Annotated in this window: 53 protein-coding genes; 36 read left to right on the top strand and 17 right to left on the bottom strand. The window is 31.5% G+C overall.

Annotation, left to right across the window (positions count from 1 at the left end; genetic code table 11):
- Positions 1–126: 126 nt before the first annotated feature.
- From PQO00_RS04215 to PQO00_RS04180, 8 genes are all read right to left on the bottom strand, one after another.
- On the bottom strand, positions 127–549 hold the full coding sequence (locus PQO00_RS04215; RefSeq protein ID WP_274183583.1) for a PIN domain-containing protein: 423 nt from the start codon (positions 547–549) through the stop codon (positions 127–129).
- Positions 550–801 carry a DUF6364 family protein gene (locus tag PQO00_RS04210; RefSeq protein ID WP_274183582.1) on the bottom strand — a complete coding sequence of 84 codons (252 nt, stop codon included), beginning with the start codon at positions 799–801 and terminating at the stop codon, positions 550–552. It abuts the gene before it with no gap.
- A gap of 87 nt (positions 802–888) precedes the next feature.
- Positions 889–1227, bottom strand: coding sequence for a hypothetical protein (locus tag PQO00_RS04205; RefSeq protein ID WP_274183581.1), 339 nt, complete (start codon positions 1225–1227; stop codon positions 889–891).
- Positions 1228–1525: 298 nt separating this feature from the next.
- The gene (gene secA / locus PQO00_RS04200) at positions 1526–4882 is read right to left on the bottom strand and encodes a preprotein translocase subunit SecA (protein WP_274183580.1); all 3357 of its coding nucleotides are present in this window, start codon (positions 4880–4882) and stop codon (positions 1526–1528) included.
- Positions 4883–5057: 175 nt separating this feature from the next.
- Positions 5058–5279 (bottom strand): DUF2795 domain-containing protein, encoded by a 222-nt coding sequence (locus tag PQO00_RS04195; protein WP_019387375.1) that lies wholly within the window; start codon positions 5277–5279, stop codon positions 5058–5060.
- Positions 5280–5437: 158 nt separating this feature from the next.
- On the bottom strand, positions 5438–6013 hold the full coding sequence (locus PQO00_RS04190) for a cob(I)yrinic acid a,c-diamide adenosyltransferase (protein WP_274183579.1): 576 nt from the start codon (positions 6011–6013) through the stop codon (positions 5438–5440).
- A gap of 224 nt (positions 6014–6237) precedes the next feature.
- Complete coding sequence (locus PQO00_RS04185) at positions 6238–7008, bottom strand: O-methyltransferase (RefSeq protein ID WP_274183578.1); 771 nt, start codon at positions 7006–7008, stop codon at positions 6238–6240.
- A 117-nt stretch (positions 7009–7125) separates the two neighbouring features.
- Complete coding sequence (locus PQO00_RS04180) at positions 7126–8988, bottom strand: ABC-F family ATP-binding cassette domain-containing protein (RefSeq protein WP_274183577.1); 1863 nt, start codon at positions 8986–8988, stop codon at positions 7126–7128.
- Between the two features lie 104 nt (positions 8989–9092).
- Between PQO00_RS04180 and PQO00_RS04175 the strand changes: the two genes are divergently transcribed.
- From PQO00_RS04175 to PQO00_RS04015, 33 genes are all read left to right on the top strand, one after another.
- On the top strand, positions 9093–9890 hold the full coding sequence (locus PQO00_RS04175) for a polysaccharide biosynthesis/export family protein (RefSeq protein WP_274183576.1): 798 nt from the start codon (positions 9093–9095) through the stop codon (positions 9888–9890).
- A gap of 3 nt (positions 9891–9893) precedes the next feature.
- Positions 9894–12389: an exopolysaccharide transport family protein gene (locus PQO00_RS04170; RefSeq protein WP_274183575.1), complete on the top strand. Its 2496-nt coding sequence runs from the start codon at positions 9894–9896 to the stop codon at positions 12387–12389.
- 49 nt (positions 12390–12438) lie between these two features.
- A complete protein-coding gene (locus tag PQO00_RS04165) occupies positions 12439–13323 on the top strand; it encodes an ABC transporter permease (RefSeq protein WP_274183574.1) in 885 nt (294 codons plus the stop codon).
- A gap of 7 nt (positions 13324–13330) precedes the next feature.
- Positions 13331–14137, top strand: a complete 807-nt coding sequence (locus tag PQO00_RS04160; RefSeq protein WP_274183573.1) for a polysaccharide pyruvyl transferase family protein — start codon at positions 13331–13333, stop codon at positions 14135–14137.
- Positions 14138–14150: 13 nt separating this feature from the next.
- Entirely contained in the window at positions 14151–15425 is a 1275-nt protein-coding gene (locus PQO00_RS04155) for an ABC transporter ATP-binding protein (RefSeq protein WP_274183572.1), read from the top strand.
- Positions 15426–15456: 31 nt separating this feature from the next.
- Entirely contained in the window at positions 15457–16605 is a 1149-nt protein-coding gene (locus PQO00_RS04150) for a hypothetical protein (RefSeq protein ID WP_274183571.1), read from the top strand.
- A complete protein-coding gene (locus PQO00_RS04145; protein ID WP_274183570.1) occupies positions 16595–17299 on the top strand; it encodes a class I SAM-dependent methyltransferase in 705 nt (234 codons plus the stop codon). Before PQO00_RS04150 ends, PQO00_RS04145 begins: the two co-directional genes overlap by 11 nt.
- Positions 17286–18386, top strand: a complete 1101-nt coding sequence (locus PQO00_RS04140) for a glycosyltransferase (protein WP_274183569.1) — start codon at positions 17286–17288, stop codon at positions 18384–18386. Before PQO00_RS04145 ends, PQO00_RS04140 begins: the two co-directional genes overlap by 14 nt.
- 70 nt (positions 18387–18456) lie before the next feature.
- Positions 18457–19443, top strand: coding sequence for a glycosyltransferase family 2 protein (locus PQO00_RS04135; protein WP_274183568.1), 987 nt, complete (start codon positions 18457–18459; stop codon positions 19441–19443).
- A complete protein-coding gene (locus tag PQO00_RS04130; protein WP_274183567.1) occupies positions 19436–20260 on the top strand; it encodes a glycosyltransferase family A protein in 825 nt (274 codons plus the stop codon). Before PQO00_RS04135 ends, PQO00_RS04130 begins: the two co-directional genes overlap by 8 nt.
- A 15-nt stretch (positions 20261–20275) precedes the next feature.
- The gene (locus PQO00_RS04125; protein WP_274183566.1) at positions 20276–21301 is read left to right on the top strand and encodes a glycosyltransferase; all 1026 of its coding nucleotides are present in this window, start codon (positions 20276–20278) and stop codon (positions 21299–21301) included.
- Complete coding sequence (locus tag PQO00_RS04120; RefSeq protein WP_274183565.1) at positions 21301–21894, top strand: hypothetical protein; 594 nt, start codon at positions 21301–21303, stop codon at positions 21892–21894. The genes PQO00_RS04125 and PQO00_RS04120 overlap by 1 nt, the downstream gene beginning before the upstream one ends.
- Positions 21894–22976 carry a glycosyltransferase family 2 protein gene (locus PQO00_RS04115; RefSeq protein ID WP_274183564.1) on the top strand — a complete coding sequence of 361 codons (1083 nt, stop codon included), beginning with the start codon at positions 21894–21896 and terminating at the stop codon, positions 22974–22976. The genes PQO00_RS04120 and PQO00_RS04115 overlap by 1 nt, the downstream gene beginning before the upstream one ends.
- Positions 22977–22985: 9 nt before the next feature.
- Positions 22986–23765: a glycosyltransferase family 2 protein gene (locus PQO00_RS04110; RefSeq protein WP_274183563.1), complete on the top strand. Its 780-nt coding sequence runs from the start codon at positions 22986–22988 to the stop codon at positions 23763–23765.
- Positions 23766–24014: 249 nt separating this feature from the next.
- On the top strand, positions 24015–25178 hold the full coding sequence (locus PQO00_RS04105) for an HAD hydrolase family protein (protein WP_337992824.1): 1164 nt from the start codon (positions 24015–24017) through the stop codon (positions 25176–25178).
- A 16-nt stretch (positions 25179–25194) separates the two neighbouring features.
- Positions 25195–26070, top strand: a complete 876-nt coding sequence (locus tag PQO00_RS04100) for an N-acetylneuraminate synthase family protein (protein WP_274183562.1) — start codon at positions 25195–25197, stop codon at positions 26068–26070.
- 14 nt (positions 26071–26084) lie between these two features.
- Positions 26085–27482 (top strand): UDP-glycosyltransferase, encoded by a 1398-nt coding sequence (locus PQO00_RS04095; protein ID WP_274183561.1) that lies wholly within the window; start codon positions 26085–26087, stop codon positions 27480–27482.
- A gap of 250 nt (positions 27483–27732) precedes the next feature.
- Positions 27733–28416 carry a WbqC family protein gene (locus tag PQO00_RS04090; RefSeq protein ID WP_274183560.1) on the top strand — a complete coding sequence of 228 codons (684 nt, stop codon included), beginning with the start codon at positions 27733–27735 and terminating at the stop codon, positions 28414–28416.
- A complete protein-coding gene (locus PQO00_RS04085; protein WP_274183559.1) occupies positions 28416–29339 on the top strand; it encodes a glycosyltransferase family 2 protein in 924 nt (307 codons plus the stop codon). Before PQO00_RS04090 ends, PQO00_RS04085 begins: the two co-directional genes overlap by 1 nt.
- A complete protein-coding gene (locus tag PQO00_RS04080) occupies positions 29332–29952 on the top strand; it encodes a bifunctional 2-polyprenyl-6-hydroxyphenol methylase/3-demethylubiquinol 3-O-methyltransferase UbiG (protein WP_274183558.1) in 621 nt (206 codons plus the stop codon). The genes PQO00_RS04085 and PQO00_RS04080 overlap by 8 nt, the downstream gene beginning before the upstream one ends.
- 4 nt (positions 29953–29956) lie before the next feature.
- Entirely contained in the window at positions 29957–30616 is a 660-nt protein-coding gene (locus tag PQO00_RS04075) for an acetyltransferase (RefSeq protein ID WP_274183557.1), read from the top strand.
- Positions 30616–31533 (top strand): hypothetical protein, encoded by a 918-nt coding sequence (locus PQO00_RS04070; protein ID WP_274183556.1) that lies wholly within the window; start codon positions 30616–30618, stop codon positions 31531–31533. Before PQO00_RS04075 ends, PQO00_RS04070 begins: the two co-directional genes overlap by 1 nt.
- Before the next feature lie 10 nt (positions 31534–31543).
- Complete coding sequence (locus PQO00_RS04065; protein WP_274183555.1) at positions 31544–33094, top strand: hypothetical protein; 1551 nt, start codon at positions 31544–31546, stop codon at positions 33092–33094.
- A gap of 6 nt (positions 33095–33100) precedes the next feature.
- Positions 33101–34219, top strand: coding sequence for a dTDP-4-amino-4,6-dideoxygalactose transaminase (rffA, locus tag PQO00_RS04060; protein WP_274183554.1), 1119 nt, complete (start codon positions 33101–33103; stop codon positions 34217–34219).
- On the top strand, positions 34212–35429 hold the full coding sequence (locus PQO00_RS04055) for a hypothetical protein (protein ID WP_274183553.1): 1218 nt from the start codon (positions 34212–34214) through the stop codon (positions 35427–35429). The genes rffA and PQO00_RS04055 overlap by 8 nt, the downstream gene beginning before the upstream one ends.
- Positions 35430–36578 carry a glycosyltransferase family 4 protein gene (locus tag PQO00_RS04050; RefSeq protein ID WP_274183552.1) on the top strand — a complete coding sequence of 383 codons (1149 nt, stop codon included), beginning with the start codon at positions 35430–35432 and terminating at the stop codon, positions 36576–36578.
- Positions 36575–38110 carry a glycosyltransferase family 2 protein gene (locus PQO00_RS04045; protein WP_274183551.1) on the top strand — a complete coding sequence of 512 codons (1536 nt, stop codon included), beginning with the start codon at positions 36575–36577 and terminating at the stop codon, positions 38108–38110. Before PQO00_RS04050 ends, PQO00_RS04045 begins: the two co-directional genes overlap by 4 nt.
- Positions 38110–39105, top strand: coding sequence for a glycosyltransferase family 2 protein (locus tag PQO00_RS04040; protein ID WP_274183786.1), 996 nt, complete (start codon positions 38110–38112; stop codon positions 39103–39105). The genes PQO00_RS04045 and PQO00_RS04040 overlap by 1 nt, the downstream gene beginning before the upstream one ends.
- Positions 39102–40223 carry a glycosyltransferase family 4 protein gene (locus tag PQO00_RS04035; protein WP_274183550.1) on the top strand — a complete coding sequence of 374 codons (1122 nt, stop codon included), beginning with the start codon at positions 39102–39104 and terminating at the stop codon, positions 40221–40223. The genes PQO00_RS04040 and PQO00_RS04035 overlap by 4 nt, the downstream gene beginning before the upstream one ends.
- Complete coding sequence (locus tag PQO00_RS04030; RefSeq protein ID WP_274183549.1) at positions 40220–41314, top strand: glycosyltransferase; 1095 nt, start codon at positions 40220–40222, stop codon at positions 41312–41314. The genes PQO00_RS04035 and PQO00_RS04030 overlap by 4 nt, the downstream gene beginning before the upstream one ends.
- 62 nt (positions 41315–41376) lie before the next feature.
- A complete protein-coding gene (locus PQO00_RS04025) occupies positions 41377–42648 on the top strand; it encodes an O-antigen ligase (protein ID WP_274183548.1) in 1272 nt (423 codons plus the stop codon).
- A complete protein-coding gene (locus PQO00_RS04020) occupies positions 42608–43618 on the top strand; it encodes a glycosyltransferase family 4 protein (protein WP_274183547.1) in 1011 nt (336 codons plus the stop codon). Before PQO00_RS04025 ends, PQO00_RS04020 begins: the two co-directional genes overlap by 41 nt.
- Positions 43619–43675: 57 nt before the next feature.
- A complete protein-coding gene (locus PQO00_RS04015; protein WP_274183546.1) occupies positions 43676–45067 on the top strand; it encodes a sugar transferase in 1392 nt (463 codons plus the stop codon).
- A gap of 352 nt (positions 45068–45419) precedes the next feature.
- Here PQO00_RS04015 and PQO00_RS04010 read toward each other — a convergent pair whose 3' ends face one another.
- Both PQO00_RS04010 and PQO00_RS04005 read right to left on the bottom strand, forming a co-directional pair.
- Positions 45420–46598, bottom strand: coding sequence for a DUF4105 domain-containing protein (locus tag PQO00_RS04010; RefSeq protein ID WP_274183545.1), 1179 nt, complete (start codon positions 46596–46598; stop codon positions 45420–45422).
- Positions 46599–46609: 11 nt separating this feature from the next.
- Positions 46610–47596, bottom strand: coding sequence for a PorV/PorQ family protein (locus tag PQO00_RS04005; RefSeq protein WP_274183785.1), 987 nt, complete (start codon positions 47594–47596; stop codon positions 46610–46612).
- A 358-nt stretch (positions 47597–47954) separates the two neighbouring features.
- Between PQO00_RS04005 and PQO00_RS04000 the strand changes: the two genes are divergently transcribed.
- Together PQO00_RS04000 and PQO00_RS03995 are read left to right on the top strand one after the other, a co-directional pair.
- On the top strand, positions 47955–48701 hold the full coding sequence (locus tag PQO00_RS04000) for a phosphatidylcholine/phosphatidylserine synthase (RefSeq protein ID WP_274183544.1): 747 nt from the start codon (positions 47955–47957) through the stop codon (positions 48699–48701).
- Positions 48702–48706: 5 nt separating this feature from the next.
- A complete protein-coding gene (locus PQO00_RS03995; protein ID WP_274183543.1) occupies positions 48707–49585 on the top strand; it encodes a DUF808 domain-containing protein in 879 nt (292 codons plus the stop codon).
- A gap of 113 nt (positions 49586–49698) precedes the next feature.
- Here PQO00_RS03995 and PQO00_RS03990 read toward each other — a convergent pair whose 3' ends face one another.
- The 7 genes from PQO00_RS03990 to PQO00_RS03960 all read right to left on the bottom strand — a co-directional run bounded on the left by PQO00_RS03990 (position 49699) and on the right by PQO00_RS03960 (position 54715).
- Positions 49699–49872, bottom strand: a complete 174-nt coding sequence (locus tag PQO00_RS03990) for an Arc family DNA-binding protein (protein WP_274183542.1) — start codon at positions 49870–49872, stop codon at positions 49699–49701.
- Position 49873: 1 nt separating this feature from the next.
- A complete protein-coding gene (locus tag PQO00_RS03985) occupies positions 49874–50368 on the bottom strand; it encodes a hypothetical protein (RefSeq protein ID WP_274183541.1) in 495 nt (164 codons plus the stop codon).
- A 1-nt stretch (position 50369) separates the two neighbouring features.
- Complete coding sequence (locus PQO00_RS03980) at positions 50370–51230, bottom strand: SPFH domain-containing protein (protein WP_274183540.1); 861 nt, start codon at positions 51228–51230, stop codon at positions 50370–50372.
- A 541-nt stretch (positions 51231–51771) separates the two neighbouring features.
- Positions 51772–52512 (bottom strand): LPS export ABC transporter ATP-binding protein, encoded by a 741-nt coding sequence (gene lptB, locus PQO00_RS03975; protein WP_274183539.1) that lies wholly within the window; start codon positions 52510–52512, stop codon positions 51772–51774.
- Between the two features lie 121 nt (positions 52513–52633).
- A complete protein-coding gene (locus PQO00_RS03970) occupies positions 52634–52981 on the bottom strand; it encodes a carboxymuconolactone decarboxylase family protein (protein WP_274183538.1) in 348 nt (115 codons plus the stop codon).
- A complete protein-coding gene (tatC, locus tag PQO00_RS03965; RefSeq protein WP_274183537.1) occupies positions 52974–53798 on the bottom strand; it encodes a twin-arginine translocase subunit TatC in 825 nt (274 codons plus the stop codon). The genes PQO00_RS03970 and tatC overlap by 8 nt, the downstream gene beginning before the upstream one ends.
- Positions 53798–54715, bottom strand: coding sequence for an SIS domain-containing protein (locus PQO00_RS03960; RefSeq protein ID WP_274183784.1), 918 nt, complete (start codon positions 54713–54715; stop codon positions 53798–53800). The genes tatC and PQO00_RS03960 overlap by 1 nt, the downstream gene beginning before the upstream one ends.
- Before the next feature lie 252 nt (positions 54716–54967).
- Here PQO00_RS03960 and PQO00_RS03955 point away from each other — a divergent pair, with 252 nt between their 5' ends.
- The gene (locus tag PQO00_RS03955) at positions 54968–57172 is read left to right on the top strand and encodes an ATP-dependent DNA helicase RecQ (protein ID WP_274183536.1); all 2205 of its coding nucleotides are present in this window, start codon (positions 54968–54970) and stop codon (positions 57170–57172) included.
- Positions 57173–57671 lie beyond the last annotated feature (499 nt).

Below are 57671 nucleotides of genomic sequence, written 5' to 3'. Positions count from 1 at the left end.
AAGTCTAGTATCTATAAGGATATTTGCTGATTTTTAAGTGCTTACCATTCCGTTTGTTACTGCCTTTTGTTTGTTTAAATTCATTTATGTTTTAGCGATTAAACCGCTATTATTTGATACAGTGTGTTAGCCACTGGCTTTCCCTTTCAAATATGTTTCAGGTGTCAAAATGGCTAATTCACTTTTCTTGAAATCCTTTAAGTTTCTGGTAAGAATGATTTTTATTCCCCCATTTTCAATTGCGGAAAAATTTTGTAAAGCATCCTCAAAGTCTTTAAATTCAGAATTTAGTGCATTCATAACTGCATTTTTATCCATTTTCACAATTTCAATTATGGTCAATAGTTGTTTTATTTTTTCCACAATGATAGTATGTTTTGCAGTTTTACGAAGCAAATAATACACATTTGATATTATTACTGGTGTAGTATATCCTTGAATTTCTTTTTCCGCACATAGATTTATTAGCTCGGCAGAATACTTTGCGAACGGTTTTCTGTCAAAAAAGAAATCCATTAATACGTCTGTATCGATTAAAACTTTATCCATTTACAAGTATTTCTCTTCTAATCGATTTTTTAGTTCTTTTTTATAGTCCATATTTTTAGGCATTTTGAAAGAACCTTTTAATGACTCAACAATTGGATTAAGTTTCTTGTCTTTATCTTTTTGTTCTTTTTCAGTAAGAATTTTTAAATAATTCTCAATTATATCTGATAAACTACGATTCTTTTCTTTTGCATAGTTCTTTGCTCGTTCTATTATTTCTTTTTCTATTGTTAAAGTCAACTTTGTATTCATCGCTTTAATGATTTTTAAATGTTACTTTACACAAAGTTACAAAATATATTTGATGCACGTGTATTTTTATTTATTGTTATACGTGTATTAATAAAAATTTGGATATTCTTTCTTGAATTTTGCAATATCAGAATATCTGTTCCAAAAGTCGTGGCTATTCATTATGAAGTACATTAACTGCCTAAATGCAGTAAGCCTTTCCCCTAATTTGTCTACTTGAAGTTGTCTGTTATTTCTATCAGTTTTTAAATTGAATAATTTAGCAGACAGGTAAGCAATAATAAATGCTGACATAATTCCACCAACGGTAATTAAGTAGTTCTGAATATTTAATATTCTATCATCAGGTGCAGGAAATTTCCAAAAAAGAAATGTTAGAGTTAAACCAACTAAAATAAGAATCCCGTATTTAATGTATTTATTCATTTCGTTTTTTCAGGTTGCAGCTAACAACGGAATATAGGATATATGTCCTATATATTCCATATATTTTTTACAAATTTTCGTTTAACAACTCGATATGAAATCGTTTTAATGCTGAAACAAGTTCAGAATAGGTTATTTTATATTTATAAGTTAAACGAGTTTAGATGTTTTTTCTTACAAAAATAAGTTTGATACTTATGTTTAGAAATTAAATTGTTAAAAATATTTGTGCATAAAAAATCTCGATAATTTTCTATCGGGATTTTAGTATGATGAGATTCCTGCATTCGCAGGAATTTTAATCTTCAACCAACACCCAATCCCCTTTGGCAATTAATGGTTCTGCTTGTTTGTACTTAAGTGTTTTGTTTTCACCATTCATAACGTGTTTAATGGTAACACGGTCGTTACGTCCAATTTTTGGTCTATCGCGAACAATGGTTTCTACAACTTCTTGTTGACGCTGGGTATTGCCAGCCGCTCTGCTTTGTGCAGAACGTTCATCCAGATTAGGTATTTCGTCCTTTTGGGTTTTTAAATTCTCTTTTTTACGGATTTGTCTTGCTTCTTGAATGGTATTTTGAGTTTCTTGTGGTAACTCGCCTTTAAATAGGAATGAAATAACATCTTTATTTACTTGGTCAATCATCTCCTTAAACAATTCGAACGACTCAAACTTATAGATAAGTAATGGGTCTTTTTGTTCGTGGACTGCCAATTGTACGGATTGTTTTAACTCATCCATTTTACGCAAATGCGTTTTCCAGGCATCATCTATAATGGCAAGTGTGATATTCTTTTCAAAATCGGTAATTAATTGTTTACCATTTGTTTCATAGGCTTTTTCAAGATCGGTAACAACATTTAAGCTTTTAATGCCATCGGTAAATGGTACGACGATACGTTTAAATTTGTCACGCTGCGTTTCATATACATTTTTAATGACCGGGAATGCAATTTCAGCATTGCGAGCCATTTTTTCTTTGTAATGCTCGAAAGCCGTTTTGTATATTTTAGACGTGATTTCTTGTGCGGAAAGTTTGGCAAATTCTTCTTCGGAAACTGGGGAATTCATTGAGAAATAACGAATTAATTCAAACTCGAGGTTTTTATAATCGTTAGCGCCTTTGTTAGTCTCAGCAATGCCTTCTGAGGTGTCAAAAATCATATTTGCTAAATCCACACGAAGACGTTCTCCAAATAAAGCATGGTGACGACGTTTATAAACGACCTCACGTTGTGCATTCATAACATCATCGTATTCCAATAAACGCTTACGAACACCAAAGTTATTTTCCTCCACTTTTTTCTGTGCCCGTTCAATGGATTTGGAAATCATGGAATGCTGAATCACTTCACCTTCCTTGAGTCCCATTTTATCCATCATTTTTGCAATACGCTCGCTACCAAATAAACGCATTAAGTTATCTTCTAGCGATACATAAAACTGTGAACTTCCTGGGTCTCCTTGACGACCTGCACGACCACGCAACTGTCTGTCTACACGACGGGAATCATGACGCTCTGTACCAACAATGGCTAAACCGCCAGCAGTTTTAACTTCATCAGACAATTTGATATCGGTACCACGACCCGCCATATTTGTGGCGATAGTTACTTGTCCGGATTTACCTGCCTGATCAACAATATCGGCCTCTTTTTTATGTTGTTTTGCATTTAATACATTGTGCGGTATTTTACGAATGCTTAGCATTTTACCCAATAACTCACTAATTTCGACAGAGGTCGTACCAATTAAAACCGGACGCCCCGCTTGAGATAGTTTGGTAACATCGTCTATAACCGCATTGTATTTTTCACGTTTTGTTTTATAAACCAAATCTTCCCTGTCATCTCTGGCAATTGGTTTATTAGTAGGGATTTCAACGACATCTAACTTATAGATTTCCCAGAACTCACCAGCTTCTGTAACAGCAGTACCCGTCATACCAGATAATTTGCGGTACATTCTGAAATAATTTTGAAGTGTTACAGTAGCAAAGGTTTGGGTGGCGTCCTCAATTTTTACATTCTCTTTAGCCTCAATCGCCTGGTGTAGTCCGTCACTGTAACGACGCCCATCCATAATACGACCTGTTTGCTCATCTACAATCATTACTTTATTATCCATGACTACATATTGCGTGTCTTTTTCAAATAAAGCGTATGCTTTTAGAAGTTGATTAAGTGTGTGGATACGCTCAGATTTTACACCAAAATCTTTAAACAACTCTTCTTTTAAATTAGCTTCTTCTTCAGCTGAAAGATTTTGTTTTTCAATTTTAGCAATTTCAAGACCTATCTCGGGTAAGATAAAAAAGTCTGGATTATCTTTTCCTGAGAGGTAATCGATCCCTTTATCCGTCAATTCAATTTGATTGTTTTTTTCTTCAATAACATAGTACAGCTCAGCATCAACCTTTGGCATTTCGCGGTTGTTGTCTTGCATGTAGAAATTCTCGGTTTTTTGAAGTAGTTGTTTTATACCTTCTTCACTTAAGAACTTAATAAGTGCTTTGTTTTTAGGAATACCTCGATACACTCTAAGCAATTGGAATCCACCTTCTTTTGTATCGCCAGCTTTAATTAATTTCTTGGCTTCTGCTAAAACACCGGTTAAATATTTACGTTGTACGCTTACAATATCATCTACCTTGGGTTTTAACTCTGTAAATTCATGACGTTCTCCTTGAGGAATGGGTCCTGAAATAATTAATGGTGTACGGGCATCATCTACTAAAACCGAATCTACTTCATCTACAATCGCATAATTATGAGGGCGTTGTACTAAATCGTCAGGTGAATGTGCCATATTATCACGTAGATAATCAAAACCAAATTCGTTATTGGTTCCGTAAGTGATATCTGCATTATAAGCTTTTCTACGTTCGTCGGAATTTGGTTGATGATAATCAATACAATCTACACTTAAACCATGGAACTCAAAAATTGGCGCCATCCAAGCGCTATCACGTTTTGCTAAGTAATCATTGACCGTTACTAAATGGACGCCTTTTCCAGCAAGTGCATTTAAATATACAGGGAGGGTTGCTACTAAGGTTTTACCTTCACCAGTTTGCATTTCTGCAATTTTACCTTGATGCATGGCTATACCTCCAATGAGTTGGACATCGTAATGGATCATGTCCCAAGTGATGGCTTTTCCAGCAGCATCCCAGGAATTCGCCCAAACCGCTTTATCATCTTCTAGAGCAACATACTCTTTGGTTCCAGATAATTCCCTATCAAAGGTGTTTGCTGAAACAATTATAGTTGTATTATTAGCAAAACGTTTGGCAGTCTCTTTAACGACTGCAAAAGCTTCGGGTAAAATGTCATTTAAAACAGTTTCAGATGCGTTGTAAGCATCATCTTTTAACTTATCAATGTCTTGATAAATATCTTCTCGTCTGTCTATATCTTCAGTGTTTTCTGCCTCTTCTAAAAGATTAGCTATTTGCTCGTTGATACTTTTAGTGGCTTCAGCAATTTTGCCTTTGAATTCGACAGTTTTACTACGTAATTCGTCGTGGGATAGGGCTTCTAAAGCAGCTTCAAAGGTTTTGACTTGATTTACAATAGGGTAGATGGCCTTTACGTCTTGTTTGGACTTGTCACCAACAAATACTTTAAGTACAGAATTTAAAAAACTCATGTTTTTATATTTTAATTTTACTCTGAGGGCGTCCTAAAGAGTAACTTTTGTTATATTTTATTTAATTGCTTTTTGCAAAGCATTCAAAGATACATTTTGTTATGATGTTTTATAAAGATTAAGACAAAAAAAAAGCCTCAAATCGAGACTTTTTAACTATTCTTTATGCTTTATATTAATATTCATCTTCATTCCAGAGGTAATCTTCGTCAGTTGGGTAATCAGACCAGATTTCTTCAATCGAATCGTATGAATCACCTTCATCTTCGATTGATTGTAAATTTTCAACAACTTCTAAAGGTGCCCCCGTTCTAATAGCGTAATCTATTAATTCGTCTTTTGTTGCTGGCCAAGGCGCATCACTTAAATAAGATGCTAATTCTAATGTCCAATACATTTTCTATTGTGTTTAATTTTTTGCAAAAATAATTTTTTAGTTTAAACAGACAAGAAAAAAATGAATTATTTAATCATTAATTTTAAGAACGTATCTTTATTTGTAATCTAAACAGGTGAAATTATTGATGCTTTGTTGATATTTTTAAGCTTTTTTTGTTAAGATTCTTTTTTGGGAATCCATTTAATTTCATTTGCTTGTAAGTCGTACGACAACTTTCGTGCCAATACAAAAAGATAGTCAGAAAGACGGTTTAAGTAAATTAATGCATTTGGGTCAACCCCTTCAATATCATTAAGGGCTGTAGCCAAACGTTCAGCCCTACGGCATACACAGCGTGCTATGTGACAGAATGACACCGTTTGGTGGCCGCCAGGAAGTACAAAATGCGTCATGGGCGGGAGCTCGGTATTCATTGTATCCATTTCTTTTTCTAAACGTTCGATATCTTCAGAAGAAATTTTTGGAATATTTAAACGCTCTTTTCCGTTTTTTAAAATGGCTTTTTCAGGATCGGTAGCTAAAATAGCACCAACAGTAAAAAGCCTATCTTGAATATGAATTAATGAATCTTTGTATCGCTGATTGATTTCTTGATCGCGAATTAAGCCTAAGTGCGAGTTTAGTTCGTCGACCGTTCCGTAACTTTCAATACGAATATGATGTTTTGGTACACGAGTACCTCCAAATAATGCTGTGGTGCCTTTGTCACCTGTTTTGGTGTAGATTTTCATACTGCAAGTTCAAAATTTAAAATTGAAAATTCAAAGTTTTTTATGATGAATTTGAAACATGTTTTTATTGTTTCACAGAGAATCGCAAAGTAAGCACAGAGATACACGGAGGTTTGATGGTTTCGCAAAGACGCAAAGCCGCCAAGAGCCTAAGCTTTTGACACTACCGAATACTGAATACTGAACACTGAATACTGAAAACTAAACACTAAACACTCCTTACATTAAACCCTTATTGTAAAATGTTCTTTAACCTGCTCTTTTCTAAAAAATACAAATCCCCAGAAAAATGTGTCGATGGTTACTGTGACTTTGGGGTGTTGTTTTATGCTTTTCCAAGCTTCGGTCATCTCCTTGGACCAATAAATATCGTCAAAAATAAATATTGAATCATTATTGATGGTCTGTAAGAGCGTTTCGAAATACTCTAAGGTTGCCTCTTTTTGATGGTTGCCGTCGAAAAAAATGAGATCGTACTTGTTGGATAATAACCGGTTTATGATATTACTAAAATCGCCAATTTTCACATCAATATTATTTAAATGATGCTTTTTAAAATTTGCTTTAGAAAACTCCGAAATATTAGGGCAGCCTTCTATAGTGGTGATTTTAGTCTCTTGATTAGCTAAACTCATAGCGTGTGTTGCAATTCCAAGTGATGTCCCTAATTCTAAAATGTTTTCAGGGTTAAAATAATTGACTAATCGGTATAAGAGCTTTGCTTTTTTTAACGTTGAACCCGCATTTTTTGCCATGGATGAAATGCTACGTTCTTTATGTTTCATGACTTGTGAACCTGCTCCTAAATCTGTTATTTTAATGTTTGTCTTGTTTTTTAAAAGGTCTTTTTTGTAGTTTAAAATGTATTTGTAAACATCATAATTCGTTTTGTCATAAAAACACCTGGTAACCAAATTGTATACAAAAGGAGAGTGCACACCATGTTGATTGGTAGACCTTATTAAGAATTTTATGTATTGAATGATTTGATACATTTATTAGTATTCAGTATTCAGTATTCAGTATTCAGTGTTCAGTATTCAGTGTTCAGTTTCAATTTCAACTTCAATTTCAGTATTCTGTGCGACTCAGTGTTAACTCTGTGTAACAACCTAATCCTCAAGTTTAGAAGAGAGTTCAAACCAACGCTCTTCTTTAGCTTCAATCGTATCTATGATTTTTTGTAATTCATCAGATAGCGCATTAATTTCTTCCTGTGTAAGTTCTGGGTTGTTAAACTTATTTTCTAATTCTTTTTTATCAAATGTCAAAGAGTTCAGTTTACTTTCAATGTTTTTAAGCTCCTTTTCTTCATTATATGATAATTTGTTAGTATCATTTTTCTTCCAGGCATTTTTGTCTTTTTTGTCTTCTTGGGTATTTGAGATGATGGGTTGACTGTCTTCATAAACCCTATAATCGGTATAATTACCAGGGAAATCCTCTATGATACCTTCGCCTCTAAATACAAAAAGGTGATCGATAACCTTATCCATAAAATAACGATCGTGAGATACTACAATAACGCATCCTGGGAAATCCAATAAGAAGCTTTCTAGGACATTAAGTGTTACAATGTCTAAATCGTTAGTAGGCTCATCAAGAATTAAGAAGTTTGGATTTTGAATTAGAACCGTACATAAGTATAAGCGTTTGCGCTCGCCTCCGCTCAATTTTTCAACGAAATCATATTGTTTTTTTCTGCTAAATAAAAAGCGTTCCAAAAGCTGTTGCGCACTAATTTGCCGCCCTTTTTTTAGTGGAATATAATCACCAAATTCCCGAATCACATCAATAACTTTTTGTTCGGGCTTTATGGTAATGCCGTTTTGGGTATAATATCCAAATTTCACCGTGTCGCCCTTAACGATTTTACCTGAATCTGGTTGTGCAGTTTGGGTTAGTATATTTAAAAAAGTGGTTTTACCTGTACCGTTTTTTCCTATAATGCCAACACGCTCTCCTTTTTGAAACGTGTAATCAAACTTGTTGAGTATGGTTTTATCCTTGAATGCTTTCGATACTTTATGGAATTCCAGAATCTTACTGCCTAGACGTTCCATATTTAATTCAAGCTGGACTTCATGGTCGTTTCTTCGTTGGTGTGCCCGATGTTTTATATCTTGAAAATCGTCAATTCGCGACTTGGATTTAGTCGTTCTGGCCTTGGGCTGTCGTCGCATCCAGGCGAGTTCTTTTTTGAATAATTGTTTTGCTTTGCCCACCTCAACAGATTCTTGCTCGATTCTGGCTTCTCGTTTTTCTAGATAATAGGAGTAATTACCTTTATAACTATATAGTTTGCCTTCATCTAATTCGATAATTTCATTGCAGACACGTTCTAAAAAATAACGATCATGTGTGACCATAAATAAGGTGATATTTTCCTTAGCAAAAAACGCTTCCAGCCACTCGATCATTTCTAAGTCTAGATGATTGGTAGGCTCATCCAATATCAATAAATCTGGTTTGTTAATTAATGCATTGGCTAAAGCAAGCCGTTTTCTTTGTCCGCCAGAAAGCGTACTTACTTTTTGATTTAAATTTTCAAGCTTTAATTTAAAGAGGATCTGTTTATAAAGTGTTTCAAAATCCCATGCCTGATGCTGTTCCATTTGCTCGAAAGCTGCTTGGTATGCTTCAGTATCTTCAGGATTTAAAAGCGCTTTTTCGTAATTAGCAATGACTTTTAGGATGGGATTGTCACTTGCAAAAATAGTTTCTTCAACGGTTAAGTTATTGTCAAATTTAGGATCTTGAGATAGAAAGGAGACGGCGATCCCTTTTCTATAGGTTACAGAACCAGAATCGGCTTCATCGTCACCCGAAATAATATTCAAAATAGAAGTTTTACCAGTGCCGTTTTTTGCTACAAAAGCAATTTTTTGATCCTTATGTACGCTAAAGGAAATACCCTCAAAAAGTGTTAGCTCTCCGTAAGATTTTGATATATTTTCAACAGTTAAATAATTCAAAGGATAATTTTTTTTGCAAATAACGGATAAAAAACCAAAAAACCCGTTATAAGTTTTGTTGTTCAGGACGAAAACTTATATTTGTGATAAATCAAACCCCTATAATGAAGCGACTTTTTGTTATTGCTATAATAGTTGTAAATGTAGTATTTGTATCTTGTATTCCATATAAGGATACCATTTATCTTCAAAATAAAAGTAATGCGACAGATTCCACACAGGTTATTGTGGAAAAACAGAAGCCTTATCGTGTTCAGATCAATGATATATTAAATATTAGGATAAAGGCTGCTAAACAAGAAACAGTAACCATTTTTAATCCTATTGGACAAGGAGGGGATTTGAATGCGGGTAGTTTAGAACGTGCTTATTTTGATGGTTTCACAGTAGATTTGCATGGTAATATACTGATGCCAAAATTGGGTAAAATTAACGTGCTTGGTTTTACAACTGATGAGATTAAGCAAATTATTGAGAAAAAGTTGTTAGAAACTGAGTATAAAGCAGCTAATGATATTTTTGTAACCGTAAAACTTACAGGGCTGCAATACACTACAACAGGCGAAATAGGAAGTACTGGAACGAAAACTATTTTTAAAGAACGTGTAAATATTTTTGAAGCCATAGCAAATTCTGGTGATATCCCTGACACTGGAGATAAGAAAGATGTCTTGATTATTAGACAGTTTCCACAAGGGCAAAAAATATTTCATGTAGATTTAACAGATATAAATGTGATGAATTCCCCTTACTATTACATCCAGCCCAATGATATGATTTATGTAAAACCTTTAAAGCAAAAATCGTGGGGAACAGGAACGACAGTTTTACAAAATATGGGAGCTATAGCCACCGTTTTATCGTTTATTACAACTACCATTTTATTGGTGGATAGAATATAATTTATGCCTTACGACGAGATAGAAGATATTAATAGTACAGAAACAACGCCATCAGGAGTTAGTTTTGATATTAAAGGCTTTTTGTTTAAAGTACTTAAGTTTTGGAAATTGTTTGTACTATGTATAGCTGTAGGTTTAGTAGTGGCATATTCAATAAATGTTCGAAAGCAAAATGTTTACAGATTAAGTTCTCTAATATCTATTGAGAATGATCAGAATCCTTTTTTTGCGGCAAATACTAGTATTTCTTTTAATTGGGGAGGTGTTTCTGGTAAAGTTGGCAAGATTATGATTGCTATGGGTACCAGAAGTCATAATGAAAAAGTTGTAGATTCTTTGCAGTTTTATTTACAGTATTTAAAACAGGGAAAATATAGAAAAGTTGATGTTTATAAAAAAGCACCTTTTTATGTAGAAATAGACAAAACTAAACCTCAAGTTATAGGTAGGGCCATTACTATTCGGTTTTTAAATAATTCACAATTTGAATTAAATATTGATTTTGTATCAGATATGGTAAAGGGGCAGAGTTATAGGAACAAAATCATAACAAATATAACTGTTCCTATTGGTAAGTATAACAAGGTTTTTAATATTGGAGAACATGTAGCACTTCCTTTTGCATCGTTTACATTGTTTGTCAGGCCAGATGTAACTATTACCCCTGGTTCAGAATATTTTGTTCAGTTTTTAAATTTTGATAGTGTTGTAAATAAGTATAAAGGAGCTGTTTCTGTAAAACCTTATTCCAAAACATCTTCATCTATTTTAAAGTTGTCCCTTACGGGATATAATAAAGATAAAATAGTCGATTACTTAAATGCTACAGCTTCAATATTAGGACAAACAGATCTAGAACGTAAAAATTTGTATGCTACTAACACTATTAAATTCATAGATAGCAGTTTAAGTATTGTAGGGGATACTTTGAAGGCAGCAAATTATACGATGAATGCTTTCAGGAAAAAAAATAAAGTTTTTGATGTAAGTAGTGAACTAGAAGAAGTGTCTGAAAAGCTTAGTGAATTAGATTTAAGAAAAGAGGCTAATGACTCTAAACTACAATATTTAAATATTCTTGAGAATTATTTAAGAACAAAAACAGATTACACAAAAATTGCAGCACCAACATCAGTAGGTATTGAGGAAAAAAATATTTCTGCAAGTGTGTCTAAAATAACAGCTTTATCTATTGAACGTCAGGAGTTAGAGCAACTTGTTCAGGAAGGTTCGTCTTCTCTTAAAGAATTAGATGGAAGTATAGATGCAGAAAAAAATGTATTATTGGAAACCATTGCGTCTACAAAACGAACCATAAATATACAACAACAAACTATTCGAGCTAATAAGCTAAACTTAGAAAAACGTTTAAGTACATTACCAGAAGATCAACAGGAGTTTTTGAAAATACAACGAAAGCTGACTTTAAGTCAGGAGTCTTATGATGTATTTATGGCCAAGCGAAGTGAAGCTGCAATAATTAAAGCTGCTAATGTATCAGATATATTCATAATAGAAGAGGCTAAAGATATAGGCAATGGGCCGGTTGGGCCTAACAAAAAACTTAATTATATGATGGCTCTTATGATTGGTTTTTTTGGTCCGTTGGTTTTAGTATTTGTTTTGTTTTTATTAGATAATACCATACATGGTACAGATGAAATAAAAAGACTATCAAAAATCCCTATTTTAGGTCTTATAGGTAAGTATGAACACGAGAATAATTTAGTTGTTTTCGATAAACCAAAGTCAGCAGTAGCAGAAGCTTTCAGATCTGTTAGATCAAGTCTGCAATTTTTCTATAAAAAAATAGATAAAAAAGGAGGGCGTACTATTATGTTAACTTCTTCGGTTAGTGGAGAAGGTAAAACGTTTTGTTCTATTAATATAGCAAGTGTTTATGCGTTATCTGGTAAAAAAACCATATTGTTAGGATTAGACTTGCGTAAACCAAAGATTTTTGATGATTTTGATATAGATAATAATATTGGTATTGTTAATTATTTAATAGGCGATAAAACACTTGAAGAAGTAACTTTCAAAAGCCATATTGATAATTTTGATGTTGTTACTTCAGGACCAATTCCGCCTAATCCATCAGAATTATTGATGAGTGATGCCATGCATGATCTGATTGTGGATTTAAGAAGTAAATATGATATGATTGTACTTGATTCACCTCCGCTGGGCTTAGTAACTGACGCTTTGATATTATCGCAATATGCTGATGCTTCATTATTTATAGTAAGGCTTAATTACACTAAAAAAGGCATGTTAGAACTGGTTAACGCAAAGCATAAATCTGGAGAATTAAAGAATATCAGTTATATACTTAATTTTTACGAAGCCAATCATAATTATGGCTACGGTTATGGTTATGGCTATGGTTATGGCTATGGGGCCTATGGCAATGTTTACCATGAATCATATAAGGACAAAAGTTTTTTGGATACAATAAAAGATAGACTAAAAAAGATAGGGCTTTTTAAGGGGCGATAGTGATTGTTAAAAAGCATTATATAAATTAACTTCAACAAAAAATAAAGCTGTGAAACAAGAACAGTGGCTATATACAATCTCTCCAAAAAAAAGTTTAATACACTTAAATTTTAAAGAGATATGGAGATATAGGGATTTATTGTTTTTATTCGTGAAAAGAGATGTTATCACGCTTTATAAGCAAACTGTACTAGGTCCTTTATGGTATTTTGTTCAGCCTTTATTCACCTCAATTATATTTACTTTAATATTTAATGATATTGCGGATATTGAAGTAGGAGTTGGAATACCCGCTTTCCTTTTTAATTTAGCTGGTATAACTTCCTGGAACTATTTTAGTGAGTGTATTAAAGGGACAAGTGATACATTTAAAAAAAACCAGAATATATTTGGTAAAGTGTATTTTCCAAGGGTAATTATGCCTATGTCTACTATTGTGTCTAATTTAATTAAGCTTGGCATTCAGCTATTGGTTTTCATTGTTTTTTATGTTTATTTTGTTTTTTTTACAGATAAAGGATCGGTTTGTGCTCCACAAATTTCCTTGCTACTTTTACCCGTTTTAATTGTTCTAATGGGGTTTTTAGGCTTGGGCTTGGGAATGACTATATCGTCCATGACGACAAAATATAGAGATTTAACTTTTTTAGTCGGTTTTGGAGTGCAGCTACTTATGTATGCCTCGGCAGTTATGTATCCTATGGAGCTTATTGAGCAAAAAGTAGCAAATGGTAGTATTCCAAAATTTGCAGGCGTATTTATAGAATATAATCCTATGGCCACGATTATTGAATTATTCAGATATATGACTTTGGGAACTGGAACGTTTGAAATAAGCGAATTTATTTATACAGGAGTAATATGTGTAGTTGTTTTCTTTATAGGTTTAATCGTTTTTAATAAAACAGAAAAATCATTTATTGATACTATTTAAGTAACTTATGAAAATCAGACTTTTTTGGTGGCAGGAAAAAAGGAAGAATGGAAAAGAAAATTATGGTGATTTAATGTCTAAATATCTTATTGAGAAAATTTCAAAAAGAAAAGTCATTACAGTATCACATCCGTCAAAACGATTATACAGACATATATTTAAACATTATATAGCTATAGGAAGCATTATTTCTTCGGCTAATAAAAATTCTGTAGTTTGGGGTAGTGGTATTATAAAAAAAGAAGACAATATCAGGGATGCAAAATTTTTAGCAGTTAGAGGACCAAAAACCAGAGCGCGAATTTTAGAAAAAGGGTTTCATTGTCCCGAGAGTTATGGAGATCCTGCTTTATTGTTGCCAGATTACTTTAATCCCGATGTAGAAAAAAAATATGAAATAGGTGTCATACCACATTATGTTGATTATAGCGAAGTTAAATCTGTATTTTCAAATAACCCTTCTATAAAGGTTATTGATTTATTAACTTATAGTGTAGAGGAAACTACGGTTGAAATTTTAGAATGTAAAAATATAATTTCGTCTTCTTTACATGGAGTTATAGTTGCACAGGCATATAAAATTCCAGCTTTGTGGTTAAGGTTTTCGGATAAGTTATCTGGAGATAATATTAAGTTTTATGATTATTATGAATCGGTTGGAGTGCCATTTAAGGAGGATATTTTTGTAAACTCAGGCAATCTTAATGAATCCTTTATTAAAGAGTTGTTAAAAGAATATAACAGTGTTTTATTAGCCGATAGTTTTCTTTTAGATCAACGTAAAAAAGATTTAATAGAATCCTGCCCTTTTTAAATATAGATAGACTATGGAGAATGATATTATTTTAAAAGCCGAAAATATTTCTAAGCTATATCGTTTAGGGGTAATAGGAACAGGAACAATTAGTCATGATTTAAATCGTTGGTGGAGTAGATTAAGAGGAAAAGAAGACCCTTATTTAAAAGTGGGTGATGTTAATGACAGAAGTACTAAAGGAAGTTCTGATTATGTATGGGCTTTACAGGATATTAATTTTGAGGTTAGAAGAGGAGAAGTTTTAGGGGTTATTGGGAAAAATGGCGCAGGAAAATCTACGCTTTTAAAAATTTTGTCAAAAGTTACTGGGCCAACAACAGGAGAGATTAAAACCAAAGGCCGTATAGCTTCATTACTAGAGGTAGGCACAGGTTTTCATCCAGAAATGACAGGAAGAGAGAATGTCTATCTCAATGGTGCTATTTTAGGAATGACAAAATCTGAAATAACCTCGAAAATTGATGAGATTATTGACTTTTCTGGATGTCAACGCTATATAGACACTCCGGTTAAACGTTACTCTTCAGGGATGACAGTACGTTTAGCCTTTGCTGTAGCCGCTTTTTTAGAACCTGAAATTTTAGTAATAGACGAAGTGCTTGCAGTTGGAGATGCAGAATTTCAGAAAAAGGCTATAGGGAAGATGCAGGATATTAGTAAAGGTGAAGGTAGAACAGTTTTATTTGTGAGTCATAATATGGCAGCTATTGAAACTTTATGTACCAGGGTTATCGTTTTAAAAGATGGATGTGTTTTTACTGAAGGTAATCCAACTCAAGCTATCAATGAATATTTAAATAGTAGCGTTTACTCTATGCGCACAGTCGATTTTAAAGATGTTGAAGCTGGACAAAAGGGAAATGAATTTATAGAATTTATATATGCAAGTGTTGATAACGCTTCATTGGATAATAAAGAGGCCGTCTTAGATGTAACTTCTGCAATCAATGTTCGTTTTAAATTTAAAAACTTGACTAAAAGTGAAACTATTTCTGTTGGATATGACTTAAAAACGATAAAAGGAGATATTGTTTTTGGTAGTGGAAATAAATTTTCCTGCAATATTAATAAAGAGACTGAACTGGTCTGTCATATACCTGCAAATTTTTTAAATGATGATGTATACCAAATACATGCATATTTTCATTCAAACGAAATGCAGCCTTTGTATTCAAATTCAGAACTGCTTACATTTGAAGTTAAAGATGTTAAAAGAGAGTCAAGCTATTTAGGTAAGGTTAATGGTATTATAAGGCCAAAACTAGAATGGACTATTAATCAATAGATGATAATTAAAAATAGTATAATTACTTTTTATGAAAACTAAAGTATTGTTTTTGGTGTCAGATTTCTATCATGGAGGAGCACAGCGAGAAATGTTTGAATTGGATAGTGTTATTGATAAAACCTCTGTTGATGTTAGTATATTATGCTTGTCCGGATTAAATAATTCTGAGTATTTTACAGACTTTTTTTACGAAAAACACTTAGATATAAAAACGACAGTGTTTTTTTTAAAAGATATTATACCAGATAGTAAAAGTATTTTATTTAAAAAAGTAGTAAATAGAATAGGAGTAAATAAAAGCATTATAAGGAAAAGGAATGCCTTGAGAACTTTTCTTAATGGATTTACTCGTGTGTTTTTTATGGGAGAATATGTTTTTCATAGTATAGCACCTATATTGCCACAAAACTATTTTGAAAAAGTAATTATTTTTATAATGTCTGCCAGATTTCAGGGAGAACATTATAGGAATATTAATAAAAAAAATAAATATATTTTTGTAAGTGCTTTTGATGCTAAAGAACAAATTGCTTATGAATTCGAAGGATTCAAAGATTATGAACATATCGTATTACCATTAAGTCTAAATCCTATCTCTAATAAAAGGATTTGGTCTTTTTCAAGCAGGGAAATAAAGAGGATAGGTATATTTACTAGGTTAAATAAATCGAAACCATTAGACCCATTTTTCTACGCTTTACATATATTATTAAAAGAATCATTTAAAGTTGAGTTGTATATTTATGGAGCAGGAGATGCAGAAGAAGCTGGGTATATGAGATATTTAAATCATTTAGATATAGAAAGCAAAATATTTTTTAAAGGACATCAAGAAGATATTAAAAAGACTATTGGAGAAGAAAACTTGGATCTTGTCTGGTTTCAAGGATATAAAAACAGACCAGCGGGTTATGCAGGGTTAGATGTCTGTTTGACTGGGGTGCCAATGCTTTTCTGGGATTTTCATAATGGAAAGAATAATGAAATTAATAGTATTAGTAGCATATACCCTCATTTTAAAGATTTAATATTATTTGTTAAGGCTACTAAAGATGTATTAAAAAATGAAGATTTAGCAAAATCTATAGCGCAAAAACAATATGAAGAAGTTTTGTTAAATAAAAATATGGAAAAGAATTTTGATGTAGTAAAGCACTTGATTTATAATGAAGAATGATTTTATAAATATTCCATATACAAGTTCTAATTTAGACAGATACACAATTCGAACTGCAATTTTCAAATCTATTAAAAAAAGTATTCGTTTATTTGAAGGCAATTTATTAGACATAGGTTGTGGTAAGATGCCTTATAAAGCGTATATTTTACAACATTCTAAGATTGATAATTATACAGGATTAGATATTGAATCGGCCTTGCTTTATGATAATAATGTAAAACCGGATTACACATGGGATGGTGTAAAAATGCCTTTTGAAAACAATACATTTCAATGTGCATTTGGTACCGAAGTTTTAGAGCATTGCCTTGAACCGGAAGTGATTTTAAAAGAGACATATCGTGTTCTAAAAACAGGAGGTTATTTCTTTTTTACAGTACCTTTTTTATGGAACCTTCATGAAGTACCAAACGATGCGTATCGTTATACGCCATTTTCTTTGGAACGTCATTTAAAAAATAGTGGTTTCAAAACAATTCAAATAAAAGCTACAGGTGGATGGCATGCATCAATGGCACAAATGCTCGGTTTATGGGTTAAAAGGAGTCCAATGTCTAATAAAAAAAGAAAGATACTTATTTCCGTATTAAAACCTATAATTAAAGTGCTGATCAATAAAGATAATTCCGAAAAAGTAATTTTTAAAGAAGGACAAATGATAACAGGATTATATGGTTATGCACAAAAATAGAATAGCTATCATATCACCTTCAAAGAATTCGTATTCTGAAACATTTATTCAGGAGCAAAAAAATGGATTGAAGGGAGATGTGTTCTATTACTATGGAGGAGCATTGCCAAAGTACCTGGAAAATTACGGACTGTTGCTCACCCCTTACATTTCATTAATGAGCAAATTAAAACAGTTAGTAGGGGTTTCTCGGTTTACTACTTATGAAACAGCTATACTAAAGTCAATGACAAAAAATAAAGTACAGGTAGTTTTGGCCCAATATGGACCTACGGGGAATAGAGTGCTTGAAATTTGTAAGTTTTTAAAATTACCTTTGGTAGTTCATTTTCATGGATATGATGTAAGTGTTAAACATATTGTAGATCAATGTGGAGGTTACAAAGAAGTATTTCAATATGCTTCTAAAGTTATAGCAGTTTCGAGAGACATGGAAAAAAAACTTATAGATTTAGGATGTGACGCAGATAAAATCGTTTATAATCCGTGCGGGCCACATAAAGATTTTTTAGAAATTAAACCAAATTTTTCAAAAAAACAATTTGTTTCTATTGGTAGATTTACTAAGAAAAAAGCACCTTATTATACAATCCTCGCTTTTAAAAAAGTTATGGAGTTGTATCCAGACGCTCAATTGATTATGGCTGGAGATGGAGAACTACTTGAAGTCTGTAAAAATTTAGTTTCATTTTATGGATTAGAGGATCATGTTAAGTTTTCTGGAGCTATTAATAGACAGGAGTGTATGGCTTTATTAAGGGAGTCTCTGGCGTTTGTTCAGCATTCCATTACTGCAGACAACGGAGATAAGGAAGGGACACCTGTTGCAGTTCTTGAAGCCAGTGCAGTAGGGTTACCTGTTATTTCTACATTTCACGCGGGTATACCAGATGTTATAGAGCATTTAAGAACGGGGTTATTGTCTAAAGAACATGATGTTGACGATATGAGTAAGAACATGATTAAACTTATTCAGGACTCAGCATTGGCAAAAGAACTTGGTGTGGCTGGAAAACAGAGAATCGGAACACATTTTAACTTAGAAAAGCACCTGAATATATTACAAGAAACTATTGAATCTACTTAGTTTTTATTTTTAAGATACTTATTTAATCATTTACTATATTAGCGAATATACCTGAAAATTAATTAAATCCATGAATCCACGGGTGTCGGTAATTATTCCTGCTTATAACAGATCGCAACTTATAAGCGAAACCTTAAAGAGTGTTTCAGTTCAAACTTATACTAATTGGGAATGTATTGTTGTTGACGATGGTTCTACCGATAATACCATAGAGATCGTGAAAAATCTTTCGATTAAAGATTCCAGATTTTCAGTATATAAAAGACCTCCAGAAAGTCCAAAAGGCGCTAATGTATGTAGGAATTATGGCTTTAAATTAAGTAAAGGTGAATATATCTTGTTTTTAGATTCGGATGATATCTTAAAAAGTACCTGTTTAGAAAAACGTTTGAAATTATTTAAAACTTCAGAAAGAACGGATTTTGTTCTAGCTAATTCATCTTATATAAAAGAAGGTGTTTTTTATAATAAATCCATATGCGAATTTCCAATCGATTATAAATCCGAAGACTATTTTAAGCTTTTTTTGAGCTATAAATTACCATGGACAATTATGAGTGTGCTTTGGAAAAAGGTAGTAATTCAGGGTTTTAAATTTGATGAAAATTTAACCAGATTGCAAGATATAGACTATCATATAAGCATTTTGTCAAAGAGGGATTATAGTATATTACGACTAAACGAAGTTGATACTTATTATAGAGTCGAAGATAGTAAAGCATTAAACCAAAGTCATATATTGAAGGTGCTTAATAGTTTTAATTATTTTCTTAAAAAGCATATTAACCAAGTGTATATTCAGGAAAAGTACTCAAATAACTTTAAGGGGTTCATTGTGTTTTTTTTAACACATTATTTATATCCAAATATCAAAAACTATAAATTAGAGGTTGAAAAAACTGAAGAAGTAATAAAAGAATCAAAAATTTTTAATTTTAGAGAGTTAAACTTATTAAACGTGCAAAAACTATTAATAAGCAGTGGTTTGATTAACAAGAAAGGTTTGGGAATCAATAGAATTAATAAGTTTTTAAAAAAGGGTTTAATGTATGAGTAATATGCCTCTAGTAGCCATTATCGTTCCTTGTTACAATCAGGCATCTTTCTTGTCAGAATCGTTGAGATCGGTATATAATCAAACTTTTAAAAATTGGGAGTGTATTATTGTAAATGACGGAAGCTTAGATAATACGGAAGAAACAGCATCAGCCTGGGTACAAAAAGATGCGCGTTTTAAGTATGTATTAAAAACAAATGGAGGTTTGTCCAGTGCTAGAAATAAAGGGATAGGGCTCAGTAGTGCAAAATATATTTTTCCGTTTGATGCGGATGATAAATTACATGAAACATACTTAGAAAAAGCGGTTAATATTTTAGAAAAAAATAATAACATAGAAGTGTTAAGCTCTAAAGTGCAGTTTTTTGGTGTAAAAGATGATATATACCAATTGCCAGATTACACTTTTGAAACCTTATTGCTCAAAAACTGTTTTATAGCCTGTTCTATTTTTAAAAGGGCTTCTTATATAAAAGTAGGAGGGTATGATGAAAATTTAAAATCTTTTGAGGATTGGGATTTTTGGATATCTATTTTAAAATATGGAGGAGAAGCCCATGTCATTGATGAGGTTTTGTATTACTATAGAAAGCATAAAGCGAATTCGCTTTCTAACAGGTTTTATACAGATGGTGAATTTTACTATTCACTTTATAACTATGTTTATAAGAAGCATATAGATTTGTACTTAAATGCATTTCCAAACTTTATTTTTGTTTATAAAGACTATTTAAAGTTTAAAGCCTTTAATGAAAAGGTGAAAAGAAATATATTTTTTAAAACCTATAATCAGCTTAAAAAAATATTGAAGAAATAGCTTAGGAGTTTACATATGCGAGTAGGAGAAAATGTATCAAGAGATAAATTGATTGAAAAAAGATCTGGTAACCACAGGGTTATCATGCCTTTGTATATCCCTCATGAAACAGATTATTACAAAGATTCGTTTTCAATTTTTAAAATGTGTTTGTTGTCTGTAAATAAGACTGCTAGTTCCGATGTGGCTATTTCCGTTGTAAGCAATGGCAGCAGCAAATCGGTTAATAAAAGGTTGTTAGAGTTTTACGAGCAGGGAGTAATAAATGAGCTTATTATTGAAAAGGACGAAATAGGTAAAATAAATTGCATTTTAAAGGTTTTAAGAACTTCAGACGAGCGTTTTTTGACAATTACTGATTCAGACGTTTTATTTTTAAACGATTGGGAAAATGAAGTCATGAAAATATTTGAAGCATTTCCCAAAGCTTCGGCAGTAAGCCCTATGCCTGTTTTTAGAACTCAAAACCATTATACATCTAATATTATTTTTGATTATTTTTTTTCAAAAAACATAAAGTTTTCTGAAGTGAAAAATGCAGAGGCATTAACCAGATTTGCTAAAAGTATTGGGTGGGAATGGTTAGATAAAAAATGGAAAGACGTTATCATGACTATCGATGCTCCGCTTAACGATTTAAAAGCAGTTGTAGGTTGCAACCATTGCACGGTTACTTATAAGAGAGAAATTTTTGAAAGCATTCCCAATAAAAATTCGAAGTATAAATTAGGAGGAGATAGTGAAGGATTGTATTTGGATCAACCATCTATGTATTACGATGGGTACCGATTGGCAACTTATAATAATTATGCATACCATTTAGGTAATAAAATTGAACCATGGATGTTAGATACATTTGATGCTTTAAAAGAGAGCGATAAAAAAGAATTCAGATTTGTAGCACCATTTTTAAAAAAGTCTAAATTCAGACATGCTTTGAAAAATGTATTTTTTAAGAAAATAATTGCTCGAAAAAAAATAAGAAAAGCCTATTATTTAAGGAAAGGTTTGAGTGCTGAAAAAGTAAATAACTTTGTTTAATGAAACTCTATAAATACTATTATAATAAAATTGCCGATTTAAAGCGCAGGATAGTAACAAACAAAAATACCAAGCAAAACAAGTCGGATGTAGACAGATGGAAGCAAAAAAAATGGCTTTTTGAAGATTGGAACGAACGAACTAAAATCATGTCGCAGTGGATTCGACCACATACTAATGTTTTAGAATTTGGAGCAGCAAAATTAGCTTTAAAACAATTTTTACCAGAAGGTGTAGTATATACACCATCGGATATTGTAGATAGAGGAGAAGGGACGATTGTTTGCGATTTAAATGAGGCGATTCCTGACTTTAAGCCTCAAGATGTTATCTTTTTTAGTGGTGTTTTAGAATATATTTACGATTTACCTGGCCTAATAAGCAAGTTGTCATCCAGAACAAGCAGATTTATAATCTCATACGGTACATTTGATAAATTCAATAGCCTTAAAAACCGTAAAATTAATGGTTGGGTTAATGCTTATACAAACGATGAAATTATGGGTATTTTTCAAAAAAACGGTTTCAAGTTAATTAAAACTAATGCCTGGAGAAATCAAACAATTTATGTTTTTGATAAAATAAATAGTTAATGTTTTCAATAATATATCCATATCGCAACAGAGATATTCAAAGAGTAAAAAACTCTTTGGAATCGTTGGAAAAACAAACGAATAAAAATTTTAAAATTTATTTTGTGAACTATGGCTCTGATAAAAGGTATACAGAGGAACTTGAAGGTTTGCTTCTTAATTACAGTTCTGTAAAATATAGCTACTTATATACAGAACAACAGCCGTGGAATAAATCTAAAGCCATTAATAGTGTCTTGAGAAATTTAGACTCTGGGTATTTCTTTGTTGCAGATATTGATATGATTTTTCATTTAAGCTTTATTGAAAAGGCTTTACAATTATTAAAGGATAATGAAGTTTATTATTTTCAGGTAGGTTTTTTAAGTGAAGCAGAATCAAAAACAGCTAAAAGGTTTGAAGATTATAATATAAAGTTTAAAAGTAATGAATGGGCAACAGGATTGACTATGTGTCCTGTAGAAGCAGCAAAAGCAATTGGTGGTTTTGATGAGTTTTATCATTTTTGGGGTTCAGAAGACACAGATTTTCATGTAAGGCTTAAAAATACAGGTAAGTCTGTTAATTTTTATAGTAAAGAAACCCTTATGCTCCATCAATGGCATGAAACTTATAGAAATAAAGAAATTAAAACATTGAATAGGCTTTTGCAGGTGTCTGGAATTGTTCAGTTTAATCATTTTTACTTAAAAAAGGTCATTCAGGAAAGAAGAACAGTTGTCAACAATGAAAATTTTGGAAACATCCAATCTAAAAAAGATTACGAAAAATTGATTGGCTATGAAAAGAATAATACCGAGCTAATAAGTAATAAGCAAGTTGAAATAGATTATTTTCTTTTTAAAAAGCTACCTCATTTAGAATCAGGATTACACGCTTTTAAAATATCTGAGGCTGTTGACAAGTCTATAAAAACGATCATTAAAAGCATCTTGAATAAAAATAAAACCAGATACTATTCACTAAAAACCATTAATGATAAATTATTGTTTCATATTATTAACTATTATAGTAATTGTCACTACAATTATTGTATTGCTGAAGATTTGAAAAGCATTAAATTAGTTATCAATAAACTATAAAAACTAAGAATGATATCAGTTGTAATTAGAAATAAAAATCAAGATAAGGCGCTTAGGTTTTTATTGAAAAACCTTACAGAAAGATACCAAGACGATATTTCAGAAATTGTTGTTATTGATAATTTGTCTACAGATAAAAGCGAGGAAGTAACCAAATCATATGGTGCTAGATTTGTTACAATAAAGGATTTTAGCTATGGGGGGAGCGCTAATTTAGCAGCTAATGAAGCTTCTAATGATATAATTGTCATTTTCAGTGCGCACTCGTACCCGGTAAGTCATGATTTTTTTAAACTTATTATAGAAAGATTTAAAGGAAGAGATGATTTGGCAGGGCTAAGATGTTTACATAGTCCAAATGACTATAGAAGTTTTATAAATAAAGTATCATCTCAAACAGATCCAAATAGATCGGGTTTGATTTTTTCAGGTTCTGCATTTAATAAAAAAGTATGGAAACAATATCCTTTCAGGACAGATGTTGCAACTTTTGAAGATAAAGAATGGTCTAAAAGAGTTATTGAAAAAGGCTATAAAATAGAGTTTGTGGAATCTATTTTTTGTTACGAAATAAGAAGAACCAGAAAACAAAAATTCTTCAGATTTAAAAGTGATGTTGTGGGCAATTATCAGTTATGGCACCACGATTTAAACATCGCAAGTGCATTTAAAGGCTTAATTATGTCTACATTTAAGTTAATAAAATATTTTATTATTGATCTGTGGTACATTATAAAGAGGTTCTTATTTATCATTAAATTTATTTCTAATAAGCCTGAAAAGTTTTAAGGAGCATGGTTTTTATTGATAGGACTAAAATATTAAACATCGAAATCACTTTCATTTCACTCTAGGTGAAATTAGGTAAGTTTTCTTTTTTAAGGGATTATTTCGAAAAACCATAAAAGAGGAATGAAACCTGAATATTTTATTTCCCAATTAATATGTCTAAAATAATTGGCCTTTACTTTTCATCTTATTTAAAAGTATTTCATCTGAAAAAAAGTGTATTTTAGCGAAAAATAGAACAGTTATGTTATGATGGAAATGAGGAAAATAGGTTTTATTCCACTCAGAAAAGGCTCAAAAGGTATTTCTAATAAAAACAAGAGAAAGATGGTCGGAAGACCATTATTTACATGGGTTTTAGGAGAAGCTGTTTTTTCTGATTTAGATGATATATATATTTATACAGATGATCAGGGCATTATTGATTTTATTAACAGAGAATATCATTGGGCTCCTAAAGTAAAAGTGCTTTTAAGAAGCGAAGAAAGCGCTGGAGATAAAGTGTCTACTGAATTTGCCATATTAGAGTTTTGTGAGTCTATAAATTATAATTTTGATGTATTTTGTTTATTGCAAGCTACATCTCCATTCACAAAAAGGGAGGATATTAATTCTTGCTTGAATAAACTTAAAGGCGATTATGATTCTGCATTAACAGTTGTAAATACCCATCGTTTTTTATGGAACGAAGCCGGAACGCCAATAAACTACAATCCTTTAAACAGACCACGCCGTCAGGATTTTGAAGGATTATTAATTGAGAATGGAGCTGTATATGCTATAACAAAACCAGTATTAAAAAAGAATAGGAATAGATTAGGGGACCATATTGCTATTGTGAAAATGGCAGAGGAGTCCTTAATGGAAATAGATACAGAATCTGATTGGGTTGCCGTTGAAAGTTTACTGATCGAGAGACAAAAACGAGGCAAAAAATCGGATAAAATTACACATGTAGTTTTAGATGTTGATGGCGTTTTTACAGATGGTACAATAACTTATACTAAGGATGGAGAGCATACTAAAAGTTTTGATATGCGTGATGGTATGGGGCTTGAGATTTTAAGACAATTCAATATTGAAGTAGTGATAATGACATCAGAAGATTCACAGCTTGTTGCTAAAAGGATGCAAAAATTAAAAATAGAACATGTGTTTTTAGGAGTAAAAGATAAATATACGCTACTTAACGATATCATATTAAAAGAGGGAATTACGTTAAGTAATGTTGCTTATGTAGGAGATGATGTTAACGATTTAGCGAATATATGCAGTGTAGGCTGGTCTTTAGCTCCTAATAATGCTACAAATATAGTAAAACAGCATGCAGATATCGTATTATCCGAAAATTCTGGAGCAGGTGCAATACGTGAAACATGTCAATTTATAATGAATTATAATAAAAGATTTTAACAAGCTCTCAGGTTTTATGAATATATATAAAAAGCCCTATATAATAGCCGAAATAGGTTGCAATCACAAAGGTGATATTGGAATTGCTAAAGAGCTCATTAAAGTAGCTAAAATATTTTGTAACGTTGATGCTGTAAAATTTCAAAAACGAAATAATAAGGAGTTATTAACTAAGAAGCAATATGATCGACCGCACCCAAATCCCGTAAATTCTTATGGGGATACTTATGGCGCACATAGAGAATATTTAGAGTTCGATAAGAATCAACACCAGGATTTAAAATCTTATTGTGAAGAGATAGGAATAACGTATTCGACTTCGGTCTGGGATTTAACATCTGCAAAAGAAATAGCATCTTTAAATCCGGATTTTATCAAGATTCCATCAGCATGCAATAATAATATGATAATGTTGGAATGGTTATGTGAAAACTATTATGGAGAGTTACATATTTCAACAGGTATGACAACTAAAGAGGAGATTGAAGCTTTAGTGAGTTTTTCCAAAAAACATAACAGAAACAAAGATTTGGTACTTTATAACTGTACTTCTGGTTATCCAGTACCTTTTGATGATATCTGTCTGTTAGATATTAACTTGTTACTGGATAAATATAAAGACGATGTTAAATCTATTGGTTTTTCTGGTCACCATTTAGGAATAGCTGTAGATGTTGCGGCATATACTTTGGGCGCAAATATAATAGAGAGGCATTACACCTTAGACCGTACCTGGAAAGGAACTGATCATGCAGCGTCCTTAGAGCCTATGGGCTTACGTAAATTGTCAAGAGATGTAAATGCTGTTTACAAGGCGTTACAATTTAAATCACAGGATATATTACCCATTGAGCAAGTACAACGAGACAAATTAAAAAACCAAAAAGTTTAATTTTAAGATTAAAAATGAATAAAAAAGTTTTCGTTTTTTTTCCTGACGGTGTTGGTTTAAGAAACTTTGCTTTTACAGATTTTAAAACCATAGGAGAAAAAATGGGTTTCGATATTACATATTGGAACAATACCGTTTTTTCATTGAAGGAGCATTTAGGCTTTAAAGAAGTTAAGATAGAAGATCAAACTAGTCACCCACTACTCCCCATTTATTCCAGAGCAAGAAAACGTGCAGAATTAAATGTGTCTAGGGACAAATTTAACGATGATGTATATCCAACTTATAAGTTCCCATTTAATTACAGGGGATTAAGAAATATACTTAAAAGTTCTTATGTTAAATGCTTAATAGGTTTGTATTCTTCTGAAAAAGGAATTGTTAGACTTAGAGGGAAAATTAATAAGCTAGAACGTTCAACATCAAAATATAATTATTGTAAAGTTCAGTTAGAAATGTATAAGCCGGATATCGTATTTTGTACTACACAACGGGCAACGCAGTCTATTAGTGCATTATTGGCTGCTAAAGATCTTGGCATTCCAACTGTAGCCTTTGTTTATTCATGGGATAATGTGCCTAAAGCCATGCAGGTTGTTGAAACCGATTACTATTTTGTATGGAGCGACCTTATGAAAGGAGAGATTTTAAAGTATTATCCATTTGTTAAAGAAGAACAAGTAATCGTTACAGGTACCCCTCAGTTCGAATCTCATTATAATAATACATTATTACAAACAAGAGAAGCCTTTTTCTCAGAGTATAATCTGGATATTAATAAGAAGTATATTTGTTATTCCGGTGATGATGAAACTACATCACCCTTAGACCAGTATTATTTAGAAGATTTAGCAAATGCCGTTAGAAACTTAAATGAACAAGGTGAGAATTTAGGGATTATTTACAGGAAATGCCCTGTAGATTTCACAAATAGATATAATGCCGTTATAGAAACTAACAAAGATATAATTGAAGTTTTAGACCCTATTTGGGGTCAGGAAGGAAAGCAATGGAATCAGGTTTTGCCAACCAAAGAAGATTTTAAAATGCTATATAATGTTTGTGAGCATAGTGAGTTTGTGACTAATGTCTGTTCGTCCACTGTATTCGATTTTGTAGCTCATAATAAACCCTGTATTTATTTTAACTACGAGCAACCACAATTAAAAAAAGGTATTCGGGATATAGGGCAGAACTACAAATATGTACATTTTAGAAGCATGCCAAGTAAAGAAGCAGTTGTGTTCTGCGAAGATAAAAATCATTTAAAAGATTTAGTAAAGCAAATTTTAGATGGAAAATTATCAAACGTAGAAATATGTAAGGAATGGTATAAAATTGTTGTTGGCAAAACACCAACAAAAGCGTCAAAACATATATGGGAAGCGATAGAATTTATTTTAAAAAAATAAAGCTCTTATATTTAGTCTATTAATAATCTTAAAAAATATTTAAAATGAAATCTAAGTTAAATGCTATTTCTGTAATACTTACTTTAGTAATTACAGTTGTAAGTTTTCAATATACTTTTAGTTAGCAATCTGTTATTTGGACAGATGTAGTTGGTCTAAATATAATGGGATAATATTCAAAAAGAACAGTCTACCAATGCATGGAGAGATCCATTTTAAAAAATAAATAGAGTACTAGAGTAAAATAATTATGACAGTTTCAATATTACAATCTAATTACATACCATGGAAAGGCTATTTTGATATAATAGCTATGTCTGATATTTTTGTGATTTATGATGATGTACAATACACAAGAAGAGATTGGAGAAATAGAAACCTTATAAAAACAAGTGCAGGTGTTAAATGGTTAACGATTCCTGTAATTCAGGATGATTATCACCAGAAGATATGTGATACAAAGATTTTAGGCGGTAATTGGAAAAAAAAACATATGGGTACATTACAAATGAATTATGCAAAAACACCTTGTTTTAAAGATTTTAGAGAAGCTATTTTCCAAGTTTACGATACACCTACAGATAATTTAAGCGAAATAAATAAAAAGTTTATAGAAGTTATTTGCGAAATCTTAGATATTAATACAGAAATTGTAGACTCTAGAACCTTAAATTTAAAAGGAGACAGGCAAGAGCGATTAATTCAAGCTTGCAAAAGTTTGAATGCAGATACATATTTAAGTGGTCCTTCTGCTAAAAGTTATATACAACCTGATTTTTTTATTGAAAACAGTTTAAATTTAGAGTGGATGGATTATTCTAATTACAAAGAGTACAACCAATTATACCCACCATTTGAACATGGTGTTAGTGTTTTAGATTTAATTTTTAATGAAGGCACCCATGCTAAACATTATTTAAAAAGTTTTAACTAATGCAAATATCAGTTATTAGTCCTGTTTATATGGCTGAAAAGATTGTTCCAGAGCTCGTGAAGAGAATATCTGAAGAGCTTAGGTTAATATCTACTGATTTTGAAATAATTCTTGTAGATGATTGTGGTCCAGATAATTCGTGGAAAGAAATAAAAAAGCAATGTAAAAAGTATAAGTTTGTTAAGGGGATAAAGTTGAGCAGGAACTTTGGGCAGCATTATGCAGTAAGTGCTGGTATAGCTAAAGCAACGGGAGACAATATTGTGTTGATGGATTGTGATTTGCAAGATAATCCAAGAGATATCCATAAGCTTTTAGAGAAGAGAAATGAAGGTTATGAAGTCGTTTTTACTGAACGAATAAAACGAAAACATAGTGCTTTAAAAACTATTATAGCTTTTATTTACAATAAGCTTTTTACTTTGTTTTCAGGTGGAGACTATCATATCAATGCAGGATCCTTAGTATTATTTTCTAAACGAGTTGGTTTGGAATTTAATAAATTAGAAGACAAAGATAGATTGTATTTACAAATGTTAAAATGGATAGGCTTTAAATCTACAGTAGTAGCGGTTAATCATGATAAGAGGTTAGAAGGAAAGTCAAGCTATAATTTTATAAAATTATTGAAAATAGGTATTCAAGGTTGGACATCTCATTCCGATAAACTTTTAAAATTTAGTGTATATTTAGGAACAATATTGTCATTTGTTTCATTTATAGCAGGTATTTTAATAATAATAAAATATTTCTTTTATAATTTGCAACCAGGGTGGCCAAGTATAATTGTGACAATTTTATTTTCTACAGGATTAATCCTGTTAAGTGTTGGTGTCATGGGATTATATATTGGAAAAATATTTGAACAATCTAAAAACAGACCTTTGTATATTATTGATGAAGAGATTAATGTAAATGACTAAAAAAATAATAAATAAAGTAGATCGGTACTATTCTGAAAAAATAATAAAACATGGTGCGACCAGTCATGGGGTAGACTGGAATGGAAAAGAATCACAGTTTTTAAGATTTGAACAATTAGGAAAGGTTTTCAAATCAAAAAAAGAATTTTCACTTTTAGATTATGGTTGTGGCTATGGATCTTTTATAGATTATTTGAGCGAGAATAACTTTAAAAATATTCAATATTTTGGATATGATATTTCATCAGAAATGCTAAAACAAGCTAAGGCTAGTTTTTCAAAAGAAGACATAACTTTTATGAGTGATTTACAGCACCTCATTAATGTTGACTATACAATTGCTAGTGGTATATTTAATGTAAAACTAGATACAGATGAAAAAGATTGGAAGATTTATATAGAAAAAACACTTAATACTCTTAATGATATATCTGAGCTTGGATTTTCATTTAATATTTTAACATCTTTTTCGGATGAAGAATATAAAAAAGACTACCTTTTTTATGCAGACCCTATGTTCTATTTTAACTATTGCAAAAATAATTTTTCAAGAAATGTAGCCGTGTTGCATGATTACGATTTATATGAATTTACAATTATTGTAAGAAAATAAAAAAATGGCAAAAATAATACTTTTCGGTACGGGAGATATAGCGCAAATTGCTAACTATTATTTTGATATAGATAGTGAACATGAAGTTGTAGCATTTACCCTAGATAGAGATTACTTAACAGAAGGCTCGTTTGAAGGGAAACCTGTCATCGTTTTTGAAGATATTGAAAAAACGTATTCCCCTTCAGAGTATAAGATGTTTATAGCTCTAAGTTATTCTCAAATGAATAAAATAAGAGAAGAAAAATACTTTGAAGCAAAGAAAAAAGGTTACGAGCTGGTATCTTATATTAGTTCTAAATGCACGTATGTATCTCAATTCAAACATGGGGATAACTGCTTTATTTTTGAAGACAATACCATACAGCCATTTGTTAAAATAGGTAATAATATAACGCTTTGGAGTGGTAATCATATAGGCCATCACTCAATAATTGAAGACCATAATTTCATTAGTTCTCATGTGGTTATTTCTGGGCACTGTATAGTTAAAGCCAATTGTTTTATAGGTGTAAATTCAACATTAGCCCATAAAGTAACTTTGGCAGAAGAAACCTTAGTTGGTGCTGGTGCAGTTATATCAAAAAGCACAACAAAGGGAGGTATTTATGTACCGCCCAGAACCGTTAAATTAAATAAAACTAGCGATCAAGTAAAATTATAATGACTTGGAAAAAAATTAAACACCTATTTGTAGCTAATAAACAATTTGATTGGATGTATTCTCATGGCTCTAATCCAGTTTTTATGAAATTAGAAGGTTCTATAAACCGTGTTTTTTTTACCTGTAGGGATGCATTGTCTAGAAGCCATATTGCTTACGTTGATATAGATTTTAATAATAACTTTGAGGTGGTTAATATCTCAAAAGAGCCAGTTTTAATACCAGGAGAATTAGGAATGTTTGACGACTCAGGAGTTGTTATGGGATGTTTGCAAAATGTAGATAAACAATTATTTTTATATTATTTAGGTTGGAATTTAAAAGTTACAGTACCATGGTTAAATACCATAGGTCTAGCAATTTTTAATCCTTTAACAGGCAAATTTGAGAAGGCCGGTAATGCTCCTGTAATGGATAGAAGCCATGAAGATCCTTTTTCAATTTCTTATCCTTCAATACTATTTGAAAATGGAATTTATAGAATGTGGTACGGTTCAAACTTATCTTGGGGTAAAGATCAAGCAGATATGAAACATGTATTTAAATATGCGGAGTCTAATGATGGGATACATTGGAAACGAACCAATAAAATTGTAGTTAATTTAGAACATGAAAATGAATATGCGCTTTCAAAACCATGGGTGATAAAAGATAAAGACGTGTATAAAATGTGGTATTCTTATAGAGCTAATGGTAGGATTACAACTTATAGAATAGGCTATGCAGAATCTTTAAATGGAATTGAATGGAGACGATTGGATTCAAAAGCTGGAATTAATGTATCCGATACAGGCTGGGATTCAGAAATGATTAGTTATCCATGTGTATTCGATTTTAATAATAAGCGTTATATGTTATATAATGGAAATGAATACGGGAAAACAGGATTTGGAATTGCAGTTCTAAATAAAGATTAATTTTTAATCTATGTTAGGTGAATTAGCCCATAAATTAATAGAAAAATCATATTTTCCAAAAGTTAAATCTGTTGATTATGAACTAAAAAAGGCAGGTGTTCTAAGGATATTACTTGGTTTAATTATATTTGTTAGGTTCTATCAAATTGCCGATGACTATAATTTGTATTTTGGTGAATACTCGTGGTTTGGATTTATAAACTTAGTATTAATAGTTTTTTTTACTCTAGGTTTTTCTTTACCATTTGTTACAACATTATTACTTTTCTTTGTAAGATTTAGTGATGGTTTTGCTTCTACTGGAACGTTAGGAACTACGATTCTTATTCAAACTTTTTTTGTTTTTTTATTGATGAATTCAGGGGAATATTATTCTTTGGATAGTATTATTCTAAAAAAAAAGAATATAGTTTCTAAATTTATCAAACATCAGTATTCTATAATTGGTAAACACAATAATGCATCATTAACAAAACTATATTTTTTTGCTTTTTTTGTATATGGTTTGATAAGTTTTGGGGCTATTGTATTACATATCCAAGATAATTATTGGATTAATGGTCTAACAGTTAAAAGCTTATTAAGCAATAGTTATTTGTCTTCATTTTTTCAGGAATTTAGATGGGTAGAATCTAACTATTCAATGTTTACAAGCCTATTTAGTATAGCTGGAGGTATAATACAGAGTGTATTCCAGTTACTTATGATAGTGCTTGTTTTTTTTAAAGCAGGAAACTTTTTTGTTAAATGGTGGGGCATGAAGTTTTTTATAATTTCTTTATTTTTTATAAATCTTTCATATTTACCACATATAGAAATAATTTTTTGGTTTCTTATTTTTTTTCCTTCAAAATTCACTCAAGAAAATAAATTCACTCAAAGTGTATATAAACTATCATTTGTTAAAAATTTAAGAAGCCAAGCCTCAGTGCTACCAAATAAATTTAATGGAGGCATTCTTGGGCTCTTCTATTCTGCGTATGGATTAATTTTAGTGTTGTTTACATTGGTGTTTTTTCCAGTTATATCTAATTATACTTCAAATATTTTGGGAAGTAAAAGAAATATAGTTAGAGATTTGTTGTATCGATCTGGGTTAGAAATACCTGCTGTGTTCAATAATTCAGACTTATCTATGGGGGATTGTTGGATGGTTATTTACAGAAAAAAGGAATCTACAAAAGAAAATAATTGGGATTTAGTACCAATATCTGCAGAAGACGGTAGAAGAATAACTTATTATGGACATAATGTACTTGGTTTTAGTAATCATAATTCTGATTTCTTGTATTTTGGAACTTCATTAGCTTATAGAAGAAAGATCATAAACGTTAAAGATTACAAAAGATTTCACGAAAAGGGCTTCGGGCATAAATCAATTATAAAAAGAGTTAAATTTGATTATCAAAAAAAAAACTTAACGGAAACTTATTTTTATAAAATTATAGTTTATAAAAATAGTAGTTCTAAAGTTATTCATTGGGAATCTAATACGGAAAGGCATAATAAAAAAGTTGTTTACACAACTAAATTTAAGTATAATGGTTCAATTTTTTTTTAATAAAGGATGAAGATAGGATTTAATAAACCATACCTTACTGGACAGGAGACTCATTATATTGAAGATGCTGTAAAACGTGGCAAAATATCTGGTAATGGCTATTATACTAAGTTATGTCAAGACTATTTTGAAAACACATTTGGGTTTAAAAAAGCATTGCTAACAACATCATGTACAGATGCCCTGGAAATGTGTGCTATGCTAGCCAATATAAAACAAGGAGATGAGGTAATTATGCCTAGTTTTACTTTTGTCTCTACAGCAATAGCTTTTATTCGCCAAGGAGCAAATATAGTATTTGCAGATTCCTATTCCAATAACCCAAATATTGATGCTACAAAAATAGAAACTTTAATAACATCAAAAACAAAAGCTATAGTTGTGGTGCATTATGCTGGAGTTTCATGCGATATGGATACAATTATGAGTATAGCTTCTCGGTATAATTTAATAGTAATAGAAGATGCTGCCCAGGCAATTAGCTCTAAATATAAAGGAAAACCGTTAGGCTCTATTGGACACATGGCAGCTTTTTCATTTCATGAGACAAAAAATATTATTTCAGGAGAAGGAGGGTTATTGACAATAAATGATGACCGATTTATAAATAGAGCTGAAATTATTTGGGAAAAGGGAACCAATAGAGCAGAGTTTTTTAGGGGAGAAGTGAATAAATATGGTTGGGTAGATACAGGGTCTTCATTTTTACCTTCAGAAATTATTTCAGCTTTTCTATGGGCCCAAATAGAAAATATAGATGATATTCAGAATAAAAGATTAGCTCATTGGCATTATTATCATAATCACTTAAATCAATGGGCAAACGATAATCAAATTAAAATAATGCCGATACCAGAAAAGGAAACTAATAATGGTCATATATTTTATTTAGTATGTAATTCAGAACAGCAAAGATCTGATTTAATAAAACATTTAAAAATGTGTGATATTGACGCTGTTTTTCATTATTTAAGTTTGCATGCTAGCGATTACTATAAAGATAGACATGATGGTAGAGTATTGTTGAATAGTGACAAGTTCGCTAACCAGTTATTAAGATTACCAATGTTTTATGAGCTAGACGTGGAGTGTGTTGTGAATAATATAATTACATTTAATGGATAGGCTAGAACGTGTTTTAAAGTTGGTATTTGTATTAGGGATACTTTTTTATACGATTTTCACAACAATATATATAATGAAAATTCCTATTGGAAGAGGAGACGAACAACTTTTTATTAATGACTTAAACTTTATTGAAAAAGAAGGTTGGATTGCTGCCATAAAAAAAAACATATCCATACCCTATATGCTTTTAGCATATCCACTAACCTTTATTTTTAAAAAATATATAGCTTTAAGGTTTGTTAGTTTGCTTGTAACTATAATGTTAGGTGTTTACTTTTGGAAGCGTAATAAACCATCAATCTTATTCTTTGCGGCCTTTTTATTTTACTTGTGCACTACGATTTTCTTTTTTTATGGGACTAACGATGCATTATATACTGTATCATTGGTGATTTTTTTTAATGAAATTTTTCAGTTATGTAAAAACTATACTTTTAATAGCAATATAGCATTTATAGCATTGGCTGTTGCTTTTTTTACACGAGCATTGACTATTATATATTTTCCGGTAATATTGCTGGCCTTCTTTATAGTATATAAGCACAAGGATAAAATAGTAAAATTAAAACTTCTGTTCCCTTCATTATTTGTTATCGTTTTATTGTGTTTTAACCTGCCCTCTTTAAAACAAAAGGGAACGTTGTCCTACGATTTAAAAGCACCTCCGAAATCTGTGAATGTTACTTGGACACAAAGGCAGTACCTTGCTCAGCTACTTGTTAATAAAGGTGATTTAAAAAAAGGAAAGCACCCAACATGGCAGGAAACACAAATTTATGTTGATACTAATGGAGAAGAATCGTTGCCTAATAGTATTTTAGAAAGTCTTGTTTTTGATTTAAGCCTCACTATAAAAGAATTTTTTAAGGATTTTATATATGCTGCTTTATCTTCATTTAGGCAATTAGGGTTTATATTCATCCTTATCATTATTCTTCCTTTGGTAGAGCTAATTAAAAAGAGAGGTATAGGTTATAATATGTTTATTCCGAGCTCAGTGATCGTTATGCTATCTGTTTTTTCTTTAATTATTATTTCTAATGTGGAGTTAAGATGGCTAGCCCCGGTTTTTATAATGTCATTTATTTGGTATTTTAATTTAGAAGAAAGTAAAGCTATCTCAGAGAAACTTATTATTACTAATTACTTAGTTTTTATAGCACTTACCTTTTATGGCGGTATAAATATGTTTGATAAAATTTTATAAATGAAATTAGGCTTTGTTACATCAGAATACCCCCATGCTAAGATAAAGCATGCGGCAGGCATAGGCACAAGTATTAAAAATCTTGCAATAGCTTTGGCAGATAAAGGTATTGATGTTACAGTTTTTGTTTATCACCAGAATAAAAATGAGATATTTATAGACGAAAATGTGGAAATTCACTTAATTAAAAAGAAACGATTTAAGGTTGCTACCTGGTTTTTTTATAGAAAACATATTCAAAACTATGTAAATGATATTGTTAAAAAGAAGCACATAAAAATTATAGAAGCCCCAGACTGGACAGGAATAACAGCTTTTATGAAATTTAAGATCCCCTTAGTTATAAGATTTCATGGTAGCGATGCATACTTCTGTAAATTAGAAAAGAGAAAACAAAAATTCAAGAATTTTATTTTTGAAAAATTGGCCTTAAAAAAAGCAAAGGCTTATGTTGCCCCAACAGCGTATGCTGGAAGGGAAACACAAAAAATATTTGGACTGAATAATAACAAAATTAAGGTTATACATTATGGGTTACAGTTAAACCATTTTCTTAATGAAAAGCCTCATGTCTATAATGAAAATTCAATGTTATATATTGGGACGATAATAAGAAAAAAAGGTGTTTTAGAATTAGCAGAAGTATTTAATAAAGTAATAGAATCTAATCCAAAAGCGAAGCTTATTTTAATAGGAAGTGATGCTCCTGATATAAAAACTGGCAGTTTTTCAACATACGGTCTTATGGAAAACCTTTTTTCCGAAAAAGCGAAGAAACAAAGTAGTTATTTAGGGAAAATACCATATGCAGAAGTTCAAGAACACATAAAAAAAGCACATGTATGTACATTCCCATCTTTTGCAGAAACCTTAGGTATGGTGACTATAGAATCAATGGCTTTGCAAAAACCTGTTGTGAATACAAGTATAGGTTGGGCTCAAGAATTAATTGATGATGAGGTAAATGGCTTTTTAGTACATCCATCAAAGATTGATGATTATGCTACTCGTATAATTGAATTGTTCAATGATAAGAATAAGTGTGCCAAAATTGGTGAAGCTGCAAGAAAAAAAGTAGAACAACTTTTTAATATTGAAAAAAATGCCGATATAAACATAGAATATTATAAAAGTATTATAGAAAAATGATTCTGTTAATACATAACGACAATCGAGTTACTGAACTTATTGATTTAAAAACCAATAAATCAGTGAGGATTACTTCCCAAAACCCTATAGAAGAATTATTTAATGTTGCGAAAAACAATATTGAAAGGATACTTGTCTGGTGTCATGAATTATTAAAAGAAAATTTAAATATTCATGGAATAACAACATCATTTCACCTTAAAAACATGATGCTTTCTTACTCTAATGAGCAATATATTCCAGAACAAATAGGATATGTAGAAGATTCTCCATTTTTAAAGGTAAATAAAAGAGTTAAATACCCGACATGGCTTATGAGTAGTCAGGTTGGAGCAATTTATGCTTCACAATTATTGAGATTTCAGAATAAAATGAATTATAATGATTCATTCGATTTTTTTTTAAATTCGATAGCAAAAACTGGAATGGCACAAGGTTTATTTTGTTACTCAGAACCCAAGCTTTTAAACGATTTAAATATTTTAGCGGGATCTAAAAAAGCTTCAGGTTTTGAATTATTTAAATTTACAAGGTTACATTATAAGGGGGTATGGAGCTTTTTATTGCTTATAAACTTTATTGTGAATGAACAAAAGTTTCCATTTTTTTCTTTTTTCAGGAGTATTTTCTATAATCAAAAAAAATTAAGATTAGGGTTTGATCTGGAGCCATTATCTTTAAATGAGACTAACCAGAAAACTTCTATAGATGTAATTATACCTACCGTGGGAAGAAAAGAATATTTGTATGATGTATTAAAAGACCTGTCAAACCAAACTAAACTACCAAAAAAAGTAATTATTGTTGAGCAAAACGAAGGTACAAAAAGCAAAACAGAGTTAGATTTTATTGCTAATAATACGTGGCCTTTTATAATTAAGCATAAGTTTATACACAAAATGGGGGCATGTAATGCACGTAATTTGGCATTAAAAGAGGTAACTGCCAATTATGTTTATTTAGCAGATGATGATAATAAGTTTGAAGATAATTTGCTTGAAGATGTAATAACTAAAATAAAATCCTATAAATTGGATGTTATAACAATGAGTTACCTTCAGGAAAATGAAGTTGAAATTCATAATAAACCTTTACAATGGAGCACTTTTGGGGCGGGAAGTAGTGTTATAGATTCAAAATTTTTGGAACAAATTAAATTCGACTTAGCATTAGAATTTGGCTATGGAGAAGATGCCGATTTTGGAATGCAACTGAGAAATTCAGGTGCAGACATAGTATACTTTCCAGATATTAAAATTAAACATTTAAAAGCGCCCATAGGAGGTTTTAGAATGCCTTTCAGACATCCTTGGCTTAAAGGCGATATACAGCCAAAACCATCACCTACTGTAATGTTGAATAGAATGAATAATTCAACAACATATCAATTGTTAGGTTATAAGACAAAACTATTTCTTAAATATTACAAATCTCAGAATATTAAAAACCCCATGAGGTATTTTAATCTTTTTATGAAGCAATGGAGGTTGAGCCAGTTTTGGGCAAATACATTAAAAAAACAACATAAATGATGCATTTTACATTAATTGTCTGTACATATATGCGACCAAAACGATTATTGAATTTATTGAATTCAGTAAAAAAGCAATCTGTTTATCCTTCAGAAATATTGATAATTGATGGATCTGTAAACGATGAAACCTATAAATTTTTGGAGAAAAATAAGTTTGAGAATTTAAAATATTTTAAAGTAGAAGAAAAACATAGGGGCTTAACGAGACAACGTAATTATGGGATTAACTTAGTCTCTCATGTTTCAGAAATTATTTGTTTTCTGGATGATGATATTGTACTTAAAGATAATTACTTTAAAGACTTATTAAAAACCTATGAAATAAAAAAAGGAGCTTTAGCCGTAGGCGGTTACATTGATAACAATGGTACCTGGGAAAGAGAATCTGACACAAAAAGTAAAAATTATTTTTATTATGATGGATGGATGCGTAACGAACCTTCAAGGTTTAAATTGAGACGGCTATTCGGGTTACACCCAAATAATAAACCTGGTTTTTTACCAACATTTGCCCATGGAAGATCTGTTGGTTTTCTTCCCCCATCTGGAAAAATTTATGAAGTTGAACAAATTATGGGAGGGGTGTCATCTTATAAAAAAGAAGTATTTGACTCTTTGAAGTTTTCAACTTATTTTGATGGTTATGGCTTATATGAAGATGCTGACTTTAGTTTACGTCTTTCGAAAATCGGGAAGTTATATGTTAATACATCTGCTCAATTATATCATTATCATGATGATTCTGGCAGACCGAACAAGTATAAATACGGAAAAATGGTAGTTAGAAATGGATGGTATGTATGGAGAGTAAAGTATTCTGAGCCAACATTAAAAATGCATTTTAAATGGAACGCTACAGCTTTTTTACTTACAATTGTTAGATTTACAAATATTTTTACAACCCGCAAACGTAAAGAAGCCTTTGCCGAAAGTTTGGGAAGGTTAGTAGGCTGGTGTTCTTTAATCTTTAATAAGCCTAGAATAAAGAGATGAGGTTTTTAGTCATATCGCATTCTAAGCATAAACAAGAGGGAAATACTTTGTATGGGTATACACCTTATGTTCGGGAAATGAATTTATGGCTAAAATATGTTGATGAAGTGGAGATTATCGCTCCAAAAACCAATGAAACATTTTCAAATATAGAAACAGCTTATCAGCATAGTAACTTATATTTTAATCAGGTACCTTTTATTGAATTTACATCATTTAAAAAGACAATTATTTCTCTTTTAAATCTGCCGAAAATAGTCTTTACGATATATAAAGCTATTAAAAAAGCAGATCATGTTCATTTACGTTGCCCTGGTAATATTGGACTATTAGGTTGTTTAGTTCAGGCTTTTTTTCCTAAGAAAATAAAAACAGCGAAATATGCAGGCAATTGGGATCCAAAAAGTAAACAGCCCATAAGTTATTGTATTCAAAAATGGATTTTAAGTAATACATTACTTACCAAAAATATACAGGTACTTGTATATGGAGAATGGAAGTACCAGACGAAAAATATAAAACCGTTTTTTACAGCTAGTTTTTATAATTCTGAAATAGAATCTTCGATAACGCGATATTATGATGATAAACTAAACTTTATTTTTATAGGTAGTTTAGTAAAAGGAAAAAGACCATTACTGGCTATTAAAATTATTGAAAGATTAAATAAAGAAGGTAGACCAGTTTCATTAAAACTTTATGGTGACGGTATTTTAAAGGCAGAGCTAGAAGATTATATTGTAAGAAAAAAACTAGAAAGTATAATAACTATAAAAGGAAATAAGAAAAAAGAGGTCATAAAAGAAGCATTAAAAAAGACCCATTTTTTATTACTTCCATCAAAGTCTGAGGGATGGCCTAAGGCAGTTTCCGAAGCTATGTTTTTTGGAGTGATACCAATAACAACAAAGATCTCTTGTTTGCCTTTTATGCTAGATAGAGGGAAACGTGGTATTTTAATAGAACCAGTTATAGTTAATGCTGTTGATAGTATTAATACGTATTTAGAAAATAAAAAGAGATTAAAATTAATATCTGAATCTGCCAGTGATTGGTCTCATAAATATACTTTAGATGTTTTTGAAACCGAGATTATTAAATTATTAAAAGGTTCATGAGAATATTACAATTAATAGATTCTTTAGATTCTGGAGGAGCTGAGCGTATGGCGGTTAATTATGCCAATATGTTATCAAAAGAAAAGCCTACTTTTATTTGTGTAACAAGATCAGAAGGTTTGTTGAAAAATACAATTAATGATGGGGTTAACTATATGTTTTTGAATAAAAAACATACCTTAGATTTTAAGGCAATTAAACGACTTTATATTTATGTCAGAAAAAACAAAATTGATGTTATTCATGCACATTCAACATCTTTTTTTTTAGCGACAATAATTAAGATATTGAATAATAAAATAACATTAGTATGGCATGATCATTATGGTAGTAGTGAGTTTTTGAAAGCAAGGAAGTTTAAAATCTTAAAAATCTGTTCTTATAAATTTAATGCTATTATAAGTGTAAATCAAACACTAAAAGTTTGGGCAGAGCAACATTTAAAATGCAAAAAAGTTTCATTTTTAAATAATTTTATATCTGTAAGTACTAAAGAAAAAAAAGAAACGGTTTTAAGAGGAGAAAAAGGAAAGCGGATGGTATGTTTGGCAAACCTGCGAAGTCAGAAGAACCATTTTATGTTATTGGATGCTTTTAAAGAAGTAAATAAAACTCATGATAAGTGGACTTTACATTTAGTAGGAAAAGACCATAATGATATTTATTCTTCGAAATTGAATGAAAAAATAAATGATTTAAAGCTAAGTAAAAATGTTTTTATTTACGGAAGTAAAAGCGATATTTACCATATTTTGAACCATTGTGATATAGGTGTTTTATCATCACAGTCTGAAGGTTTACCATTGGCGTTATTAGAGTATGGTTTAGCTAAATTACCTGTTGTAGCAACTAATGTAGGGGATTGTGATAAAGTTATAACACAACCATCGGAAGGGTGTTTAGTTAATTCTGGAGATTTCAAAGCTTTTTCTAAAGCATTATTAAACTATATTAATAATACGACATTAAGAATTGAAAGTGGAGAGGGACTCTATAAAAATGTTGTTTTAAATTTTAGCGAGAATAAAATTAAAGATCAATTAATAGAAATTTATACAACTTTAAAATGTTTAAAGGGTACTATTATATAAATCAAATTATATTACATGTCTGTATAGGTTTAGGTGTGTACCTTTTTAAACCAATATCTAAGATGTTTTTTTTAATTGTTTTAGGAATATGTGCTTTTAGTATTATTAAATCACCTCCTAATAGAAGGTATATATATGTTTTAAGCTCATGTGCTTACATTGTTGGTTCAGAAGTTTTTTTCAGGATGACAAACGGTAATTTTTTACATGAAGCATCTAAGTATTTAGTTGTTGTTTTTTTGTTTATAGGTATGTTAATTGGTGATGGAATTAATAAAAAATCATATACATATATAATTTATTTAGTTTTTTTATTTCCAGGGATTATCGTAGCATCTTCAAGTTTAAATTACGGGACAAATTTACGTACAGCCATAGCTTTTAACATAAGTGGACCAGTATGTTTGGGAATAACTGCGTTGTATTGCTATGGAAGAAAAGTTTCAATAAAATCTCTGCAAGAGATATTAATGTATGCATTATTACCAATTATAAGTACAACAACATATTTATTTTTATACTCACCAACGATTAAGGATACTTTATCAGGCACACAATCAAATTTTGAAACTTCAGGAGGGTATGGGCCGAATCAAGTGTCTACAATTTTAGGATTGGGTATTTTTTTATTAGCTGGCAGATTGTTTTTGCAGTCTAAAGCATTATTTATTAAAGTTATAAATATTGGGATTTTGGTTTTTATGGCTTATAGAGCTATAGTAACTTTTAGCCGAGGAGGTGTATTTGTTGCTTTTTTAATTGTTCTGGTATTTATTATTACATTTTATTTTAAAGCATCATCCAAAATTAGAAGAAAGATTTTTGGTTCAACATTTATTTTAGGTATAGGTTTAGTTTTGACGTGGTCTATAAGTTCTGCTAGTACAGATGGTTTAATAGACAAACGTTATAATAATGAAGATGCATTAGGGAGAACAAAAGAAGATATTACTACTGGAAGAGCTGGTTTGCTAACCAATGAATTAGATGAATTTTTTAAAAACCCTTTTTTTGGTGTTGGTGTTGGGAAACTTAAAGAGTTAAGGTTTGAAAAAGAAGGAGTTAATGCTGCTTCACATAATGAAATGAGTAGGATTATTGCTGAGCACGGTATATTTGGTTTTGTTGCTTTTTTAATAATATTATTAACACCATTGCTTCTAAGGTTACGAAATAAAAAAAATGTGTATTTCTATTCATTTTACCTATTCTGGTTTTTAACAATAAACCATTCGTCCATGCGAATTGCAGCACCTGCTTTTATTTATGGACTTTGTTTATTAAATGTATATTATGACAAACCTTCTTTACATAGGAAACAAATTATCCAATAAGGGCAAAAATAAAACTTCAATTGAAACTTTAGGTAAGTTGCTAGAAGTTGAAGGGTTTACCGTTAAAATGTCTTCGAGTAAATCAAATAAATTACTAAGAATGTTTGACATGATGTACAACGTTGTTAAATTCAGAAATCAGGTAGATTTTGTCTTAATTGATACTTATAGTACAGCTAATTTTTATTATGCAATGGTTGTTAGTCAGTTGTGTCGGTTTTTTAAATTAAAATACATATCTATTTTACGAGGAGGCAATCTACCAAACCGATTAAAACAATCTCCTAGATTATCAAATGCGATATTTAATCATGCCTATAAGAACATAGCTCCATCAGAATATATCAAATCACATTTTGAAACATGGGGATATACTAACATAGTTTGTATCCCAAATTCGATAGAGCTTAAGAACTATGTGTTTAAAGAAAGGTCTTTCGATATGGTAAAATTATTGTGGGTGCGTTCATTTTCAGAAATATATAATCCTTTATTGGCGATAAAGGTTTTAAAAGCCTTAAAAGATCTTAATATAGATGCCGAGCTTTGTATGGTTGGTCCCGATAGTGATGGAAGCTTGCAAGAAGCTATGGACTATGCAAAAGACTTAAGAGTAGAAGTGACTTTTACGGGGAAATTATCAAAGCAAGCATGGATAGAAAAATCTAAAGACTATAACATTTTTATCAATACCACAAATTTTGATAATATGCCCGTGAGCGTTATTGAGGCCATGGCCTTGGGGTTACCGGTTATCTCTACCAATGTAGGTGGGATGCCTTTTTTAATTGAAGATGGTCTTACTGGGATTTTAGTGGCCCCAGATTCAGTAAAAGCATTTGTTAAAGCTATTGAGCAGTTATTAAACTCGCCAAAAACATCAAAGTCCATGGCTTTAAATGCCAGAAAAATAGTAGAACAATTGGATTGGAATGTCGTTAAAAACCAATGGTTTAAAGTCTTAAAATAATGTTAGCTTAATTAAATATACTTGTTATCTTTATAGTCTCTCAATTGAACCAGTAAGATGTCTAACCGCAGCATACACTTTAATATTTCAGAACGTAAAATTCTACTGCGTATTTTCGATATTATTTCCATTTTACTTATACTATATTTTGTTAGCAATACATTCGATTTTGATTATTTTACAATAAGAAAAGAAAATTGGACCTGGGTTTTTATACTTGTTTTATATGTTTCTGTATTTGGGACCATCTTTGAACTTTATGATTTACAGAAATCCAGCAAAATTGAAAAAATTTTCACCAGTATTGTTTTTACGGTCTCCATGACTGTACTGTTTTACTTTTTAACGCCGTTTTTCACACCTGTATTGCCAGATAACCGTTTGCAGATACTTTATTTTTATTTTGCAATATTTGCTGCCTTATTCTTATGGAGATATGCTTATATAACTTTTATTACTTCACCCAGATTTTATAAAAAAGTATTGATTATTGGGGAAACTTCAAATATTGAAACTATTGTCGAAGCTTTTAATAATTCTGATCCAAATTATAAAATAACAGGTTTTGTTAATTGTGAATTAAATAGCTTTGAATCCGTTAAATTTAATGCCATTTCCGAGTATAAGCCCAGCGAAATACGTCAAGTAATTAAAGATGAAAATATAACGGAAATTGTGATGGCGAGTTATAATTCGGAATCTATTACTTCAGAAATTTATTATTCACTTATTTCACTTTTAGAGGAAGGGTTTTCAATAAAGGAATATACACAAGTATATGAAGAGTTGGCGCAACGTATACCTGTACAATTTGTAGGAAAGGATTTTTATAAATATTTTCCATTTAGTAGAAGCAATCAAAACAAACTTTACCTGTTTTTTCGCCGTTTTTTTGATATTCTTATTTCTGTAATAGGAATAGTTATGGGCTTAATATTTTTACCGCTTATTTTATTGGGAAATATTGTGGCTAATCGTGGATCTCTTTTTTATTCGCAAGAAAGGATAGGGAAAAACGGTAAACCCTTTAGAATTTTAAAGTATAGAACCATGATTAAAAATGCAGAGAAAACAGGAGCGGTTTGGGCAAAAAAAAGAGATTCAAGAGTTACTTTTTTCGGCAGGTTTTTACGACATTCCAGATTGGATGAGATCCCTCAATTTATCAATATATTAAAAGGTGATATGAGTTTAATAGGCCCTAGGCCAGAACGTCCGTTTTTTGTTAAAGAGCTATCTCAAATATTACCTTTTTACGAAACGCGCCATATTATTAAGCCTGGTCTTACGGGTTGGGCACAGGTTAAGACTAGATATGGGTCTTCGGTTGACGATAGCTTGCTAAAATTACAATACGATTTATATTATATTAAGCACAAAAGTTTTTTATTGGATATAAATATTCTGGTTAAGACTATAAGTACCATGATTTTTTTTAGAGGGCAATGATTTAGAGGGCAGTGGGCAGTCTTCAGTATTTCCTTGGCGACTTTGCGTCTTAGCGCGATTAAAAATATTAACTTTGAAAAGTAGTGAGCAGTCTTCAATAAACAGCTCTTAGCTAATCATTTTTACTTAGCGCCTTTGCGAGAATTTGGTATTCAATTTCAATTTCGATTTCAATTTCGGTGTCAGGTATTAGGATGAGGAATTAGGTTTGAGGTATTCAGTCTTCACATTCATTTTCAACATTTGGCATTCAGAATTTCTTTGCGCCTTAGCGTCATTGGTAGAAAAGATGTACCCACAGTTAGGAGTGTCAGTACTCAGTAAGCAGTGTTCAGTTGTCTGTAAGCAGTGTTTAGATATGTGGTTTGTTGAAGTGCACCACTAAATATAAATATCTTATAAATAGAGCTATTAAAAACGGGATTAATCCAATCGCATATACTTGTATTCCAATAATCCAATGTAAGATCAACAAGCATAGTAGGATTATTAAAAACTTCAAATATTTAATAAACCAATCACTTACTTTTTTTCTAAATAGTTGTCGAATAACGAGAATATTAAGGGCACATGCCCAAAGTAGATTATAGTTTTGATGCGTTCCAGTATGATCTGTTGCAAACCAAAGCAGCAGTAACAGGATTCCTATAATTCCCGTGATGCTAAAAAGAACGACATCCAGCCAAACACTTTGCTTGTTTTTTTTATAATCCCTATAAGTTATAAAAAGGATTATGCCACCTATAATACCTAAAATAAAAAGAGGGCTTGTAAAAAAGGTATTGGATTTCGGAGTTTCTCTTTTTGAATATAAAACGTGGCTTTCTTTAACTAAAGGTTCGTTACTGTTTTTTATTGTCGCATTATCAAAGAACCTGTATATATTCTCGGGTAAAAACATATGCTCTTTAGCGGTTGCTTTTTTATCTATTACAGATCCTAAAGCGACATCTATACCTAAACTTCCCCAAGAATTTCTATTGAGATTATTTTGAATTAAAGTCCTAAAAGTAGCTTCTTTATAGTCTTTAGGGGGATTGAAAACAATAGCATTATTTAAGCTAATATTAGCAACATCTTTAATTTTTGTAGCACAATTGTCAAAGAAGAAATCGTATAAATATCTTCTGTTTTCAGGTTTAATATTATTTAATAAATAATCAAATAGTTTTTGTTTTTCTTCTTCAGATAAGTTTAAAACTTGTTCTTTAATAGTTCTGTTTTGAGATGTGTAGCTTTTAAGAAAGACTATATAATGATCAAGCCCTATTAGATAATTCAATTTTCCTTGGGCAAATTTTAATATAAAATAAGGAGCTTCGAAATCATAAACCCCATAATTAAAAACTAAATCAATATTATTTACCCTGTCAGTTACTCTAAAAGCACTATGTCCAAAAGAGTCGTTTAGAGAAGCTCCTGGCCCAATAGTCAGGACACTGATTTCTGCTTCGGAAGATAATGTGCTTTTTTGAGCAGAGCCAACTCTAACAAATAAAAAAAGAAATAAAAAGAGTAATGGTTTATGCATCTAAAAAAATATTATCGAAAGATACTAAAATCAAGTTTTAAAGAAAACACATTCGAATATAAAGCAACACTTTGGTCCCCAATATCTGTAAAAGCATAATCTATTTGTACACCATTGTATTTAAAACCAACACCAAAACTAGGTTGAAAGCTTAATTGTTCTGTGTTATCAAATTGTTTCTCATTTTGAAAATTTCCCATCCCGGCACGTAAGTACACCATGTCTATATACCCAAATTCAAAACCCAAAGCTGGGTTTACACTGGCAAACGATGATGAAATAATATCATTATTTTCCTCAAAACGAACATTTAGATTCACTGCAGTTAATAATGTGTAATCAAAATTAAAATCGACCAGTTTAGAAATACCAATTTGTAATTTTGGAATGGTTATCTCAGTCGTTTCCGGCAATTCTTGATTTTGACCGGCTACTGCATCTTGAATCTTGGCAAATTCATTTTTATCAATAGCCCATGCATTAAAAGTGGTGGTAATATCACGAGCCATAACACCAAATTTCCAGTTGTTATTAGTTTCAAACTGTATGCCTAGATCTAAACCAAAACCCCAAGAGGAAGCGAAATCACCAATAACGCGCCTTATTACTTTGGCATTTACGCCATAATTTAACCCTTGTACGGGAAGCGCTCTTGCATACGAAAATGTTAGCCCGTAGTCTGCAGTAGAAAACAAACTGATTCTGTCATAATTGATATTGCCCTGCTCATCAATAAGTTGTGTGGTGTTTAAAATATCATCAACAGCAAAGCGAATTAATGATATCCCTACAGCACTTTGCTTATCCAAAGGCATTGCAAAAGCAGCATAATCGTAATTGGCTATGTTGGCAAAGTAGCTTGAGTGCATAAGGGCTAATTGATTGTCTTCAAGAGTCAATAGTCCTGCTGGGTTCCAATAACCGGAATTGACATCGGCAGAATGAGATGTTACTGCGCTACTCATACCCAAAGCAGCAGCGTCCACACCAATGTTCATAAACTCGTTGGAATATTTTCTAACGGTTTGGCTGAATATTGATACGGATATTGTACAAAGCAATACAGTGATGTAAGTTTTCAACCGCAATTTTTTTACAAAGATGCACATAATACCAATTTAATCATAAAAATATCTGACTTAAAACTAGTTCGTTTTTCATTTAATCTGTTCACTTGTAATTCCGTAACTATAAATCAAAGTAGGAAATAAGAATGTTTCCATATATCATTTCATAATTAATACGGGCATCATTATTAATCATTAATCTATTAAACTGGAAATTATAATAGATATTGTTTAATACTTGTTTTGCACAATAATTGTTTGTTATTTTTACAGAAACAATTTTTTATATATGAAGCAACATATTCCTAATGCACTAACACTTTTAAATTTATTATCAGGAAGCATAGCGGTTATTTTTACGATTGAGGATCATTTTATTGCAGCTTCTTTGTTTGTTTTTTTGGGTATATTTTTTGACTTTTTTGATGGTTTTGCTGCTAGAAAACTTAATGTCCAAAGTGAGTTGGGTTTACAACTGGATTCGCTTGCAGATATGGTAACCAGTGGATTAGTGCCAGGAATTATTATGTATAAATTGTTGTCGCTAACAACTAATATTTCAGAGGTGGCCTATAATAATTGGTCTTCAAATACAGATGGATTGGATTTTAATTTACCAATTCTTCCTCTTTTAGGATTATTCGTAACACTAGCCTCTGCCTATCGTTTAGCAAATTTTAATCTGGATACCGAACAGCAAAGTTATTTTAAAGGCCTTCCAACGCCGGCTAATACTTTGTTAATAGTATCGTTGCCATTAATAATGGAATTTCAGAATAATGATTTTATTAATACTATTATTCTTAACAAATGGTTTTTGATTGGTCTCACGTTTTTAAGTTGTTATCTACTAAATTCAAACATCAAGTTATTTGCTTTAAAATTCAAAAATTGGAGTTTTAAGGACAATGCCACGCGCTATATATTTATGTTGCTCTGTGTGGTACTATTAATCGTATTGCAGTTTGCTGCGATACCTGTCATTATTTTACTTTACATAATCATGTCTCTTATTGACAATTCAACATCTAAATAATTAGAATGGCCTCAGGATTTTTTGCGTTACTAGATGATATAGCAACTTTGATGGACGACGTTGTTGTTATGAGTAAGATTACTACAAAGAAGACAGCGGGTATTTTAGGAGACGATTTGGCTGTAAATGCTGAAAAAGCGACGGGTTTTGTGTCTTCTAGGGAGCTGCCGGTTTTGTGGGCTATTATGAAAGGGTCTGCACTTAACAAGCTAATTATTTTACCGATTGCTTTTTTATTAAGTGCTTTTGCACCGTGGGCCATTACTTTATCATTAGTATTAGGTGGGGTTTATTTGGCTTTTGAAGGCGCAGAAAAAATATATGAATTTTTTGTGCCCCATGAACCTGTTAAAGCGACCATTGAGGGTACGGACACATCTAAGGAAAGCCAGTTAATTCTCGAAAAAAAGAAAATAAAATCGGCCATTTTCACCGATTTTATTTTATCTGTTGAAATCGTAATTATTGCTTTGGGCACTGTTTTAGGAAAGCCTATTTTGTTTCAAGTACTGGTTGTGACCATAGTAGCCCTGATAGCAACTATAGGTGTTTATGGGATCGTTGCTCTTATTGTTAGAATGGATGATCTGGGGTACAGGCTTGTTAGTTTTAGCCCTAAAGAAAAAAGTGTTTCAAAGTTTATTGGAAACTTTTTAATTAGAGCGCTTCCCGTGGTTATTAAAAGTTTATCTGTAATTGGCACCATTGCCCTGATTTTGGTAGCAGGCGGGATCTTTGTTCATAATATTGAATTTTTCCATCACTTTTTGGGTGTATTGCCTTCTTTTGTAAGGGATTTTATAGTAGGCTTGTTAGTGGGGCTTGCAGCTCTTTTGACAGTTAAATTATTTAAGGCTATTAAAAGGAAATTATTAAAGGAGTAGTGGGGAGGGATTCATAATCTAAATAAAATTTTATTTTTTGGATAAAAAGGAATTATTTAATATTTCTAACATTCAAGTGGATTCCTGCCTCTACAGGAATGACAAGTAATAGCTCAAGACTCTTTAGAATTAGACTTTTTAGGATTCCGTTTAGCCTTTTTTAAGCTTTCATTAAGCATCCATTCTATCTGACCATTGGTACTGCGGAATTCATCCGAAGCCCATTTTTCAATAGCCTTTAGCATGTCTTCATTAATTCGCAATGCGAAAGCTTTCTTTTTTGCCATTTTATTTTTTATGTAAATATCTAGCTATAACATTATCTGCATCAAATCTTTTTTGAGTGCCTATTAATATTTTTTTTTCATCGACAAGTATTAACTGAATCCCTATATTTCCTTTAATATTTATAGCAATACCGTTGTTTTTTTTTCCAAGCCAGCTCCCTTTTAATCCCCAACCACCATATTCTGATAGCGCATTATATTTTCTTGTTTTAGCTGATTTTATATTTCCCCAAAATATGGTTTTCATTTTAAAATGAAAAGGGAAAAACTGATAATGTATGCCAATTTCGTCAATTCTTGTCTTTAATTTAAAAATAAATATGAACCCAATCGCGATTAAAATCATGCCCATAATACTTATATATTCGAGCAGATTCATACTATTTTCTACTAAAAATATTTTGGTGATTATAAATATTGGAAAAATAGAAGATATACTTAGTAATACGATTAACCACTTTTGTGTAAACCGTTGTTCTTCTTTAAAAACCCTCATTTTATTGATTTAAAGTCCCTGTATTTAAAACTGGCGACGCATCTTTGTCTCCACATAAAATAACCATGAGGTTGCTAACCATTGCTGCCTTACGCTCTTCGTCTAACTCTACAATCTCTTTTTTACCTAATTCATCCAGTGCCATTTCTACCATGCTCACAGCACCTTCTACAATTTTGTGTCTTGCCGCAACTATGGCTGTTGCCTGTTGCCGCTTTAACATGGCATTTGCGATTTCTTGGGCATAAGCCAAATAACCAATTCGTGCTTCTAAAACTTCAATTCCAGCAATAGATAAACGTTCATCAATTTCTTTTTCTAGTGCTTCGCTTACTTCGTTAACACTAGAACGAAGAGTGATATCTTCAGTATGTCCTTCGTCTGCAAAATTATCATACGGATACATACTTGCTAGTTTTCGAACAGCTGCATCTGTTTGGACACGTACAAAGTTCTCGTAATTATCCACATCAAAAGCGGCTTTATAAGTGTCTAAAACACGCCATACTAATATGGTACTTATCATTATTGGGTTGCCAAGTTTGTCGTTAACTTTTAAACGCTCACTATCAAAATTACGAGCCCTTAAGGAAATTTTGTTTTTAGTGTAAAACGGGTTTACCCAATAAAAACCATTCCTTTTTACGGTACCAATATATTTTCCGAAAAGTAATAGAACTCTAGAGTTATTAGGTTGAACCATAATAAAACCTGGGATCATTGGTATTGCTAGAATGATTGGAAAAATGTATTCTGGATTTTCTTTATAAAAAGCCATAAAGATACTTCCAAAAATAATGATTAATAAAACAAATAGCATAAGATAACCATTGGCTGGAGTAATAATTTTTTCTTCTTTCATGATTTACAGGTTGATTTAAAATGATATTATTTTGATATCATAAAGATATAATTAAATTTTAGATACCTCAAAATGTTTTAATATTATTTTATAGAGAGTTATTTTTTAACTCCTGTTATATAGTTATACTTTGAGTTTACACAAAAATAAAATGATGGTTTTTTGTGGTAGATGAGGCATAAAAATTAAGCATAGTCTTCACTCTGTTTTATTTTTATAACGAAATGTAGTGCAAAAAGACACATTTTATTGGGTAAATTCAAGGTGTAAATGGTATTACTATGAATCAAAAGAAAGGTGAAAAAGAGTAAATTTTAGTAAGCAATTTTAATTATACCATTTCAAAATAAGAAGTACCACAACTGGTATAAAATAAAAGAGAAGAAAGGAGGGGGTAATAAAGATTAAATCTTTAATGAGTGCAATACCGGAGCAAATGGTTTTAACTTATTTAAAAAGGATTCGTTAACTATTAATGGATCATGCATAGACCTAACAAGTAGGAATGACAAAAAAGGAGAAAAGAATCACCAAGTAAGGCTTAGTCTCTAATCTTCTTCTTACGAAGCTCAAAGTTTTGGCCTAAGTATACCTTACGCACCATTTCGTCATTAGCAAGTTCTTCGGGCTTTCCTGCTTTAAGTATACTGCCTTCAAACATTAAATACGTTCTATCTGTAATAGCAAGAGTTTCTTGTACGTTATGATCGGTAATTAATATACCAATATTTTTTTTGGTAAGCTGAGCTACAATGCGTTGTATGTCTTCAACTGCCACAGGGTCTACACCTGCAAATGGTTCATCCAATAAAATAAAACTGGGATCGGTAGCTAAAGCACGAGCGATCTCTGTACGACGACGTTCACCTCCCGATAATAAATCGCCTCGGCTTTTGCGAATATGCCCTAGGCCAAATTCTTCAATGAGCGATTCCATTTTATCATGTTGTTGCTTCTTGCTGAGCTTTGTAAGTTGCAGAACACTTAGAATATTATCTTCAATACTTAATTTTCTGAAAACAGAAGCTTCTTGTGCCAAATAACCAATACCATTCTGTGCACGTTTGTACATAGGGTATTTGGTGATTTCGGTATTGTCTAAAAAAATATGACCGTCATTAGGTTTTATTAAGCCAACAATCATATAAAAAGACGTGGTTTTCCCTGCACCATTAGGACCCAAAAGACCTACAATTTCGCCTTGGTTTACTTCAAGAGAAACATCTTTAACCACTTTACGCCCACTATAGGACTTCATTAAATTTTCGGCTTTTAAAATCATAAGTTATATACTGAACGCTAAAAATAGTAAAATCATATACACTATTATAGCTGATGTTCGAATTTTATATTGTTGTTTGTTGTCTTTGTTTTAATTATCTACAAGTTCGCATAAAACCTATTTATTTTTGGGTCTCCAAGGCGTCCCAAAATTCGTAGGCACGGCGCAAATGTGGAATAACAATAGTGCCACCAACTAATGTGGCTATACTTAATGCTTCAACAACTTCTTCCTTTTTTAAACCAATTTTGTAGCTGGTTTCCATGTGGTATTTTATGCAATCGTCGCAACGTAAAACAGTGGAGGCTACTAGGCCTAAAAGTTCTTTGGTTTTAACATCTAGGGCACCTTCTGCGTAGGCGTTGGTATCTAAATTAAAGATGCGTTTTATGACTTTGTTATTATCTGCTAAAATTTTATCGTTCATTTTAGAGCGGTACGCATTAAATTCGTTAACAATATCAGACATGTTGTTTTTCTTTTCTTTTTTGATTTCTAATAACAATTTTAGAAATATAAATACTCGCTTGGTATAAAATTATAATGGGAATAGCTACAATGACTTGACTGGCAATATCTGGCGGTGTAATAATGGCAGATAAAATTAATACAACTACCAAGGCATATTTTCTGTATTTTCTCAATATTTCTGGAGTTACCAAGCCTATTTTGGTTAAAAAATAGATGATGATCGGTAGCTCAAAAATTAAACCTGAAGCTAATGCAGATGAGCGTACTAACGCTATGTACGAACTAATATCGATCTGGTTATCCACTATATCGGAAATACTATAATTTGCTAAAAAATTAAGTGATAAAGGGGTTATAATAAAGTAACCAAATAATACACCTATAAAGAACAGGAGAGATGAAATAATAATAAAACCTCTGGAGTGTTTACGTTCATTAGAATGTAACCCTGGGCTAATAAATTTCCATAATTGATATATAACATAAGGGAAAGAAATAATGAAACCGCCTAAAATAGCTGTCCAAATATCGGCTGAAAATTGCCCTGCCATCGTACGATTTTGTATTATCATTGGCATTTCTTCAGCACAAAAGGTCGTGTTTATACCTATAAAATTTGCTGCATCACAAAGAAAATGATAGGTTGGAAAATCCATTTTGGTAGGCGCAAAAATTATGACGTCAAATATAAAGCGGCTAAAAATAAAGGCCAGGGTTGCGACTATTACAACAGCCATACAAATTCTAATTAAATGCCACCTTAAATCTTCAAGATGATCTAAAAAAGACATCTCATTTATATTTTTTTTTGCCATTATATAATTCCTTCTTTTATTAAATCGTGTAAATGTATAACACCGGCATAGTTACCATTTTCTTCAACGAGTAACTGAGAAATTCCATTTGTTTCCATAACTTCTAAAGCTTCAATGGCCATAGCTTCAGCATTGATGCGTTTTGGGTTGGCACTCATAATATCGGTTGCAGTTAGTGAGGAAAAATCATCCACTTTACTTAACATTCTACGTAAATCCCCATCAGTAATAATTCCCGTGATTTTATCGTTTTCTACAACAGCAGTAACCCCTAGCATTTTTTCGGTAATCTCTATTATTATATCTTTTATGTTTGTAGTCGGAATCACTTTAGGTTTTTGATTTACCGATGCTATATCTTGAACCCGTAAATATAATTTTTTCCCTAAGGCACCTCCAGGATGGTATTTTGCAAAATCATTGCTTGAAAAACCACGTATTTCCAATAAACAAACAGCTAAGGCATCCCCCATAACCAACTGTGCCGTGGTACTGGTGGTAGGCGCTAAATTATTTGGACAAGCTTCTTTTTCAACAAACGTATTTAGAATATAGTCGGCTTGTTGCCCTAAAAAGGAGTCTTTATTTCCCGTTATGGCAATCATTTTATTGTGAGCACTTTTTATGAGCGGGACTAAAACTTTAATTTCTGGAGTATTCCCACTTTTAGAAATACAAATAACAATATCATCTTTAAGAATAAGCCCTAAATCACCATGAATGGCGTCGGCAGCATGCATAAAAACAGATGGTGTTCCTGTAGAATTTAATGTGGCTACAATTTTGTTGGCAATGATGGCGCTTTTGCCAATTCCTGTAATAATAACACGACCTTTGGAATTGTAAATAAGTTGAACGGTCTCTGCAAAATCATCAGTTATTAAACTGGACAAATTAGAAATGGCCTGACTTTCCATTTCAATGGTTAATTTTGCAGTTTGTGTAATAGAATTTTTACTATTCAAAATTTATACTTTTTTTTAGTTGATGCTTTTAAAGATTTTACTATCTTTAATGGTAATCAAATTAAATTTTGTTGTACTTTGGATTTTCGTTACAAAACTAACGAAAAAAAAATGAGGGGGTCTCTAAATGCACTATTAAATTAATAAGTAAAAGGCTTAATATTTTAGTGTGTGATAATAAGTAAATAAATTTTTATTCAGTTCATGTTATTAACCAAAAGTGATCTGCACTCCGCTCTTAAAAAATATTTTGGATTCAACCAATTTAAGGGCTTGCAGGAAGATGTTGTAGAAAGCGTTTTATCAAGAAATCATACATTTGTAATTATGCCAACTGGCGGCGGAAAATCGCTGTGTTACCAGTTGCCGGCATTAATGCAAGAGGGTACCGCTATTGTGGTATCACCGTTAATAGCCTTAATGAAAAATCAAGTAGATGCCATTAGGGGTATTTCTAATGAAGAAGGCGTTGCACATGTGCTAAATTCTTCATTAAATAAAACAGAAGTAAAACGTGTTAAAGAGGATATTGTAAATGGTATTACCAAGCTATTATATGTGGCACCGGAATCTTTGACCAAAGAGGAAAATGTTGAGTTTTTACGTTCTGTAAAAATCTCTTTCATGGCTATTGACGAGGCACACTGTATTAGTGAATGGGGACATGATTTTAGACCAGAGTATAGGAATCTACGCCATATTATTGCTAGAATAGGAGATAACATTCCTATTATTGGTTTAACTGCAACTGCGACACCAAAAGTTCAGGAAGATATTATAAAGAATTTAGGGATCAATAATGCAAAAACCTTTAAAGCTTCTTTTAATAGACCCAATTTATACTATGAGGTTAGACCAAAAACAAAGCATGTAGACGCCGATATTATTCGTTTTATAAAACAAAATGAAGGTAAGTCCGGTATTGTATATTGCTTAAGTAGGAAACGTGTTGAAGAGCTTGCTCAGGTATTGCAGGTAAACGGTATAAAAGCAGTGCCGTATCATGCAGGATTAGATGCAAAATCAAGATCTAGCTATCAGGATAAATTCCTAATGGAAGATGTCGATGTGGTTGTGGCTACTATTGCTTTTGGTATGGGAATAGATAAACCAGATGTGCGTTTTGTAATTCACCATGACATTCCCAAAAGTATAGAAAGTTATTATCAAGAAACTGGTAGAGCAGGACGCGATGGTGGCGAAGGGCATTGTTTGGCGTATTATGCTTATAAGGATATTGAAAAATTAGAAAAATTCATGTCCGGCAAGCCCGTTGCGGAGCAAGAGATTGGACAGGCATTATTACAAGAGGTCATTGCATTTGCTGAAACATCTATTTCCAGAAGAAAATTTATTTTGCATTATTTTGGCGAAGAGTTTGATAATGAAACGGGTGAAGGCGGTGATATGGATGATAATGTTAGACATCCAAAAAAGCGCCATGAGGCAAAAGAAGATGTTGTGCTATTATTAGAAATTATAGATAAAACCAACGAAAAGTATAAGTCTAAAGACCTGGTAAATGTTATTGTTGGTAAAGAAAATGCCTTAATTAATTCCCATAAGACCAATGAACAGCCATTTTTTGGAAAGGGTAAGGATAAAGATAAGAAACATTGGATGGCGTTATTGAGACAAGCGTTGGTCGCTGGCCTTCTGAAAAAAGATATAGAAACGTATGGGGTTATTAAGTTAAGTGAATCCGGTAGGTCTTTTTTAAAGGCGCCTACGTCGTTTATGATGACTGAAGACCATATTTTTGAAGGCGAGCAGGAAGATGGTACCATTATTACAGCAGCTAAAGGAGGCGGTGCAGTAATAGATGAATTATTAATGAACATGCTCAAGGATTTGCGTAAGAAGAATGCAAAAAAGCTAGGCGTACCGCCATTTGTTATTTTTCAAGATCCTTCACTTGAAGATATGGCTTTAAAATATCCGGTTAATTTAATAGAACTATCTAATGTTCATGGGGTTGGAGAGGGAAAATCTAAAAAATATGGTAAAGATTTTGTGGAATTAATTTCTAACTATGTTGAAGAAAATGATATAGTTCGTCCAGACGATATGGTTGTAAAATCAACTGGGACTAATTCAGCCAATAAGCTGTATATCATTCAAAACATTGATAGAAAATTACCTTTAGATGATATTGCATCATCAAAAGGGATGTCTATGGAAGATTTCATTAAAGAGATGGAAGCTATAGTCTATTCTGGTACTAAATTGAATATCAATTATTGGATTGATGATATTTTAGATGAAGATCAGCAAGAAGAAATTCATGATTATTTTATGGAATCAGAATCCGATAATATTGATGATGCTATCGAAGAATTTGATGGTGATTATGACGATGAAGAGCTGCGCTTATATCGTATTAAATTTATCAGTGAAGTAGCTAATTAGTGATCAGTATTCAGTGTTCAGTATTCAGTGTTTAGTGTTCAGTATTCAGTGTTTAGTTTCAATTTCAATTTCGATTTCAGTGATAAGTGAACAGTGTGCCTTTTTGCGTCTTAGCGACTTTGCGAGAAAAAATAAAGTTATAATGTTTAGTCGCAGTTTACTATATTATAACATTTAGACATTTGTGGGAATTAGTGGAATTCGTGTCAAAAAGCATAAAATTTTATATTAAAATATTTGTATCTTCAATACCAGGGAAATAGCTTCGTGAGTCTCTGTATCATACAGTATTCAGTATTTAGTGTTCAGTATTCAGTATTCAGTGTTTAGTTTCAATTTCAATTTCGATTTCAGTGATAAGTGAACAGTGTGGGATCAACACAAAAAGTTGTGGAGTAGCATAAAAAGTTTAAACTTTGCTTATTAAAAAACTCTATGCTTACCCCTGATTTATTTGCTATTGTCAAACTATTGCTTCCAGAAGTTTTAATCTCTCATT

It is taken from the genome of Flavivirga sp. 57AJ16, from assembly GCF_028736925.1.
Classification (GTDB): domain Bacteria; phylum Bacteroidota; class Bacteroidia; order Flavobacteriales; family Flavobacteriaceae; genus Flavivirga.
Note: the sequence above shows the minus strand (reverse complement) of the source record. Positions and strands in the feature narration are given on the sequence as shown.

Excerpts from the sequence above, each read along its gene's own strand:
- PQO00_RS04215 (WP_274183583.1), bottom strand. The coding sequence starts at position 549 with ATGGATAAAGTTTTAATCGATACAGACGTATTAATGGATTTCTTTTTT.
- PQO00_RS04210 (WP_274183582.1), bottom strand. The coding sequence starts at position 801 with ATGAATACAAAGTTGACTTTAACAATAGAAAAAGAAATAATAGAACGA.
- PQO00_RS04205 (WP_274183581.1), bottom strand. The coding sequence starts at position 1,227 with ATGAATAAATACATTAAATACGGGATTCTTATTTTAGTTGGTTTAACT.
- secA (WP_274183580.1), bottom strand. The coding sequence starts at position 4,882 with ATGAGTTTTTTAAATTCTGTACTTAAAGTATTTGTTGGTGACAAGTCC.
- PQO00_RS04195 (WP_019387375.1), bottom strand. The coding sequence starts at position 5,279 with ATGTATTGGACATTAGAATTAGCATCTTATTTAAGTGATGCGCCTTGG.
- PQO00_RS04190 (WP_274183579.1), bottom strand. The coding sequence starts at position 6,013 with ATGAAAATCTACACCAAAACAGGTGACAAAGGCACCACAGCATTATTT.
- PQO00_RS04185 (WP_274183578.1), bottom strand. The coding sequence starts at position 7,008 with ATGTATCAAATCATTCAATACATAAAATTCTTAATAAGGTCTACCAAT.
- PQO00_RS04175 (WP_274183576.1), top strand. The coding sequence starts at position 9,093 with ATGAAGCGACTTTTTGTTATTGCTATAATAGTTGTAAATGTAGTATTT.
- PQO00_RS04170 (WP_274183575.1), top strand. The coding sequence starts at position 9,894 with ATGCCTTACGACGAGATAGAAGATATTAATAGTACAGAAACAACGCCA.
- PQO00_RS04160 (WP_274183573.1), top strand. The coding sequence starts at position 13,331 with ATGAAAATCAGACTTTTTTGGTGGCAGGAAAAAAGGAAGAATGGAAAA.
- PQO00_RS04155 (WP_274183572.1), top strand. The coding sequence starts at position 14,151 with ATGGAGAATGATATTATTTTAAAAGCCGAAAATATTTCTAAGCTATAT.
- PQO00_RS04150 (WP_274183571.1), top strand. The coding sequence starts at position 15,457 with ATGAAAACTAAAGTATTGTTTTTGGTGTCAGATTTCTATCATGGAGGA.
- PQO00_RS04145 (WP_274183570.1), top strand. The coding sequence starts at position 16,595 with ATGAAGAATGATTTTATAAATATTCCATATACAAGTTCTAATTTAGAC.
- PQO00_RS04140 (WP_274183569.1), top strand. The coding sequence starts at position 17,286 with ATGCACAAAAATAGAATAGCTATCATATCACCTTCAAAGAATTCGTAT.
- PQO00_RS04135 (WP_274183568.1), top strand. The coding sequence starts at position 18,457 with ATGAATCCACGGGTGTCGGTAATTATTCCTGCTTATAACAGATCGCAA.
- PQO00_RS04130 (WP_274183567.1), top strand. The coding sequence starts at position 19,436 with ATGAGTAATATGCCTCTAGTAGCCATTATCGTTCCTTGTTACAATCAG.
- PQO00_RS04125 (WP_274183566.1), top strand. The coding sequence starts at position 20,276 with ATGCGAGTAGGAGAAAATGTATCAAGAGATAAATTGATTGAAAAAAGA.
- PQO00_RS04120 (WP_274183565.1), top strand. The coding sequence starts at position 21,301 with ATGAAACTCTATAAATACTATTATAATAAAATTGCCGATTTAAAGCGC.
- PQO00_RS04115 (WP_274183564.1), top strand. The coding sequence starts at position 21,894 with ATGTTTTCAATAATATATCCATATCGCAACAGAGATATTCAAAGAGTA.
- PQO00_RS04110 (WP_274183563.1), top strand. The coding sequence starts at position 22,986 with ATGATATCAGTTGTAATTAGAAATAAAAATCAAGATAAGGCGCTTAGG.
- PQO00_RS04105 (WP_337992824.1), top strand. The coding sequence starts at position 24,015 with ATGATGGAAATGAGGAAAATAGGTTTTATTCCACTCAGAAAAGGCTCA.
- PQO00_RS04100 (WP_274183562.1), top strand. The coding sequence starts at position 25,195 with ATGAATATATATAAAAAGCCCTATATAATAGCCGAAATAGGTTGCAAT.
- PQO00_RS04095 (WP_274183561.1), top strand. The coding sequence starts at position 26,085 with ATGAATAAAAAAGTTTTCGTTTTTTTTCCTGACGGTGTTGGTTTAAGA.
- PQO00_RS04090 (WP_274183560.1), top strand. The coding sequence starts at position 27,733 with ATGACAGTTTCAATATTACAATCTAATTACATACCATGGAAAGGCTAT.
- PQO00_RS04085 (WP_274183559.1), top strand. The coding sequence starts at position 28,416 with ATGCAAATATCAGTTATTAGTCCTGTTTATATGGCTGAAAAGATTGTT.
- PQO00_RS04080 (WP_274183558.1), top strand. The coding sequence starts at position 29,332 with ATGACTAAAAAAATAATAAATAAAGTAGATCGGTACTATTCTGAAAAA.
- PQO00_RS04075 (WP_274183557.1), top strand. The coding sequence starts at position 29,957 with ATGGCAAAAATAATACTTTTCGGTACGGGAGATATAGCGCAAATTGCT.
- PQO00_RS04070 (WP_274183556.1), top strand. The coding sequence starts at position 30,616 with ATGACTTGGAAAAAAATTAAACACCTATTTGTAGCTAATAAACAATTT.
- PQO00_RS04065 (WP_274183555.1), top strand. The coding sequence starts at position 31,544 with ATGTTAGGTGAATTAGCCCATAAATTAATAGAAAAATCATATTTTCCA.
- rffA (WP_274183554.1), top strand. The coding sequence starts at position 33,101 with ATGAAGATAGGATTTAATAAACCATACCTTACTGGACAGGAGACTCAT.
- PQO00_RS04055 (WP_274183553.1), top strand. The coding sequence starts at position 34,212 with ATGGATAGGCTAGAACGTGTTTTAAAGTTGGTATTTGTATTAGGGATA.
- PQO00_RS04050 (WP_274183552.1), top strand. The coding sequence starts at position 35,430 with ATGAAATTAGGCTTTGTTACATCAGAATACCCCCATGCTAAGATAAAG.
- PQO00_RS04045 (WP_274183551.1), top strand. The coding sequence starts at position 36,575 with ATGATTCTGTTAATACATAACGACAATCGAGTTACTGAACTTATTGAT.
- PQO00_RS04040 (WP_274183786.1), top strand. The coding sequence starts at position 38,110 with ATGCATTTTACATTAATTGTCTGTACATATATGCGACCAAAACGATTA.
- PQO00_RS04035 (WP_274183550.1), top strand. The coding sequence starts at position 39,102 with ATGAGGTTTTTAGTCATATCGCATTCTAAGCATAAACAAGAGGGAAAT.
- PQO00_RS04030 (WP_274183549.1), top strand. The coding sequence starts at position 40,220 with ATGAGAATATTACAATTAATAGATTCTTTAGATTCTGGAGGAGCTGAG.
- PQO00_RS04025 (WP_274183548.1), top strand. The coding sequence starts at position 41,377 with ATGTTTTTTTTAATTGTTTTAGGAATATGTGCTTTTAGTATTATTAAA.
- PQO00_RS04020 (WP_274183547.1), top strand. The coding sequence starts at position 42,608 with ATGACAAACCTTCTTTACATAGGAAACAAATTATCCAATAAGGGCAAA.
- PQO00_RS04015 (WP_274183546.1), top strand. The coding sequence starts at position 43,676 with ATGTCTAACCGCAGCATACACTTTAATATTTCAGAACGTAAAATTCTA.
- PQO00_RS04010 (WP_274183545.1), bottom strand. The coding sequence starts at position 46,598 with ATGCATAAACCATTACTCTTTTTATTTCTTTTTTTATTTGTTAGAGTT.
- PQO00_RS04005 (WP_274183785.1), bottom strand. The coding sequence starts at position 47,596 with ATGAACATTGGTGTGGACGCTGCTGCTTTGGGTATGAGTAGCGCAGTA.
- PQO00_RS04000 (WP_274183544.1), top strand. The coding sequence starts at position 47,955 with ATGAAGCAACATATTCCTAATGCACTAACACTTTTAAATTTATTATCA.
- PQO00_RS03995 (WP_274183543.1), top strand. The coding sequence starts at position 48,707 with ATGGCCTCAGGATTTTTTGCGTTACTAGATGATATAGCAACTTTGATG.
- PQO00_RS03990 (WP_274183542.1), bottom strand. The coding sequence starts at position 49,872 with ATGGCAAAAAAGAAAGCTTTCGCATTGCGAATTAATGAAGACATGCTA.
- PQO00_RS03985 (WP_274183541.1), bottom strand. The coding sequence starts at position 50,368 with ATGAGGGTTTTTAAAGAAGAACAACGGTTTACACAAAAGTGGTTAATC.
- PQO00_RS03980 (WP_274183540.1), bottom strand. The coding sequence starts at position 51,230 with ATGAAAGAAGAAAAAATTATTACTCCAGCCAATGGTTATCTTATGCTA.
- lptB (WP_274183539.1), bottom strand. The coding sequence starts at position 52,512 with ATGATTTTAAAAGCCGAAAATTTAATGAAGTCCTATAGTGGGCGTAAA.
- PQO00_RS03970 (WP_274183538.1), bottom strand. The coding sequence starts at position 52,981 with ATGTCTGATATTGTTAACGAATTTAATGCGTACCGCTCTAAAATGAAC.
- tatC (WP_274183537.1), bottom strand. The coding sequence starts at position 53,798 with ATGGCAAAAAAAAATATAAATGAGATGTCTTTTTTAGATCATCTTGAA.
- PQO00_RS03960 (WP_274183784.1), bottom strand. The coding sequence starts at position 54,715 with ATGGAAAGTCAGGCCATTTCTAATTTGTCCAGTTTAATAACTGATGAT.
- PQO00_RS03955 (WP_274183536.1), top strand. The coding sequence starts at position 54,968 with ATGTTATTAACCAAAAGTGATCTGCACTCCGCTCTTAAAAAATATTTT.